The sequence below is a fragment of the Geomonas diazotrophica genome (assembly GCF_019063885.1).
Lineage (GTDB): Bacteria > Desulfobacterota > Desulfuromonadia > Geobacterales > Geobacteraceae > Geomonas > Geomonas diazotrophica.
Map to the genome: position 1 here is coordinate 3634945 of NZ_CP077684.1, position 52556 is coordinate 3687500.

47 protein-coding genes and 2 rRNA genes (2 of these 49 only partly in view) are annotated in these 52556 nt (G+C 62.2%); 12 read left to right on the top strand and 37 right to left on the bottom strand.

The genetic code is table 11. The features are described 5' to 3' along the window. From KP003_RS15875 to KP003_RS15975, 21 genes are all read right to left on the bottom strand, one after another. Nucleotides 1-628, bottom strand: the 5' end (the start) of a protein-coding gene (locus KP003_RS15875) for a capsular polysaccharide export protein, LipB/KpsS family (protein WP_216789168.1). It extends 854 nt beyond the left edge of the window; only the first 628 of its 1482 coding nucleotides appear in the window; the start codon lies at nucleotides 626-628; its stop codon lies off the left edge, out of view. Between the two features lie 69 nt (nucleotides 629-697). Then, nucleotides 698-1756, bottom strand: a complete 1059-nt coding sequence (pseI, locus tag KP003_RS15880; protein ID WP_216499971.1) for a pseudaminic acid synthase — start codon at nucleotides 1754-1756, stop codon at nucleotides 698-700. After that, nucleotides 1753-2313, bottom strand: a complete 561-nt coding sequence (gene pseH, locus KP003_RS15885) for a UDP-4-amino-4,6-dideoxy-N-acetyl-beta-L-altrosamine N-acetyltransferase (RefSeq protein WP_216789170.1) — start codon at nucleotides 2311-2313, stop codon at nucleotides 1753-1755. Before pseH ends, pseI begins: the two co-directional genes overlap by 4 nt. A 19-nt stretch (nucleotides 2314-2332) precedes the next feature. Then, nucleotides 2333-3028 carry a pseudaminic acid cytidylyltransferase gene (gene pseF / locus KP003_RS15890; protein WP_216499969.1) on the bottom strand — a complete coding sequence of 232 codons (696 nt, stop codon included), beginning with the start codon at nucleotides 3026-3028 and terminating at the stop codon, nucleotides 2333-2335. Beyond that, nucleotides 3025-4194: a UDP-4-amino-4,6-dideoxy-N-acetyl-beta-L-altrosamine transaminase gene (gene pseC / locus KP003_RS15895; RefSeq protein ID WP_216499968.1), complete on the bottom strand. Its 1170-nt coding sequence runs from the start codon at nucleotides 4192-4194 to the stop codon at nucleotides 3025-3027. Before pseC ends, pseF begins: the two co-directional genes overlap by 4 nt. 10 nt (nucleotides 4195-4204) lie before the next feature. Beyond that, nucleotides 4205-5215 carry a UDP-N-acetylglucosamine 4,6-dehydratase (inverting) gene (gene pseB, locus KP003_RS15900; RefSeq protein WP_216499967.1) on the bottom strand — a complete coding sequence of 337 codons (1011 nt, stop codon included), beginning with the start codon at nucleotides 5213-5215 and terminating at the stop codon, nucleotides 4205-4207. A 238-nt stretch (nucleotides 5216-5453) separates the two neighbouring features. Continuing rightward, entirely contained in the window at nucleotides 5454-6506 is a 1053-nt protein-coding gene (waaC, locus tag KP003_RS15905) for a lipopolysaccharide heptosyltransferase I (protein WP_216499966.1), read from the bottom strand. Nucleotides 6507-6629: 123 nt separating this feature from the next. Then, on the bottom strand, nucleotides 6630-7706 hold the full coding sequence (gene lpxK, locus KP003_RS15910; protein ID WP_217300714.1) for a tetraacyldisaccharide 4'-kinase: 1077 nt from the start codon (nucleotides 7704-7706) through the stop codon (nucleotides 6630-6632). A gap of 25 nt (nucleotides 7707-7731) precedes the next feature. Beyond that, nucleotides 7732-9072, bottom strand: coding sequence for a 3-deoxy-D-manno-octulosonic acid transferase (locus KP003_RS15915; protein WP_496198501.1), 1341 nt, complete (start codon nucleotides 9070-9072; stop codon nucleotides 7732-7734). An 84-nt stretch (nucleotides 9073-9156) separates the two neighbouring features. Then, nucleotides 9157-10083 (bottom strand): lysophospholipid acyltransferase family protein, encoded by a 927-nt coding sequence (locus tag KP003_RS15920; protein ID WP_217299885.1) that lies wholly within the window; start codon nucleotides 10081-10083, stop codon nucleotides 9157-9159. A gap of 15 nt (nucleotides 10084-10098) precedes the next feature. Continuing rightward, nucleotides 10099-11841 (bottom strand): lipid A export permease/ATP-binding protein MsbA, encoded by a 1743-nt coding sequence (gene msbA / locus KP003_RS15925; RefSeq protein ID WP_216499963.1) that lies wholly within the window; start codon nucleotides 11839-11841, stop codon nucleotides 10099-10101. Further along, nucleotides 11838-12956, bottom strand: coding sequence for a lipid-A-disaccharide synthase (lpxB, locus tag KP003_RS15930; protein WP_216500064.1), 1119 nt, complete (start codon nucleotides 12954-12956; stop codon nucleotides 11838-11840). Before lpxB ends, msbA begins: the two co-directional genes overlap by 4 nt. A 199-nt stretch (nucleotides 12957-13155) precedes the next feature. Next, nucleotides 13156-13932 (bottom strand): acyl-ACP--UDP-N-acetylglucosamine O-acyltransferase, encoded by a 777-nt coding sequence (gene lpxA / locus KP003_RS15935; RefSeq protein ID WP_216499962.1) that lies wholly within the window; start codon nucleotides 13930-13932, stop codon nucleotides 13156-13158. 15 nt (nucleotides 13933-13947) lie between these two features. Continuing rightward, complete coding sequence (gene fabZ / locus KP003_RS15940) at nucleotides 13948-14382, bottom strand: 3-hydroxyacyl-ACP dehydratase FabZ (RefSeq protein ID WP_216499961.1); 435 nt, start codon at nucleotides 14380-14382, stop codon at nucleotides 13948-13950. Between the two features lie 163 nt (nucleotides 14383-14545). Beyond that, nucleotides 14546-15586 (bottom strand): UDP-3-O-(3-hydroxymyristoyl)glucosamine N-acyltransferase, encoded by a 1041-nt coding sequence (gene lpxD / locus KP003_RS15945; protein ID WP_216499960.1) that lies wholly within the window; start codon nucleotides 15584-15586, stop codon nucleotides 14546-14548. 182 nt (nucleotides 15587-15768) lie between these two features. Further along, the gene (locus KP003_RS15950; RefSeq protein WP_216499959.1) at nucleotides 15769-16284 is read right to left on the bottom strand and encodes an OmpH/Skp family outer membrane protein; all 516 of its coding nucleotides are present in this window, start codon (nucleotides 16282-16284) and stop codon (nucleotides 15769-15771) included. A gap of 25 nt (nucleotides 16285-16309) precedes the next feature. Beyond that, a complete protein-coding gene (gene bamA / locus KP003_RS15955; RefSeq protein WP_407931692.1) occupies nucleotides 16310-18724 on the bottom strand; it encodes an outer membrane protein assembly factor BamA in 2415 nt (804 codons plus the stop codon). Nucleotides 18725-18778: 54 nt separating this feature from the next. Continuing rightward, a complete protein-coding gene (locus KP003_RS15960) occupies nucleotides 18779-19459 on the bottom strand; it encodes an ABC transporter ATP-binding protein (protein WP_216499958.1) in 681 nt (226 codons plus the stop codon). Then, complete coding sequence (locus KP003_RS15965; protein ID WP_216499957.1) at nucleotides 19452-20702, bottom strand: lipoprotein-releasing ABC transporter permease subunit; 1251 nt, start codon at nucleotides 20700-20702, stop codon at nucleotides 19452-19454. The genes KP003_RS15960 and KP003_RS15965 overlap by 8 nt, the downstream gene beginning before the upstream one ends. Then, nucleotides 20702-22180 (bottom strand): lysine--tRNA ligase, encoded by a 1479-nt coding sequence (gene lysS, locus KP003_RS15970; protein WP_216499956.1) that lies wholly within the window; start codon nucleotides 22178-22180, stop codon nucleotides 20702-20704. Before lysS ends, KP003_RS15965 begins: the two co-directional genes overlap by 1 nt. Before the next feature lie 143 nt (nucleotides 22181-22323). Beyond that, the gene (locus KP003_RS15975; RefSeq protein WP_217299886.1) at nucleotides 22324-23685 is read right to left on the bottom strand and encodes an RCC1 domain-containing protein; all 1362 of its coding nucleotides are present in this window, start codon (nucleotides 23683-23685) and stop codon (nucleotides 22324-22326) included. A 170-nt stretch (nucleotides 23686-23855) separates the two neighbouring features. Between KP003_RS15975 and ettA the strand changes: the two genes are divergently transcribed. Then, nucleotides 23856-25541 carry an energy-dependent translational throttle protein EttA gene (gene ettA / locus KP003_RS15980; RefSeq protein WP_216499954.1) on the top strand — a complete coding sequence of 562 codons (1686 nt, stop codon included), beginning with the start codon at nucleotides 23856-23858 and terminating at the stop codon, nucleotides 25539-25541. An 81-nt stretch (nucleotides 25542-25622) separates the two neighbouring features. On the opposite strand, the gene KP003_RS15985 is transcribed toward ettA, so the two are convergent. The 3 genes from KP003_RS15985 to bioF all read right to left on the bottom strand — a co-directional run bounded on the left by KP003_RS15985 (nucleotide 25623) and on the right by bioF (nucleotide 28556). After that, entirely contained in the window at nucleotides 25623-26432 is an 810-nt protein-coding gene (locus KP003_RS15985) for a methyltransferase domain-containing protein (RefSeq protein WP_217299887.1), read from the bottom strand. 122 nt (nucleotides 26433-26554) lie between these two features. Continuing rightward, complete coding sequence (locus KP003_RS15990; protein ID WP_239027560.1) at nucleotides 26555-27334, bottom strand: alpha/beta fold hydrolase; 780 nt, start codon at nucleotides 27332-27334, stop codon at nucleotides 26555-26557. Nucleotides 27335-27386: 52 nt separating this feature from the next. Next, complete coding sequence (bioF, locus tag KP003_RS15995) at nucleotides 27387-28556, bottom strand: 8-amino-7-oxononanoate synthase (protein ID WP_217299888.1); 1170 nt, start codon at nucleotides 28554-28556, stop codon at nucleotides 27387-27389. A 301-nt stretch (nucleotides 28557-28857) separates the two neighbouring features. Here bioF and KP003_RS16000 point away from each other — a divergent pair, with 301 nt between their 5' ends. From KP003_RS16000 to KP003_RS16010, 3 genes are all read left to right on the top strand, one after another. Further along, the gene (locus KP003_RS16000) at nucleotides 28858-28998 is read left to right on the top strand and encodes a hypothetical protein (RefSeq protein WP_216499951.1); all 141 of its coding nucleotides are present in this window, start codon (nucleotides 28858-28860) and stop codon (nucleotides 28996-28998) included. A gap of 82 nt (nucleotides 28999-29080) precedes the next feature. Further along, the gene (locus KP003_RS16005) at nucleotides 29081-29593 is read left to right on the top strand and encodes a M48 metallopeptidase family protein (RefSeq protein ID WP_216499950.1); all 513 of its coding nucleotides are present in this window, start codon (nucleotides 29081-29083) and stop codon (nucleotides 29591-29593) included. Nucleotides 29594-29730: 137 nt separating this feature from the next. Then, a complete protein-coding gene (locus KP003_RS16010) occupies nucleotides 29731-29916 on the top strand; it encodes a hypothetical protein (RefSeq protein ID WP_216499949.1) in 186 nt (61 codons plus the stop codon). Nucleotides 29917-29998: 82 nt separating this feature from the next. Here the strand turns inward: KP003_RS16010 and KP003_RS16015 are convergent, their stop codons facing one another. Together KP003_RS16015 and KP003_RS16020 are read right to left on the bottom strand one after the other, a co-directional pair. Next, the gene (locus tag KP003_RS16015; protein ID WP_217299889.1) at nucleotides 29999-30868 is read right to left on the bottom strand and encodes a sterol desaturase family protein; all 870 of its coding nucleotides are present in this window, start codon (nucleotides 30866-30868) and stop codon (nucleotides 29999-30001) included. Nucleotides 30869-30927: 59 nt separating this feature from the next. Then, nucleotides 30928-31443, bottom strand: coding sequence for a DUF1440 domain-containing protein (locus KP003_RS16020; RefSeq protein ID WP_216499947.1), 516 nt, complete (start codon nucleotides 31441-31443; stop codon nucleotides 30928-30930). A 219-nt stretch (nucleotides 31444-31662) separates the two neighbouring features. On the opposite strand from KP003_RS16020, the gene KP003_RS16025 reads away from it, so the two are divergent. Both KP003_RS16025 and KP003_RS16030 read left to right on the top strand, forming a co-directional pair. Next, a complete protein-coding gene (locus tag KP003_RS16025; protein ID WP_216499946.1) occupies nucleotides 31663-32112 on the top strand; it encodes a hypothetical protein in 450 nt (149 codons plus the stop codon). 3 nt (nucleotides 32113-32115) lie between these two features. Further along, entirely contained in the window at nucleotides 32116-32547 is a 432-nt protein-coding gene (locus KP003_RS16030; protein ID WP_216499945.1) for a hypothetical protein, read from the top strand. Between the two features lie 3 nt (nucleotides 32548-32550). On the opposite strand, the gene aroC is transcribed toward KP003_RS16030, so the two are convergent. The 5 genes from aroC to KP003_RS16055 form a co-directional block, all read right to left on the bottom strand. Continuing rightward, the gene (gene aroC / locus KP003_RS16035) at nucleotides 32551-33633 is read right to left on the bottom strand and encodes a chorismate synthase (protein ID WP_216499944.1); all 1083 of its coding nucleotides are present in this window, start codon (nucleotides 33631-33633) and stop codon (nucleotides 32551-32553) included. A gap of 15 nt (nucleotides 33634-33648) precedes the next feature. Beyond that, on the bottom strand, nucleotides 33649-35781 hold the full coding sequence (gene glgX, locus KP003_RS16040) for a glycogen debranching protein GlgX (RefSeq protein ID WP_217299890.1): 2133 nt from the start codon (nucleotides 35779-35781) through the stop codon (nucleotides 33649-33651). A 102-nt stretch (nucleotides 35782-35883) separates the two neighbouring features. Then, nucleotides 35884-37434, bottom strand: coding sequence for an apolipoprotein N-acyltransferase (gene lnt, locus KP003_RS16045; RefSeq protein ID WP_217299891.1), 1551 nt, complete (start codon nucleotides 37432-37434; stop codon nucleotides 35884-35886). Nucleotides 37435-37603: 169 nt separating this feature from the next. Next, a complete protein-coding gene (locus tag KP003_RS16050; RefSeq protein ID WP_216499941.1) occupies nucleotides 37604-38131 on the bottom strand; it encodes a YMGG-like glycine zipper-containing protein in 528 nt (175 codons plus the stop codon). A 3-nt stretch (nucleotides 38132-38134) separates the two neighbouring features. Then, nucleotides 38135-38617 (bottom strand): hypothetical protein, encoded by a 483-nt coding sequence (locus KP003_RS16055; protein WP_239027561.1) that lies wholly within the window; start codon nucleotides 38615-38617, stop codon nucleotides 38135-38137. 615 nt (nucleotides 38618-39232) lie between these two features. Here KP003_RS16055 and KP003_RS21575 point away from each other — a divergent pair. After that, nucleotides 39233-39610, top strand: coding sequence for a hypothetical protein (locus tag KP003_RS21575; RefSeq protein WP_239027562.1), 378 nt, complete (start codon nucleotides 39233-39235; stop codon nucleotides 39608-39610). On the opposite strand, the gene KP003_RS16065 is transcribed toward KP003_RS21575, so the two are convergent. Together KP003_RS16065 and KP003_RS16070 are read right to left on the bottom strand one after the other, a co-directional pair. Beyond that, a complete protein-coding gene (locus tag KP003_RS16065; protein WP_217299893.1) occupies nucleotides 39549-40334 on the bottom strand; it encodes an Fpg/Nei family DNA glycosylase in 786 nt (261 codons plus the stop codon). The genes KP003_RS21575 and KP003_RS16065 overlap by 62 nt on opposite strands. A 78-nt stretch (nucleotides 40335-40412) precedes the next feature. Then, on the bottom strand, nucleotides 40413-41339 hold the full coding sequence (locus KP003_RS16070) for a DMT family transporter (RefSeq protein ID WP_216789185.1): 927 nt from the start codon (nucleotides 41337-41339) through the stop codon (nucleotides 40413-40415). 223 nt (nucleotides 41340-41562) lie between these two features. Between KP003_RS16070 and KP003_RS16075 the strand changes: the two genes are divergently transcribed. From KP003_RS16075 to KP003_RS16085, 3 genes are read left to right on the top strand one after another with little or no spacing between them, the layout of a single operon-like run. Further along, the gene (locus tag KP003_RS16075) at nucleotides 41563-41898 is read left to right on the top strand and encodes a hypothetical protein (protein ID WP_239027673.1); all 336 of its coding nucleotides are present in this window, start codon (nucleotides 41563-41565) and stop codon (nucleotides 41896-41898) included. Next, complete coding sequence (locus KP003_RS16080) at nucleotides 41888-42763, top strand: HDOD domain-containing protein (protein ID WP_216499934.1); 876 nt, start codon at nucleotides 41888-41890, stop codon at nucleotides 42761-42763. The genes KP003_RS16075 and KP003_RS16080 overlap by 11 nt, the downstream gene beginning before the upstream one ends. Then, the gene (locus KP003_RS16085; protein ID WP_216499933.1) at nucleotides 42750-44909 is read left to right on the top strand and encodes an ATP-binding protein; all 2160 of its coding nucleotides are present in this window, start codon (nucleotides 42750-42752) and stop codon (nucleotides 44907-44909) included. Before KP003_RS16080 ends, KP003_RS16085 begins: the two co-directional genes overlap by 14 nt. A gap of 79 nt (nucleotides 44910-44988) precedes the next feature. Here the strand turns inward: KP003_RS16085 and KP003_RS16090 are convergent, their stop codons facing one another. After that, nucleotides 44989-45291 (bottom strand): hypothetical protein, encoded by a 303-nt coding sequence (locus KP003_RS16090; RefSeq protein WP_216499932.1) that lies wholly within the window; start codon nucleotides 45289-45291, stop codon nucleotides 44989-44991. Between the two features lie 299 nt (nucleotides 45292-45590). Here KP003_RS16090 and KP003_RS16095 point away from each other — a divergent pair, with 299 nt between their 5' ends. Beyond that, complete coding sequence (locus tag KP003_RS16095) at nucleotides 45591-47189, top strand: methyl-accepting chemotaxis protein (RefSeq protein WP_217299894.1); 1599 nt, start codon at nucleotides 45591-45593, stop codon at nucleotides 47187-47189. Nucleotides 47190-47254: 65 nt separating this feature from the next. Here KP003_RS16095 and ung read toward each other — a convergent pair whose 3' ends face one another. Then, entirely contained in the window at nucleotides 47255-47947 is a 693-nt protein-coding gene (gene ung / locus KP003_RS16100) for a uracil-DNA glycosylase (RefSeq protein ID WP_216499930.1), read from the bottom strand. 235 nt (nucleotides 47948-48182) lie between these two features. Between ung and KP003_RS16105 the strand changes: the two genes are divergently transcribed. Next, nucleotides 48183-49709, top strand: coding sequence for a radical SAM protein (locus KP003_RS16105; RefSeq protein ID WP_217299895.1), 1527 nt, complete (start codon nucleotides 48183-48185; stop codon nucleotides 49707-49709). A gap of 129 nt (nucleotides 49710-49838) precedes the next feature. Here the strand turns inward: KP003_RS16105 and rrf are convergent. Both rrf and KP003_RS16115 read right to left on the bottom strand, forming a co-directional pair. Further along, a 5S ribosomal RNA gene (rrf, locus tag KP003_RS16110) occupies nucleotides 49839-49955 on the bottom strand. Nucleotides 49956-50078: 123 nt separating this feature from the next. Further along, nucleotides 50079-52556, bottom strand: a 23S ribosomal RNA gene (locus KP003_RS16115) (it continues 481 nt past the right edge of the window).

Genomic DNA, 52556 nt, shown 5'->3' on the forward strand with positions numbered 1-52556 from the left:
TCACGTTCTTCATGTAGAAGAGGTCGATTTCCTTGTTCTTCTCGATGTGCGCCGGCGGTGCCTGGTGCTTCTTGGGCTCGAAACTGCCGTAGGCATCCATGGAGGGCATGGAGAAGTACTTGTTCGGGAACAGGGACTGGGTCACGATCACGATCTTCAGCCCGAGGCTCTTGCCGATCTGGTACAGGATGGTGTCGTAGGCCAGGTGCGGCACGTTGAAAAACAGCATGTGGGTGATGTTGTTTTCAATCACCTTCTCCGCCATGACGTCGAACAGGATGTAGTAGTAGTCAAGGTAATCCTGCATGCAGGCAAGGTTATGTGATTTATAGCAGAATTTTTCATCCCTGCGATGCAGGTGGTCGATAAAGATCGAGATGTCCTTCTCGAAGTCGTCCCGGGTGATCACCGAGTGCAGCAGGCCGTTGAACTTCTGCCCGTCCATGACATGGGTCTTGCCGACCGCCCTGGTCCTCGTCATCCGGGTCATGGACGATGCCTTGAGATCGGAGTCCTTGTCGCCAACGTGCAGCAGGAACTCGACCTCATCCCGGTACTGGTCCATGATCTTCTGCAAGATCACGCTGGTGTTCTTAGATGTGGAGACGCACAGGAGCCTCATTGCCATAGTCACAAAACCCTTTCTGAAAGTTGCATCGTCCGCGACGCCAAGCCGCAGAGGAAAAAACGACCGGCGCTAGAGCCCGCCCAAGAGATCGAAGGAGAGCGGCGTTCCCCTGCGGATATCGACTGCCGCCCGCTTGCCCAGGAAGGTCTCCAGGTACTTGGTGGGAAGACCGTTGCCGGGCCTGATGGCGCGGACGTTCTTCTCGGTGAACGGCTCGCCGGCCTTGACGTCCTCGACCACGTAGAGCGAGCGCCTGAACACCAGCGACTTCTTCTCCTTCTCGGTCGGCCCGTAGCTGATCCGCCCCAGCGACTGCCAGGCGCGCTCGGTCTCGACCACCAGGCTCTTCAGCTCTTCCGGCTCCAAGGAGAAGGTGGAGTCGACCCCGCCGTCGGCGCGGCACAGCGTGAAGTGCTTCTCGATCACCGTGGCACCGAGGGCGACCGCCGCCACCGAGACCCCCACCCCCATGGAGTGGTCGGAAAGCCCGATCTCGCAGCCGAAGAGATCCTTCAGGTGCGGGATGGTGCGCGCGTTGGTGTTCTCGGGGGTGCTCGGGTAGGTGCTGGTGCATTTCAGGAGCACCAGGCCGCGGCACCCCGCTTCGCGCGCCGCGCGCACCGTCTCGTCCAGCTCGGCCAGGGTCGCCATGCCGGTCGAGATGATCACCGGCTTCCCCGTCGCCGCCACCTTGCGGATCAGCGGCAGGTCGGTGTTCTCGAAGGAAGCGATCTTGTAGCAAGGTACGTCCAGCTCCTCCAGGAACTCGACGGAGCTCGCGTCGAAGGGGGTGCTGAAGCAGATGAGCCCCAGTTCGCGGCAGCGATCGAAGATCGGCTTGTGCCACTCCCAAGGGGTGTGCGCCTCCTGGTACAGGTCATACAGGGAGCGCCCCTTCCAGAGGCTCTTGGGGTCCTCGATGAAGAACTCCCCCTCCTTCAGGTCGAGCGTCATGGTGTCGGCGGTGTAGGTCTGCAGCTTCAGTGCGTGCGCGCCGGAAGCGGCCGCGGCCTCGACGATCTCCAGGGCGCGCTCCAGCGACTGGTTGTGGTTCCCCGACATCTCGGCGATGATGAATGGCGCGTGGCCCGGGCCGATGAACCTGTCGCCGATCTGGATAGAACTCATTGTGCTGCGTCCTCCCGGAATATCTTTGCCGCCAACGCTTCCTTGTTGGCCAGCCAGTTCTCTTTGAAAGTAGCGAAGACGACAACGTCCTCGTAGCGCCCGTTCTTCAGCACGTGCTGCACCAGCCGCCCCTCCTGCGCGAAGCCGAGGCGGGTGTGGTACTTGATGCTCCCCTCGTTGAAAGCGAAGGCCTCGGCGCAGAGCTTTCTAAAGCCCTGCTTCTCGAAGATGTACTCCTGCGCCAGGAACCCCATCACCGTGCCGCAGCCGCGCGGCAGCTCCACGTCCCCGAGGTAGAAGCCCCAGTGGCAGCGGTTGGAATGACGGTCGATCTGGTTGAAGCTCTTCAGGCCGACCTGCCGGCCCTGGTACTCGAAGATGAGGGTCGCGGGGAATTCCGCGTCGCGCGTCCTGGCGAACCAGGCCCGGTGTTCCTCGGGGGCGATCAGGTGGTCGGTGTACATGTAGGAGCGCACGCGCTCGGAATTGCGCCAGGAGAGGACCAGGTCGAGGTCCCGCTCTTCGATGGGGCGCAGGTTGAACTCTTCAGGGCGCATCTGTCACCTCGATGGTTTTTTACTCGACCTGCCCGCGCCAGGCCCGGAACATCAGCTCCGCCCGGTGCCAGTCTTCCAGGGTGTCGATGTCCTGCACCTGGTGGCGCGGCAGAAGGACGGGGACCGCCTTTTCCGAAAAGATCTTCTCCTCGGCTATCCAGGCCTCGGCACGCCCCCAGTAGAACTGCCCGGCATCGTGGAAGGCCTCCTCGAGGTCCTGAGAACGGGTGGAAAACTGGGCGGGATCGAACATCCCGACGCGGCCGTTGCCGTCGATCCTGATGGCGCGCTGGATCGGAAAGGGGTAGCTGGTCACCGAGAAGGCGTAGGAGCAACCGGCCTCCCTGATCAGGTCGAGGCCGCGCTTCAGGTCCGCCGGCGTCACGAACGGGGCGGTGGCGTAGATGCAGCAGGCGTACTCGGGGCGATCCCCCTCCCCCGCCACAAACTCGACCGCGTGACGGATGACGGGAATGGTGCCGGTATGGTCGTCGGAAAGCTCCGCGGGACGCCGGAAAGGAACCTCCGCCCCGAACTTCTTGGCCACCTCCGCGATCTCGGCGTCGTCGGTGGAGACCAGGACTCGGCTGAAGCAGCCGCTTTCAAGCGCCGCCTCGATGGACCAGGCGATCATCGGCTTGCCGCAGAACTCCTTGATGTTCTTGCGGGGGATCCGCTTGCTGCCGCCCCGTGCCGGGATGATGGCTACGTTCACGACAGCGTCTCTTTGAGCGCCGCGACCACACGGTCCTGCTGCTCGTCGGTGAGGCTGGAGAACATCGGGAGGCTGATCGCCTCGGCGTAGTAGCGCTCGGACTCGGGGAAGTCGCCCGGCTTGAAGCCCAGGCGCCGGTAGTAGGGCTGGGTGTGCACCGGGATGTAGTGCAGGTTGACCAGGATCCCCCGGGCACGCAGCGCCTCGAACACCTCGCGGTGGCTCTTCGAGATCTCGTCCAGCTTGAGCCGGATCACGTAGAGGTGCAGACCCGAGTAGCTGTCGGCGTGCTGGTACGGGGTGACCACCGGGAGCTGCGCCAGGAGTTCGTCGTAGCGCGCCGCCAGGCGGTGCCGGGAGGCGACGAACTCGTCCAGGCGGGTCATCTGGGAAAGGCCCAGCGCGGCCTGCAGGTCGGTGATGCGGTAGTTGAAGCCGAGCTCGATCTGCTGGTAGTACCAGGGGCCGTCGCTCTCCCATTCCATGAAGGCGGGGTCGCGGGTGATGCCGTGGCTTCTCAGGCGGATCAGCCGGTCGTACAGGTCCTTGCGGTTGGTGAGCACCATGCCCCCTTCCGCCGTGGTGATGATCTTCACCGGGTGGAAGCTGAACACGGTCATGTCGGAGAAGCGGCAGCCGCCGATCGCCTCACCTTTATACTTGCCGCCGATGGCGTGGGAGGCGTCCTCGATGACGGAGAAGCCGTACTCGCGGGAGAGCTCGGCGATCCGGTCCATCTCGCAGGGCTGGCCGGAGAAGTGAACCGGGACCACCACCTTGGGGAGCTTCCCTTCCGCCTTGGCCTTTGCCAGCTTCTTTTCCAGCTCGGTTGCGGAGAGGTTGTAGGTCTTCGGGTCGATGTCCACAAAGTCGACACCGGCGCCGCAGTACAGGCCGCAGTTGGCCGAGGCGACGAAGGTGTTGGGGGTGGTCCAGAGGGTGTCCCCCTCGCCCAGTTCGGCGGCGAGGCAGGCGATGTGCAGCGCGGAAGTGGCGCTGTTCACGGCCACCGCGTACTTCGCGCCGCAATACTGCGCCACCGCCTGCTCGAAGGCTTCGATGGACGGCCCTTGCGTCAGCCAGTCGGAACGCAGGACGTCAACAACCGCCTGGATGTCGGCCTCGGAGATGGACTGCCGGCCGTAGGGGATCGGTGCCTGTTTCACGCCCTGCCTCCTAGTAGGTGAAGTTCGGGTCGACGTGTTCCTTGATCAGCTCGCGCAGTTCCTCGACGTTCAGCCACTCGCTGTTGGTGCCGGAGTTGTAGCAGAACCCGTCCTGGCAGAGCTTGCCGTTGAAGGCGGCCGCGAACTTGTCCACGTCCCAAAGCGGGATGGAGGGGAGGATGACGAAGTACTTCTCGAACTCGACCGTGGAGATGGCGTCGGTCATGGTGATCATTTCTTCGTGCAGCTTCTCGCCCGGGCGGATACCGACCACTTCGCGCTTGCAGTTCGGGGCGATCGCCTCGGCGATGTCGTTGATGCGGTAGCTCGGGATCTTCGGCACGAAGATCTCGCCGCCCCACATGTTCTCGAGCGCGTAGAGCACCAGCTTGACGCCGTCCTCGAGGGTGATGTTGAAGCGGGTCATGCGCTCGTCGGTGATGGGGAGGACGCCGGAGCTCCTCTTGTTCATGAAGAACGGGATCACCGAGCCGCGGCTCCCCATGACGTTGCCGTAGCGCACCACGGAGAACTTGATGTCGTGCTTCCCCTTGAAGTTGTTGGCGGCAACGAAGAGCTTGTCGGAGCAGAGCTTGGTGGCGCCGTAGAGGTTGATCGGCGCGGCGGCCTTGTCGGTGGAAAGGGCGACGACCTGCTTCACGCCGCGCTCGATGGCGGCTTCAATGACGTTCTGCGCGCCGTGGATGTTGGTCTTGATCGCCTCGAACGGGTTGTACTCGCAGGCCGGGACCTGTTTCAGCGCGGCGGCATGGATGACGATGTCGATCCCTTCCATCGCCTTGGAGAGGCGCTCGCGGTCACGAACGTCGCCGATGAAGTAGCGGATCTGCTTGTACTTGTCGTGGGAGAACTGCTGCGCCATCTCGAACTGCTTCAGTTCGTCACGAGAGTAGACCACCACCCGTTCGATCTCCGGGTACGCAGTGAGAATGGTTTCCACGAATTTCTTGCCAAACGACCCGGTGCCACCGGTGACCAGAATGCTGCGATTTTTTAACACGTTCGTCCCTCGCTTGATAATTTCGATAAATATCTTTTCAGGTGCTGCGGCAACCGCTCCGCCCCCGTTTACCTTCACATTCCCAACCGCCCAGGCGGGCTCCGGGCAAAACAACGCACAACATAGCAGAAACGCCACAAAAAAGCGAGCAAGGACAGCGTCTGCGGCCATCCTTGCCCTAATTAACCTCTTTGCCTATTTCTCCCTCCTCCCTTGCGGGGGAGGGGGTGGGGCAGTTCTACCCGACTGACGGCGCCAGCAGGCGCAGCACGGCCGAGAGCACCGCCTCGACCTTTATGCTGTCACGACACTTGGCGTCCTTGTCGCAGTGGTCCCTCAGGCATCCCGCACAGTGCATAGGCGATTGCAGGGCGACATGGGCGTCGCCGCGCGGCGCGCTCCTCTTGGCGAGGGTGCCGCGGTAGAAGGAGACCGTCGGTGTCCCCAGGGCGGCGGCCATCTGCACCAGCCCGGCGTCACCCCCGACCACCAGGTCCACCTTCTTCAGGAGGGCGACCAGCCCCTTCAGGGAAAGGCGGTCCAGGACCCGGCACCCCGGCCCGACGGCGGCAGCTATCGAGCAGGCCACCTCGCGCTCGGCGTCGGTGCTGCAGGGGAGCAGGATGGATGCGTCGTGAAAGCGATCCAGCACCTCCCGGCCCAGTTCGGTCCACCCCTTTTCACTCCAGGCCCCGGTCGGCTGGGCGGTGCCGTGGTGAAACAGGAAAACCAGCCCGTCCGCCAGCGTGGCGAGGAGCGCCTCGGCGTTGGCTTCGTCCTCCGGCGAACTCTCGAGGTGGCTCACCAGGTCCATGGAGCGGAAGTCCTTGGCCAGAGGGATGCTGACCATGCGCAGGGCACGGTCGACGTTGTGGAACTCCTGCCTGCGCACCGGAATCAGGCGGGTGTTGCACATCGTGTTGAGGGGTTCCTTGACCTCTTCGCGCTCGAAACCGAGCCGGTCGGCACAACCGGAAAACCGGGAGATCACCCCGCTCACCTGGTCTCCCTGGAGGTCGAACACCAGGTCGTAGGCCCGCTCGCAGAGGGTCTTCTGCAGGGCGGAAATCCCGCGCCAGGTCTTGACGGCAAAGCGGTGCCTGCGCCACCGGGCGGCCGGCACCGGGTGCAGTTGGCTTACCAGCGGGTGTCCCGCCAGCAGCTCCTGCAGGCTCTCCTCGATCACCCAATCGACCTCGATGCCGGGCGCCGCCTGGTGCAGGTAGTCGAGCACCGGCAGGGTCTGGATCACGTCGCCAAGGGATGATGGTTTGATGATCAGTACGCGCATCTAGTTTTCACTCGCAGCATTTTTTTCGCTTTCTAGCCCCTCTCCCCACTGGGAGAGGGTGGCCGAAGGCCGGGTGAGGGCGACGGCAGGATCAAGATCTTGCCACTTGCAGCGCCCTCACCCCTACCCTCTCCCGGGGGGAGAGGGGGAGGGTGACGATGTCAGCAGCTTGGACAGGGCATCCTCAAGGGGATGCGAGTCCCGGAACTCCAGTTCGAGCACCACTGCAAAGCAGCCCGGGAGCTTTTCCGCATGGGGGAGCAGTTTCACGGCATCCTTCTGGGTGGTGAGAAGCACCGTGGAGCGCGAGGCGGTCTTCAGCCGGACTATGGCGGCGATCTCGGGCTCGCCGTAGCTCACGTGGTCAGGGAAGGAGAGCGTGGTCACCGGCCTTACCCCGACCGCTTCCAAGCCGTCGAAGAAGGCACCCGGGTTGGCGATGCCAGAGAAGGCCATGACGCGCGGCCCCTGTGCCGATTCGAATCCGGTGGCGGGCCCGCCGCCGAGCGGGACTATGCCAGAAAGGCGATGCTTTGTCCAGCAGGTCGGCTTGCCGGGAACAGGGGCGCCCCCCCCCTTTCCTTCCGGCGTCCTGGTGCATACCACCACGTCGGCGCGCCCGGCCGCAGCAGGCGCCTCGCGCAGGAAGCCTCCCGGCAGGGTGAGGCCGTTGTCGAACGGCTTCTCCGCGTCCAGCAGCAGGAGGTTCAGGTCCCTCTTCAGCTTCAGGTGCTGGTAGCCGTCGTCCAGGATGAAGATGTCCGGGTTGAGAAGCTCCAAGGCATGGAGCCCGGCCCGGTAGCGGTTGGAACCGATCACCACCATGAGGCCCGGCAGCATCCTGGCCAGCTGGCACGGCTCGTCCCCCGCCTCCTCGGGCGAGAGCAGGAGGTTCTCGCCGTCGGAAACGATGCGGATCTCCCCCTCGGCGCTCCCGCCGTAGCCGCGGGAAAGCACACAGACCCTCTTGCCTTGACTCATCAGACGCCCCGCCACCCACGCGACCATCGGGGTCTTGCCGGTGCCGCCCAACACCAGGTTGCCGACCGAAATCACCGGGCGCGGCAGCCGGTGCGAGGGAATGAGCCCGAGCCGGTACCCGAGCGCCCTCAGTCGCAGCACCGCCGCGTACGGGCGTGAGGCGAGACGCAGCAGGGCGAGCAAGGCCCGGTCTCCCCGGCCGGAGCGTTTCCCCGACATCAGCTCGCGATAGTAGTTCTCCAGGTCAGCCACGTTGTCCTCCTCGTTCCAGCAGGGAGGCCATCACGTCAAGGTGCCGCCCGGTGGCGCCCGCGCTCTCCAGGAGGATGCCGGCGCCCCGGCGCCCCAGCTCTTCCCGAAGGGAGGCATCGGCGGCGAGACGCATGACCTCTGACTTGAGCGCCGCCACGTCGGGGGGCTGCACCTCGGCGCCGCAATGCTTCACGAAGAGCGCCGCGATCTCGCGGAAGTTTTCCATGTGCGGCCCGAACAGCACCGGCACCTGGCATGCGGCCGGCTCAAGCGGGTTGTGCCCGCCGGTTGGGACCAGGCTCCCCCCGACGAAGACGAGGTCGGAGGCGCGGTAGAGTCCGGCTAGCTCGCCCACCGTGTCCAGCAGCAGGATCCCCCCCGCCGGAAGCGGACCGGAGCCGTCCAGGGCGGAGCGGGACTGGAAGGGGAAGCCCTCCTTCTTGATCAGCTCGGCGACCCCGGGAGCGCGCTCGGGATGGCGCGGCGCCAGGATCAGGAAGCTCTGCGGATCGCGCGCCAGCAGGTCGCGGTAAGCCGAGAGGACCTGTGCCTCCTCCCCCTCGTGCGTGCTTGCCGCGGCGAAGACGAAGCAGTCCGTGGGTATTTGGTATTTCTCCTTGATCCGGGCCACCTGCTGGGCCGGCGCCTTGACCACCGGAATGTCGTACTTCAGGTTCCCACCGACGTGCACCGCGGCGGGCGGAGCGCCTATCGCGCGGATGCGCTCGGCGTCCACCGCAGTCTGCATGCAAAGGGCCGAGAGGCGCTGCAACACCGGCCGGAAAAACCAGGACAGGCGCAGGTACCGACCGAAGGAGCGGTCGGAGATGCGGCCGTTGGCTAAAAGCACCGGGATACCCAGCTCCCGCGCGACGGCGATGAAGTTGGGCCAGATCTCGGTCTCCATGATGACCACGAGCTCCGGGCGGATCTGTTCCAGCACCGAACGGACGGCGAAGGGGTAGTCGAAGGGGAAGTAGATGCAGAGGTCGGCGGCCTTGCTCTTCTGGGCGACGCTGCGGCCGGTCTCTGTGACGTTGGAGACGACGATCTTCTTGCCGGGGAAGCGCTGGCGGATCCCCTTCAGGAGCGGCAGCGCGGCGTTGGTCTCGCCGACGGAGACGGCGTGCACCAGGATGGTCCCTCCCCCGTTGCCGATCAGGTCGAGTTCCTCGGAGGGGATGCGGCCGAAGCGTTCCAGGAAGGCGGTACGGCGCCCGCGGGAGAGAGAGCGGTAGGCGTGGAAGGGAACCAGGAGCGGCAGGATGAGCCACAAAAGCAGGTTGTAGATGATGTTGATCATGTAAGGACTTTCGTAGGGGCGAATAACCATTCGCCCGCCTTTGGCTCGCCTGATTGCTCCTGCGCGGTTACCGTGGTCGGTGCACCGGTGGGCAGGGCAAATGATTATTTGCCCCTACGGTGCGGGGCTGGCGGCGGGCTGCGGCGCGTTCTTCCAGCGCTTGTGCACCCAGTACCACTGTTCGGGGTGCCGGACCACGTACTCTTCGATGTAGCGGTTCAACCCGCAGGCATCCTCGAAAGCTGCCACCTCCGGATCCTCCGCAGCGGAGAGCCGGTACTCGGGATGTATGGTGATGACGCTCTTGTCCCCCTCGCGGTGGATGAAGGCGGGGACCAACGGTGCACCGCTCTTCCTGGCGATCAGGGAGGGCATGCGCATGGTCCAGGCCGGACGCCCCAGGAAATCGGCGAGGATCCCCCACTCGGACTGTACCGCCTGGTCGATCAATAGCCCCACCACCTCCCGCTTCTTGAGCGCGGAGAACATCGCCCGGAGCGCGCCGTCCTTGTAGATGAGCCCGTTGCCGTAGCTCTTGCGGATGCGCTCGACCATCCGGTTCAGGTGGGGGTTGTCCTGGCGCCTGGCAACCACGGAGAGCTCATGCTTGTGCACCCCGAAGGCGAGCGCCAGAAGCTCCCAGTTGCCGCTGTGGGCCGTGATGAAGATGAGTCCCTTCCCCTTGGCGAAGGCGGCGTCGAAGTGCTCCAGCCCGCGGAACTCGACGTTGTCGATCAGTTCCTGCCCACGCCCCCGGTAGATCTTGCAGACCTCGACGATGCAGCAGCCCAGGTTCTCGAAGACGCCCCGGGCCACTTCCTTGGCGGTCCCCCCCTGCCACCCCGGCTGGCGCTCCAGGAAGGGGAGGCTCGCTTCCAGGTTGGCGATGGCGATGCGGCGCCTCCTCCCCAGGAAAAGGAATGCGGTCCGCCCCAGCAACCGTCCGGCCGACAGGGCGACGCTGTTGGGGAACAGCGCGATCGTGGAGGAGACCACCACGAAGAATGCCATCTCAAGATACCAGCGCACCTGTTTCAGCATGCCCCGCTCCCCCGTTTACGCCCTGAACTGCATGCCGTGCAGGCGGCTGTAGATCCCATCCGCCTTGAGCAGGTCGTCGTGGCTCCCCATCTCGGCAACCGCCCCCTTCTCAAGCACCACGATGCGATCGGCATGGGTGATGGTGGAGAGACGATGGGCGATGACGAAGGTGGTGCGGTTCTGCATCAGGTTGTTGAGCGCCTTCTGCACCATCTGCTCGCTCTCGGTATCGAGCGCGCTGGTCGCCTCGTCCAGGATGAGGATCGGGGCGTCCTTGAGTATCGCGCGGGCGATGCAGAGCCTCTGGCGCTGGCCGCCGGAAAGACGCACGCCGCGGTCCCCGATGTTGGTCAGGTACCCCTCCGGGAGATCCTGGATGAAGTCGTGGGCGAAGGCGGCGCGGGCCGCGGCCTCGACCTCCGCATCGGTCGCGGTCATCCTCCCGTAGCGGATGTTGTTGGCGATGGTGTCGTTGAAGAGGATGGTCTCCTGGTCGACCAGCGCGATCTGCTCCAGGAGGCTCTTCATGGTCCGCTCGCGGATGTCCACGCCGTCCATGAGTACCTGGCCGCTGGTCGGGTCGTAGAAGCGGGTGATGAGTGAGACCAGCGTGGTCTTGCCGCCGCCGGAGGGGCCGACCAGGGCGATCACCTCGCCTCGTTTCGCCGTGAGGTTCACCCCCTGCAGCACGTAGTCGTCCTCGTACTTGAAGCGCACATCGCGGAACTCCACCTCGCCGCGCGCCTTGCCCAGGTCGCGCGATCCCGGGGCGTCGACGATCTCCGGTTTCTCGTCCATGACCTCGAAGACCCGCTCGGCGGCCCCCATGGAGCGCTGCAGGTTGTTGAAGGCGGCCAGAAGCCTCTTGATCGGGTTGAACACCAGCACCATCGCGGTGATGAAGGAGAAGAACTCCGAGGCACTCTTCGTGCCGTGCATGACGTTGGAGCCGCCGACCCAGATAACCGCTGCGATGCCGAAGGAGGTGATGAACTCCATGATCGGGGTGGAGAGCCCCTCGTACTTGATGTTCTTCCGGGTGAAGTGGTAGAAGTCGCGGTTGCGCGCCCGGAAGCGCTCGATCTCGCGACCCTCCAAACCGAAGGCCTTGACCACCTTGATGCCGGAGTAGGTCTCCTGGAGGATGCTGGCGAGATCCCCCATCTTTTCCTGCCCCTGCCGCGCCACGCGCTTGATCCTCTTGCCGATCTTCCTGGCCGGGACCACGGTGAGCGGGATCACCACGAAAGAGATCAGCGCGAGCTGCCAGTCACGGTAGAAGATGACCCCCAAAAGGGCGATGGCGGAGAGGCCGTCGCGGAACAGGCCGGTGATGACCTGCCCCACCCCCTCCTGCATCATGCTCACGTCGGAGAGGACGCGCGACATCAGCGTCCCGGTCTCGTGACGGTGGAAGTAGCCGATGCTGAGCCTCATGTTCTTTTCGTACAGGTCGTTGCGCACGTCCTGTACCGCGAGCTGTCCGGCGCTACGGATGAAGTAGTCGTTGGTGTAACGGCACAGTCCGCGCAGGGCGTAGAGTAAGACGATCCCCGCCGGGAGCAGGACGAAGATCGCCGTCTCCTTGCCGGAGAAGATCCTTCTCAGGACCGGTTCCACCAGGTACGCCATGGCGCCGTCCATGCCGCCCACGCCGACCGAGCCGAGCGCGGCCAGCGCGATGCGCCACCCGTAGGGGCGGCTGTAACTTAACAGGCGTTGAAACACGTTGGGTCTTACGGGTACTGCACTGCTCATTTCATCATCTCCAAGGCGAGTCGGGCCACCCGGCCCAGGGCCCCGCCGTTACCAAGCTTCACTCTCATCGCCGCGAAATCCTCGCGCATCTGCGCCGCATACCCCGGCCGGTTCAGCAGGGCGTCGATCTCGTCGGCGATCGGCACCGGCTCGGCCTCGTGCTGGAGCAGTTCCTGGACCATGCGCTTTTCAGCGACGATGTTGCTGATGCCGATGTGCGGCACGTTGATCACCCGCTTCCCGATCTCGTAGGTAAGGGTGGACATCTTGTAGATGATCACGTGGGGGACTCCCACCAGGGCGAGCTCCATGACCACGGTACCCGATGCGGCGATGACCGCGTCGCAGCCGCTCATCACGTCGTGGTTTCTCCCGGAGACCACCTTTACCTCGAGCCGCGAACCGGCGAGGTACGGTGCCAGGTCCTCGTCCTTTAGGGACGTCGCGCGCGGCAGCACGAACTGCAGGTCCGGCATGCGCTCCTTGAGGATCCGCGCCGACTCCAGGATGATGGGGAGGAGCTTCTGGATCTCGGAGCGGCGGCTCCCCGGGAAGAGGCCGATGCAGCGCCGCTCGGGGTCGAGCCCGAGCGAGGCGAGCGCCTCGTCCCGCTTCATGGTCGGCTTGACCAGGTCGAGCAGGGGATGCCCCACGAAGGTGACCGGCACGCCGGCCTTCTGGTAGAAGGGAACCTCGAACGGGAAGAGCACCGCCATCATGTCCACGACGCGTCCGATGCCGTGCACGCGGTGGCTTCTCCAGGCCCAGACCTGCGGCGAGATGAAGTAGAGCACCTTGACGCCGGCCTTCTTGGCCACCTTGGCGAGCCGAAGGTTGAAGTCGGGGTAGTCGATCAGGATCAAAAGGTCGGGGGGATCGTTGTGGATCTTTCTCTTGAGGGTGGTGAAGCCGCTCACGATGGTGGGGAGGTGCGCCACCACCTCGACCAGTCCCATCACGGCCATCACGTTGGCGTCGACCAGCGTCTCGACCCCGGCCTCGCGCATGCAGTTCCCGCCCATGCCGAAGAAGCGGGTCCCGGGGGCAAGCGCGCGGATGGCGGTCGCGATCTGCGCGCCGTACATCTCGCCGGACGCCTCACCGGCGACGATCATCACTGACTGTTTCTTCTCTTGCAAAAGAACCTCTTAAAGACAGATAAAGATTAAGATCAAGACTAAGAAGGCCTCTCTCAATCTTAATCTTTGTCTCAATCTGCCCTCTTAAAGACAGGTAAAGATAAAGATTAAGACTAAGAGAGTGTAACTTAATCTTAATCTAAGTCTTAATCTTCCTTTTGATCTGCCTTCGTTGCTACCTGGCGACGCCGCGCTTCGAGCTCTCGATGAACTCGATGAAGTGGTCCACTTCGGGGCACCTGGGAACGTCGCTCTTCATCTTCTCTACCGCCTCGGCAAGCTTCAGCCCCGACATGGAGAGGAGCTTGTACGCTTTCTTAAGGCTCGAGATGGTCTCGTCGGAAAAGCCGCGCCGCTTAAGCCCGATCAGGTTCAGACCGCGCAGACGGCTTTCGGAGCGGTCACCGGTGATGATGGTGTAGGGAGGAACGTCCATCGGAACCGAGGTCATCCCCCCCACCATCACGTGCGCGCCGATGCGCATGAACTGGAGCACGGCACAAAGCCCCCCCAGGATCGCGTAATCCTCGACGGTGACGTGGCCAGCCAGGGTGGCGGAGTTGGCCATGATCACGTTGTTGCCGATGTGGCAGTCGTGTGCGACGTGCGAGTAGGCCATGAAGAGGTTGCTGTCCCCGACGGTGGTCTCCCCGTCGCCGGTGACGGTGCCGAGGTGCAGGCTGGCGAACTCGCGGATGGTGTTGCCGTTGCCGATCTTGAGCCAGGTCTTCTCGCCGCGGTACTTGAGGTCCTGCGGAATGGCGCCGACCGAGGCCATGTGGAAGATGGTGTTGGCCTCACCGATCTCGGTCCAACCGTCGATGACAGCGTGCGGACCGATCTTGGTCCCCTTGCCGATGCTGACGTTTTCGCCGATCACTGCGTACGGGCCGATCTCGACCCCCTCGGCGATCTTGGCGCCGGGGTGGACTATTGCGGTGCTGTGGATCATAACGTTCTCCGTGTACTACTTGTCGCCCAGCGTTGCCTTCAGTTCCGCCTCGGTCATCAGGGTCTCGCCGACGTAGGCCTTGGCGGCGCAGCTCCAGATGCCGCGCTTACTGAAAAGGGTCTCCACCTCGATCCTCAGGGTGTCGCCCGGCTTCACCGGCTTTCTGAAGCGTGCGTTGTCGATGGCCATGAAGTAGCTCACCTTCTCCTTGGCGTCATCGCCCATGGCGGTGTAGGCGAGGATGGCGGCGGACTGCGCCATGGCCTCGATGATGAGGACCCCCGGCATGACCGGGAAGCCCGGGAAGTGCCCCTGGAAGAAGGGCTCGTTCATGGTGACGTTCTTGATTGCGACCACCCGCTTGCCCGGCTCGAGTTCGAGGACCTTATCGATCAGGAGGAACGGGTAACGGTGGGGCAGGATTTCCATAATCTGGACTATGTCGAGCATGCTGATTTCTCTCCTCGCATCGGCGTTTTGCCGGTCAGGCTTGAGCCGAAGTAATTGCATTTCAGTCGTTATGACTCTTCCCCCTTGCGGGGGAAGTTGGGAGGGGGAAGCGCGAAGCCCCCTCCCTACCCCTCCGGGGGAGGGACTAGAACCTTGTGAACGGTTACTCGCCTTTTTGCGCGAGCTTCTCTTCCAACTCGGCCACCCGCTTCTCCAGTGCAGAGAGGGTCTTCCTGAACTCGGGGAGCTTGGGAACCAGGGTGGAGGACTTGAGCCACTCCCGGTGCGGCATGACCGGGGTCCCGGAAAGGACCTGGTTCGGCTCCACGTTGCCCGGCACGCCGGATTGGGCGCCGATCATCACGTTGTCGCCGATCTTGATGTGGCCGGCGACCCCCACCTGCCCCCCCAGGATGACGTGCTTGCCGAGTTGGCTGCTGCCGGAGATCCCCACCTGGGACACGATCATGCAGTCCTCGCCGATCACGCAGTTGTGCCCGATCTGGACCAGGTTGTCGATCTTGGTGCCGCGCTTGATGCGGGTCACTTCCAGCGCCGCGCGATCGATGACCGTGTTGGAGCCGATCTCGACGTCGTCCTCGATTACCACGATGCCGATCTGCGGGATCTTGTACCACGAGCTGCCGTCGGGCGCGTAGCCGAAGCCGTCCGAGCCGATCACCGTGCCGTCATGGATGGTGACCCGGTTGCCGACCCGGCAGCGCTCGCGGATGCTGACGTTGGCGTACAGCGTCACGTCGTCACCCACGCTGGAGCCGGGGTAGAGGACAACGCCCGGGTAAAGGGTGACGCGGTCACCGACGGTCACGCCGGGGCCGACGCTTGCGCCGGGATAGATGGTGACATCAGCCCCGATCTTGGCGCCCGGAGCCACGAAGGCGCCGGGGAGCACGCCCAGCCGCGGGGGCGGTGCCGTGTAGAACAGGGTCAGCAGTTTCGCGAAGGCCAGGTACGGGTTGACATGGAAGATGGCATTCTTGCCGTGGGTGTTGCCTCCGACCCCCATCAGCACCGCCGAAGCGTTGGTGGTGGCGACCTTGCCGGCGTACTTCGGGTTGGCGAGGAAGGTGAGCTGCCCCTCCCCTGCGTCATCCAGGGTGGCCAGTCCGCCGATCAGGATCTCGCCGTCCCCGGCAACGGTGCCACCGAGGTACTCTGCTATCTCACGAAGGGTCTTTTTCATGTAAACATCCTTGAAACCGTTCTAAGTTCTAAGTTCTACGTTCTACGTTAAAAACGACAAGTCCCCCTTCGTGCAAAGGGGGCTCATCGAAATGTTCCGGCAACGGCTGAGGAAGGAGTTATCCGCACCTTCAGACGTGCTTCCTAACGTGGAACGTAGAACGTAGTACGGCAGTTAGAGTCTTATTTCTTTCTGCTCTCGTTGAAGGCCTTCAGGACCGCATCGGTGACGTCGGCGGCCGGGTCAACGTAGACCATGGTCTCCCTGCTGAAGATGGCGGTGTAGCCGCTCTTGCGGCCGAACTCCTGAACCACCTTGCCGATCTCGTCCAGGATCTTATTGGTGTACTCTGAGTTCTTCAACTGCAGGTCGTCCTGGGCATCCTTCAGGAAACGCTGGTAATCCTTCATCCCCTTCTGGTAATCGCGATCCTTCGCGCTGCGGGCGGAGTCGTTGAGCAGCGCGGTCCCCTGGCTCTCCAGTTCACCTTTCAGCTTGAGGAGTTCGGCCTCCCTGGCCGCCTTCTCAGCCTCGTACTTGGAGGCCTTCTGCATCAGCTGGTCCTTCGCCTCTTTGCCGGCGTCGGACTGCGACAGCACTTTCTGAATGTCCACGGAACCGACCTTGGAACCGTCGGCAGCCATTACCGCCAGCGGAAGTGCCAGAACCAGCATAATTGCGATGATGAAACGTTTCATGACTTGCTCCTTCCAGTACATGGATTTAGAAAATGCTGCCGATTGAAAATTCGAGCTTGCCGCCCTTGTTGTCGATCCCCTCCCTGGGGTTGATCGGAATCCCGTACTCCAGCCTCAGCGGGCCGATCGGGGAGAACCACCTGATGCCGCCACCGTACGAGGTGAGGATGTTCGAGAAGGTCCCGTTAAAGGTGTTGTCGCAGTTGCCGGCATCGAAGAACAGCACCCCTTTGAGACCCGCCTCCTTCAGGAGCGGGAAGGACCATTCCACGTTGGCCACAGCCTCGACGTCCCCGCCCAGGTAGACGCGGTTGTCCTTGGAGCCGGTCAGGCCGCCGATACCGGAGGTCGGCACCGGGGTCGTCTTGTTGGGGCTCACCGTCCTCGATGAGTACCCGCGCAGCGAGCTGATGCCGCCCAGGTAGAACTTCTCGTCGATCGGGATCTCTTTGCCGCCGTAGGACTGGACGTACCCCAGCGTGCCGCGCACGGACCCCACGCCGTAGAACAGCGGGTGGAACAGCGTGTGCTCGGTGATGTACTTGATGTACCGGTTGGTCCCCCCTACCCCGGCGAACTCGACGGAGAGGGTGTTCAACATCCCGGTCGAGGGATCGAGGCGGTAGTCGGTGGTGTTCCTGGAGAGGCTGGCGATGATGGCGCTGGTGGTAGAGGTCTTCTCAGGAGCGAGCACCGTGCCGTTAAGGATGTTGAGCCTCAAATCCTCCGACTCGTCGAAGATCTCCTTCTGCTCGTACTTGTAGAGCCAGAAGGTGCTCACCGTGTCGGAGAGGGGGTAGCCCGCCTTGATGTCGCCGCCGGTGGCCCTGCGGGTGTAGTCGAGGTACTGCCGCTCGTTGCGGTAGATGTCGGCGCCCAGGGTCCACTTGGTGTCCATGAAGTAGGGATCGGTGAGGCCCAGGTTGTAAGTCTGCGACTTGCTACCCAGCGATGCCGCGGCGGTCATCTTGAGCCCCAGGCCGAGGAAGTTCGCCTGCTGCACCGACCCCTGGCCGATGATGCCGTCCAGCGAGCTGTAACCGGCGCCGATGCTGAAGGTGCCGGTCGGCTTCTCCTTGACCTCGACGTTCAGGTCGAGCTTGTCCGCGGCGCTCCCCTTGGCCGTGGCCAGGTTCGCCTCCTCGAAGAAGCCGGTGTTCATCAGGTTCTGCTTGCTCTTCTTGAGCGCGGTGGAGCTGTACAGGTCCCCTTCGTCGAGCTTCAGTTCGCGGCGCACCACCTTGTCGCGGGTCTTCACGTTGCCGGTGATGTTGATCCGGTCGATGGTGACCTTCTGCCCCTTCTCCATGTCGAAGGTGATGTCGATGGTGTGGTTCTCCGGGTTGAGCTTGGTGATCGGAGAGGCGTTGGCGAAGGCGTACCCCTTGTCGGCGTAAAGGTCGGTCAGGCCGAAGACGTCGGTGCGCAGGTCGGCGCGGCTGAAGAGCTGGCCCGGCTTCTCCTTGAGCTTGCCGTTCAGCACGGTCTCGCTCTCCAGCAGCTCACCCTTGAAGCCGAGCTTGCCGACACGGTACTGCTCCCCCTCGGTGATGCCGATGCTCACCTTGAGTCCCTTGCGGTCCGGGAGCAGCTCCACCTTCGGCTCGCCGACCTTCACGTTGACGTAGCCGTTGTTCATGTAGTGCTCGGTGAGGAGGTTGACGTCGTTTTTAAGGACCTCTTCCTTGTAGGTGCCGGCGCCGGTCAACCAGGAAAGGAACCACTTCTCGCCGGTCTCCATGGTCTTCTTGAGCTTCTTGTCGGGGAAGGCGTGATTCCCCTCGAACTCGATCTGCTGGATGAGAACCTTGTCCCCTTCCTTGATGCGGAAGATGACGTGGACCTCGGTCTCGGAGCGGATGCTCAGGTCGCCGGAAACCTCGGCTAAGTAGTACCCCTCGTCGGAGTAGAGCTTCTTCACCTTCTTGACGCTCTTTTGCAGGTCCTTGGCGGAGAAGACGGTGTTGGGCTTGATCTCGATCGCCTCGCGGACCTTGTCGGTGGAGAGCTCCTTGGCCCCCTCGATCTTCACCTCGCGCACGATCGGCTTTTCGGTGACCACGTACTCGATGACGACACCGCCGTCCTTCGCTTCGCTCTGCACCTTGACGTCGGTGAAGTGCCCGAGCTTGTAGATGGCACGGATGTCCGCGTCGACCTTGTCCGGGGTGACGACATCGCCGCCCTTCAGGCGCACCGCCTGGAGGATGGCTGCGGTCTCGATGCGGTGGTTGCCGCTGATCTTGACCGCCACGATCTTACCGCCGGCAGCTTGCTCTCCGGCTGCCTTGTCGGCAGCGGACTTGTCGGCAGCGGCCTTGTCGGCGGAGGTGGTATCGGCGGCCTTCCCGGCAGCAGCTTGCTCGGCCTGGGCGGAGGCAACCGTCATGCAAAGCATCAGCTGAGCGGCAAGCAGGGTAGATAACGATTTACGCAGCAAAGGGTCCCCCGAAAAAGCCAAAGATAATAGTTATCAGTAAAAAGGGCGGCGTGGTCAGGCCGCCTCGACCACCTTGCCGTCGACCATCCTGACGGTGCGCGCCATGCCGGCCGCCAAGTGCTCGTTGTGCGTCACTATGACCAGCGAGATGCCGGTGTTGCGCTGGATCTCGTACAAGAGCGAATGCACCTCTTCGCTGGTCTTCATGTCCAGGTTGCCGGTCGGCTCGTCGGCCAGAAGGAGCTTCGGCTCGCGCACCAGGGCGCGCGCAATGGCCACCCTCTGCTGTTCTCCGCCGGAAAGCTCGCCCGGCCGGTGGGTCACCCGGTGGGAAAGCCCCACGTCTTTCAAAAGCTTGAGCGCCCGCCCTTCGCAGCGGGAGCGCTTCTCGCCGCCGATCAAAAGCGGCATCATCACGTTTTCCAGCGCGGAGAACTCCGGCAGCAGGTGGTGGAACTGGAACACGAAGCCGATGGAACGGTTGCGAAAGGCCGCCAGCGGCTGGTCCGCGAGGTTGAAGATCTTCTCGCCGTCGAAGAGCACCTCGCCGGAACTGGGACGGTCGATGGTCCCCATCACGTGCAGGAGCGTGCTCTTGCCTGCGCCGGAGGGCCCCACCAGGGCGATGGTGTCGCCGGCCGCCACGGTTAGGTCGATCCCCTTCAGGACCTCGACCCTGGCCTCGCCGGTCCCGTAGGACTTGAACAGGTTCTTTACCTCGAGCAGGCTACTCATAGCGCAGCGCCTCGGCGGGGGCCATGCGCGAGGCGGCCCAGGAAGGGTACAGCGTCGCGGCAAAGGAAATGAGCACGGCGGTGACGCTGATCAGCACCACGTCGGACGTCACCACCTGGGACGGGAAGTGGTCGAGGTAGTAGATGTCCTTGCTGAAGAGCTCGAAGCCGGTCAGTTTCTGGATCACCGACACAATCGGCTCCAGGTTGAGGGCGACCAGAAGGCCTCCCAGGACGCCGATGATGGTGCCCAAGACGCCGATGATGAGCCCCTCGAAGACGAAGATGCGCATGATGCTGCGGCTGGTAGCCCCCATCGACTTGAGTATCGCGATGTCGCGGGTCTTTTCCATGACCACCATGAACAGCGTCGAGGCGATGCCGAAGGCCGCCACCAGCACGATCAGGGTCAGGATGATGAACATCACGCTCTTCTCGGTCTTGAGCGCGAAGAGGATGTTCTTGTTCATCTGCATCCAGTCCCGGGCGTGGAAGGGAGGGCCCAGTTCGCGGTCGATCCTGCCGGCCAGCTCCCCGGTCTTGTAGACGTCGCGCACCTTCAACTGGATCCCGGTCACCACGTCCCCAAGCCCCAGGAACTGCTGGGCTTCCTTGAGCGAGACGTAGGCCAGCGTCGAGTCGTACTCGAACATGCCGGTGTTGAAGATGCCGGTGATGCGGAAGCGGTTCAGCTTGGGCATCATCCCAAGCGGCGTGATGTTCCCCATCGGGGAGATCACGTCCACCGTGTCGCCCAGGAACAGCCCAAGGTTCTTGGCGAGCTCCTTGCCGATCACCACCCCCGGCGTCTTGCCCACCTCGGGCTCCAGCGATGTGAGGTTCCCCTCGACCATCGACTTGTGCAGGTTGGTCACCTTGGCGTCGGTGGCGACGTCGATGCCGCGCAGGACCACACCGGAGACGTTCTTCCCGGTGGAGAGCATGACCTGGTTGTAGATGAACGGGGTGGCGGCGACGACACCGTCCACCCCCTCAAGTTTCTTCATTACCTGCGGGTAGTCCTGCACCGCGCCGAGGCCGTTCAGGACCACGATGTGCGCGTTGGTCCCAAGGATCTTGTCCTTGAGATCCTCCTCGAAGCCGGTCATCACGGCCAGCACGATGATGAGGGCCATGACGCCGAGGGCGACCCCCGCCACCGAGATCAGGGTGATCAGCGAGATGAAGGTCGATTTGCGCTTCGCCTTCAGGTAGCGCAGCCCTATGAAGAGCTCAAAGGGCATTATTTGCCCTCTTTACGCAGCTGCGGGAACAGGATGACGTCGCGTATCGACGGGGAGTCGGTGAGGAGCATGACCAGGCGGTCGATGCCGATCCCCTCCCCGGCGGTCGGCGGCAGGCCGTACTCCAGGGCGCGGATGTAGTCCTCGTCCATGTAGTGGGCCTCTTCGTCCCCCTTGGCCTTGGCGGCCACCTGGGCCAGGAAGCGCTCCTTCTGGTCGCGCGGATCGTTGAGCTCGGAGAAGGCGTTGGCCATCTCCCGGCCGGCGCAGAAGAATTCGAAGCGGTCCACGTACTCCGGGTCGTGGTCGTTCTTCCGGGATAGGGGCGACACTTCGGTCGGGTAGTTGGTGATGAAGGTCGGCTGGATCAGCTTGGTCTCGGCGACCTCCTCGAAGATCTCGGTGATCAGCTTGCCGTAGCCGATGTCCTCGGGGAGCTCCAGCCCGATCTTCTGGGCGTAGGCGTAGGCGAGGTCGCGGTCCTCGAGGCTCTTCGCGTCGATGTCGCCGTACTCGAGGATCGCTTCCTTCACGGTGAACCTCTTCCAGGGGCGCTGGAAGCTGATCGCCTCGTCGCCGTAGGTGAAGTCCAGGGTCCCTAAGAGTTCCTGGGTCACGTGGCAGAGAAGTTCCTCGGTGAAGTTCATCAGGTCCTCGAAGGTGGCGTAGGCCTGGTAGAACTCCATCATGGTGAACTCGGGGTTGTGGCGCACCGAGATCCCTTCGTTTCTGAAGTTGCGGTTGATCTCGAAGACGCGCTCGAAGCCCCCCACCACCAGGCGCTTCAGGTAGAGTTCCGGGGCTATGCGCAGGAACAGTTCCATGTCCAGCGCGTTGTGGTGGGTCACGAACGGTTTCGCGGTGGCGCCGCCGGGGATCGGCTGCATCATCGGCGTCTCGACCTCGAGGAAGTCGTTTTTGGTCATGAACTCGCGGATCAACTGCACGATCCTGGAGCGCTTGTAGAAGACCTCGCGCACCTCGGGGGAGACGATCAGGTCGACGTAGCGCTGGCGGTAGCGGGTCTCCACGTCGGTCAAGCCGTGGAACTTCTCGGGGAGCGGCAGAAGCGACTTGGTCAGAAGGCGTACGGTGGAGACTGCCAGGGACAGCTCGCCGGTCTTGGTCCTAAACGGGGTACCGGTGGCGCCGATGATATCGCCGATGTCGTAGTTCTCGAACTCGGCGAAGAGCTCCTCGCCCAGGGTGTCCTTCTTAAGGTAAAGCTGCATGCGCCCCTTGCGGTCCTGCACCTGCACGAAGGCGGCCTTGCCGAAAGAGCGGCGCATGATGATGCGCCCGGCGACCACGAAGGTCTGCGGGTCGTCCTCGATGACCTCCTTATCGCCGTAGGCGTCGCGCACGTCGGCCGAGGTATGCTGAGGCTTGTAATCGTTCGGGTACGGGTTGATCCCCGCCTCCCACAATGCATCTACCTTGCGTCTTCTCTGCAGCAGCAGTTCGCTCAACTCTTCCATGTTATCTGCAACCTTTCTTTACCGCGTTGGGCTGTGAAACAATCCGTCAAACTAAACTATTTGCGCCAGCCAAGTCAAGGGAAAAGGGGTACGGCTCGGCCTGGTGAAGCAAGGCTAAAGCCGTATCCCTTCTGACAAATGTGCTACTGGAACTTGACCGTCACCGGCACCTTGAAGTAGGGAACCCCAGAGGTGGTGTCGACAGTGTTGCCGAGCTGCCCCATGCTGTTGTTGCCCCAGCCATACCAGACGCCGTTCACTTTGGCGAACGAGCAGGTCCCGAAGGCGGCGATGTCGGTGGCCCCGGCGAAATGGGCGCCGCCGAAGGTCTGCAGCACATAGACCAGGCTGCTGGAGTTGGTGAAGGTGCCGTTGCCGAGCTGTCCGTAGTAGTTGTTGCCGATGGACTGGATCTCGTAGCTGCCGTCGCTGCCGTCGTTGCCGGGATCCCCCAGAAGCAGCAGGATATGGTTGGTCCCGGTGACCATCTTCTTGATCACCTTGCCGGTCACGGTAAAGACCGGTACCGGGTCGGGGCTGCTCTTCAAGGTCAGCGGCGTCACGTTGCCGTGCTCGATCAGGTCGCCGAGTTCCCCCGCGTCGTTGTACCCCCACCCCCACAGGATCTCGGAGGCGATGGCGCCGAGGTTGTCCCGCTGCACCTCCAGAGCGAGGCTTGCGCTGCCGAGGGCTGCGACCTGCTCGATGGTGCCCGTAAGGGTATCGGGGAAGGTCACCTTCCTGGGACGTGCGCAGCTCGTAGAGTAGGTGCCGAAGCTGGTCTTGCCGAAGCCGACCTGCCCGTAGCTGTTGCCCCCCCAGGCGTAGACGTAGTTGACCGGGGTCCCGCCGCCGGTGGTCAAAAGCGCAAGGGAATGGAGGCCGCCGGCCGCCACCTGCAAGGGGTGCAGCAGGGTCAGGTCTTCGCCGTCGCGGCCGGTGGTGACCTGGACGGGAGCGGTGGCGTTGGTCGTGCTGTTGTTGCCGACCTGGTGGTAGGTGTTCTGCCCCCAGGCGTAGAGCTTGTCGCCGGCGACGGCAAGCGAGTGGTAGCCGCCCGCTGCGATGTCGGTCACGGTGGCGTGCATCCAGACCTCAACCGGTTTCGAGCTGTAGGCATCGGGATAGGCGGTGGAAACCTTGCTCCCCGCCCCGAGCTGGCCGTACAGGTTGTACCCCCAGGAGGAGACGAGGCTCGTGATGTTGCCGAACACCATGGTATGTTCGTTCCCCGCGACGGCCTTTGCCCCGGGCAAGACCATGTTGTCCATTCCCGGAACGTGGACGGCGACCTCGCGTTTCGTCAACGTGCCGTCGCCCAGTTGGCCGAAACCGTTGTACCCCATGGTGAAGGTACTGTGGTTTCTGAAGATGACGCTGTGGCTGTAGAATATGGTGACCGTGGAGGGGATGTGGTCCTTGGAGGAAGAGCCGCCGCAGCCGGAGAGTGCGGCAGTAAGAAGCCCGGCGCAGATCAAAACCTTGAAACGCCCGCGAGTTTGCATGTTAGAGACCCCTTGTTGGTTAATTCGATCCGGCGGATTTAACTATACATAAATGGGAATGTCAAGGACGGACTCCGGGGGATGGCAGTTGACATGCCGCGGTAGTTGCATGTAATAATGGCCCTTTTACAAAACGATACAAAGATTAATAAAACGATACGGAGGAAGTCATGGCTATCGAGCCGAACAAGGTCATCTACTCGATGATCGGGGTGAGCAAGTTTTACGACAAGAAACCGGTGCTGAAGGACATCTACCTCTCCTATTTTTACGGCGCCAAGATCGGCGTGCTCGGTCTAAACGGCTCCGGCAAGAGTTCGCTTCTGAAGATACTCGCCGGCACGGACAAGGAGTTCAACGGCAAGACCATCCTCTCCCCGGGCTACACGGTCGGCTTCCTGGAGCAGGAACCCACCCTCGACCCCTCCAAGACGGTGCGCCAGTGCGTCGAGGAAGGCGTGCAGGAAGTGGTCGACCTGGTGAACGAGTTCAACGAGATAAACATGAAGTTCGGCGAGGAGATGACCGACGCAGAGATGGAGAAGCTCTGCGACCGCCAGGCCAAGGTGCAGGAGAAGCTGGACCACCTGGACGCCTGGGACCTGGACAGCCGCCTGGAGCTTGCCATGGACGCGTTGCGCTGCCCGCCCCCCGAGACCAACGTCGCCAACCTCTCCGGCGGCGAGAAGCGCCGCGTCGCCCTGTGCCGCCTGCTGTTGCAGAAGCCGGACATCCTGCTTTTGGACGAGCCGACCAACCACCTCGACGCCGAGAGCGTGGCCTGGCTTGAGCAGCACCTGCAGCGCTACGCCGGCACCGTCATCGCCGTGACCCACGACCGCTACTTCCTTGACAACGTGGCGGGCTGGATCCTGGAACTGGACCGCGGCCAGGGGATCCCGTGGCAGGGGAACTACTCTTCCTGGCTGGAGCAGAAGGAGAAGCGCCTGGCCCAGGAGGAGAAGACCGAGAGCGAGCGGCAGAAGACTCTGAAACGCGAGCTGGAATGGATCCGGATGTCCCCCAAGGGTCGCCATGCCAAGGGCAAGGCGCGCATCAACTCCTACGAGGACATGCTGAACACCGAGAGCGAGCAGCGGGCCAAGGACCTGGAGATCTTCATCCCGCCCGGGCCGCGTCTGGGCGGGGTCGTGGTCGAGGCGGAGAACGTCAGCAAGGGGTACGGGGATAAGCTCCTCATCGAGGGGATGGAATTCCGGCTCCCTCCCGGCGGCATCGTCGGCGTCATCGGCCCCAACGGCGCCGGCAAGACCACCCTGTTCCGCATGATCACCGGCGAGGAGAAGCCGGACTCCGGCAGCTTCAAGACCGGCGAGACGGTGAAGCTCGCCTACGTTGACCAGAGCAGGGACGCCCTCGATCCGGACAAGACCATCTGGGAGGTGATCTCGGAGGGCCAGGAGCAGCTGCAGCTCGGCAAACAGCTGGTCAACTCCCGCGCCTACGTGGCCCGCTTCAACTTCTCCGGCGCCGACCAGCAGAAGAAGGTCGGCATGCTCTCCGGCGGCGAGCGCAACCGCGTGCACCTGGCCAAGATGCTCAAGGAAGGCGGCAACGTAATCCTCTTGGACGAGCCGACCAACGACCTGGACGTGAACACCATGCGTGCGCTGGAGGAGGCGCTTGAGAACTTCGCCGGCTGCGCCGTGGTCATTTCCCACGACCGCTGGTTCCTGGACAGGATCGCCACCCACATCCTCGCCTTCGAGGGGGACAGCAAGGTGGTCTGGTTCGAGGGGAACTACTCCGAGTACGAGGAAGACCGCCACGCCCGCCTGGGGACCGCGGCCGACCAGCCGCACCGCATCAGGTACCGCCAGCTGACCCGCGCCTAGGCGGCAAAGGGGCAGACACAAGAAGGGGGCGGCCGATTGACGGCCGCCCCCACTTTTTTGTGCACCTGTAGGGGCGAATAATTATTCGCCCCCTCCCTTGCGGGCGACCCCGTAGACCACCTCGTAGGTCGCCGGCACCCCCGCCTCGCTGCCGAAGCGCGAGCGGTAGCTCGCCATCATCTCCAGCATCACCCTGCGCTCCGCCAGTCCCCTGCCGCTGGCGGGTGCCGTGCTCCCGGCCCCGATCCTCTTCAAGGAGCGGAGCAGTGCCGGCACGTCGGGGTGCAGTTCCACCTCCAGCTCGGAGCCGACCCGCGCTGCCTCGAAGCCAGTCCGCTCCAAGGCGGCCGACACCTCTGCGCAGGGGAAAAAGCTGTGGGTGCGGTCGCCCCCCCCTTCGACTGCCGCCCGGTAGGACTCCCGCAGTTCGAACAGGGTACGCTCCCCGAAGAGGGCGAAACAGAACACCCCGCCGGGGGCCAGCACGCGGCGCGCCTCGGAGAACGCCCGGTCCAACGTGGCGAGCCATTGATAGGTCGAGGTGGAGACCACCACGTCGAAGCTCTCCGCCTCGAAGGGTAGCGACTCGGCATCGGCGTTCACCATGCGTACCCGCCTGCCGGCAAGGTTTTCGGCCGCCGTCTGGCACATCCCCGGCGCGAGATCGACGCCGACGGCGTCCATGTCCGGATACAGATCGGTCAAGCGCACCAGGAGCCTCCCGGTCCCGGCGCCAATGTCCAGCAGGCGAGCCGGGCTCACCCCTTCCGCCTGCAGCAGCCCGAGCAGCTTCTCGACCACCCGCCCCTGGACCACGGCGTGCCGGTCGTAATCGGTAGCCTGGCGGTGGAACGACTCCCGCACCTTGTCTCTGTCTATCTCTGCTGCCATCGATACCTTACCGAATGATACTCACTCCCCCGGAGGGGAAGGGTTAGGGAGGGGGAATCCGACGTCCTTGCCTCCATTCTCCCCCTCCGGAAGAAGGGGTTAGTGGAGTGCCGCCGGAGGGGCTAGAGTGCCTCCAGGAAATTTCTGAACAGCTCGTTGAACCGCTCCGGCCTGGTCATGAAGGGGGCGTGACCGCACCCCTGGAATATCTCCAGCCGCGCCATCGGGAGCCGCTGCGCCAAATAGGTCGAGGCAGCGGCAGGGCAGACGGTGTCCAGCTCGCCATGAACGACGAGCACCGGCCGGTCCACCTGCGGCAGTTGCTCCCGCAGGTCCGCCGTGGACAGTATGTTGAGCGATTGCATGACCGCCTCAGGGTCGGCGGAGCGCCCCCCCATCACGATCCCGTGCACGATGCGCTGGTAGAGTGCGTGGTCCAGCTCCCCTTCGGCGAACATCCCCTTGAAGAAGTCGCCCATGGTCTTTTGGTGGTCGCGCCTGAGGCGCAGCCCCATACCCTTCACTTCGACCGGCGGCTTGCCGTGCGGGTAATCGTCCGTGCTGGCGTATCGGGCGTTGCCTCCCACCAGCACCATCCCGGCAAGACGGGGCCGCAGTGCCGGGAAGGCTTGCAGCGCCACCTGCACCCCCATCGACCACCCCACCAGGACCGCGTCCTGCAAAGCGAGTTCTTCGAAGAACGCGGCGAGGTCCGAGGCGTAATCGTCGATGGTGTAGGACGGAGCCGGGGCAGAATGGCCGTGGCCGCGCAGGTCCAAAAAGATGAGGCGCCCGGCATCCGCCAGCTCCTGCTGGAAACGCCAGGCACGCCCGGACATGGCCCAGCCGTGGACGAATACCACCGGTCTTCCCGCGCCTGCTTCCTGATAGTGTAGGGTCACCCGACTTTCTCCTTCTGAAATTACGAAAAGCAGTAACCGCTTTGAACCGGTTTCAAATCACACCAAGCTTTTTCCCCACCCGGGCGATGGTGTCGGCAGCGGCTTCGAGATCGGCGGCCTCATGGGTAGCCATGATGGTGCAGCGCAGACGACAGCTTCCCGCCGGTACGGTGGGAGGCCTGATACCCTGCACGAAGATCCCCTCGTCCAGCAACTCCTTGCTGAACTGCATGGTCGCCTCGGCCGGTCCCACGAAGACGGGGACGATCTGGGTCTCGCTCCCCATGGTGTCGAAGCCCGCAGCGGCAAGCCTGTTCTTGAAAAGCGCGACGTTCGCCGACAGCCTGTCCCGCAACTCCTTCCCCTCGCGAGAATCGACCAGGTCCAGTGCCGCGATGGACGGCGCCAAAACCGCCGGAGGAAGCGAGGTGGAAAAGATGAAGCTTCTGGCCTTGTTCACCAGGTATTCGCAGATCGTCTGCGACGCAGCCGCGTAGGCTCCGAAGCTCCCCAATCCCTTGCCCAGCGTCCCCATGTGGATGTCCACGCCGTCCATCACCCCAAGGAGTTCGGCGGTGCCGCGCCCGGTAGCACCGAGAACCCCGGTGCCGTGGGCATCGTCGACCATGAGCAGGGCACCGTATTGCCGGGCGAGCTGCACCATCTGCCGCAACGGAGCGATGTCGCCGTCCATGCTGAAAACCCCGTCGGTGACGATCAGGCGCCGCCCGGTCCCCGGCTTTTCCTGCAGCAACCGCTCCAGGGCCGCCATGTCCCGGTGCGGGTAACGGTGGAAGTTCGCCCGCGACAGCAGGGCCCCGTCCACGATGCTGGCATGGTTCAACTTGTCCGAGAAGATGGCATCACCCCGCCCGACCAGCGCGGAGATGATCCCGGTGTTGGCGGCATAGCCGGAGTTGAAGACCAGCGCCTTTTCCGTCCCCTTGAACCGGGCGATCCGCTCCTCCAGCTTCTCGTGCAGATCCATGCTGCCCGAAACCAGGCGCGACGCGCCGCTTCCTGTCCCGAAGGCCGCGCCGAAGACCGCGGCCCGGCGCAGTGCGGCATGATCGGCCAGCCCGAGATAGTTGTTGGAACAAAGCAGGAGCACCCTTTTACCGTCCAGATCGACGTGGCTCCCCTGCGCCCCTTTTATCACCCTCATGCTGCGGTACAGCCCCTCGGAGCGCAACTGGTCCAGTTCTTCTGCGAATGTCTGCACAGTTTCTCCTCTCATAACAGCGTAAAAGCGGAGCCCTTTTATTAGCACAGGCGCCCGGGTTCGTCAACCTGGCAACGGCCAGCGGTTGACAAATACATACAGCCAAACCTATAGAGCTGATTTCATGGCACAATTCCGTGCCGCCACAACCTGAACCGTCCCCCGAGCGCTGCATCGAGCTCCTCCAGCAGTGCAGGGAGCAGAACCTGATCCAGGTGGCTGACAACGCGCAGTTCGGGGGCAGCTCCATCTGCAACTGCTGCAGCAGCCGCTGCGAGACCCTGATCCGGGGCACCGGGCCATGGCGGCCCTCGTCGGTGCCATCCTGAGGCTTCCGGCCGTGCAACAGAAGCTGGCGGCAAGCGAACGGGGCTCCCGCTACCTGGGGTGCATGATGCAAAGGATGGTCGAGCGCGCCAGCAGGTTGCCGTTGCGGCTCTGACTCTGCGCGTCTCGTTTGCACTTCCCGGGGCGATGTGCTACCTTCGCGACGCAGTCGCACACCATCATCCCGGGAAGAAAGAATGCGCGGATTGAAATACCTGGCAGGATATTCCGAACAAGTCACCTCCAAGGTGGAGCGCCTGCTGGCGAACAACGAACTGGGGGACGTGTTGCTGGCCAAGTACCCTACCCCGCACCAAATCAGGACCGACCGCTCACTCTACGATTTCACCGTCAACTTGAAGAACGAGTTCCTCCGCAAGTCGCAGCCGCTTAGCAAGGTGAGCTACGACCCGAAGATCAGCGTGATCAACCACGCCCTCGGCCTGCATTCCTTCGTGTCCCGTGTCCAGGGCGCCAAGCTCACGGCGAAGCACGAGATCAGGATCGCCACGCTGTTCAAGACGGCCCCGGTCGAGTTCCTGCGCATGATAGTGGTGCACGAACTGGCGCACCTCAAGGAGAAGGAGCACAACAAGGCCTTCTACCAGCTCTGCGAGTACATGGAACCCAACTACCACCAGCTCGAATTCGACACTAGGCTGTACCTCACCCACCTCGACGCATTCGGCGCGCTGTACCGGGAAGCCTGATCGGCACGGTTGCGCCGCCGCGCAGCCCCCTCCCCGCCATTGACAACCGCCCCCCTCCCGCTAGCATTTACACTGTCGAAAAATCAATAATCTTCAGCATTGCAACCGACCGTCCATCCTGGCTCAAGGAGGATCCCATGTCGTTCGCGCTCTACATCATCGGGTTCATTCTCATCATCTCAGGCGTCGCCTGGGCCCTGGTCGCGGCAGGGGTGGCCATGTTCAAGATCGCCATCGTCTCCATCATTTTGCTGGGCATCGGCATCCTGACCGGCGTGGTGAAGACGCGGCCCAAGGACCCGCCCCGGGGACCGCTGGCCTGACTCTCCCCCCCCCCACACGGCAAAAAAAGAGACCCACCGGGAACTCCCGATGGGTCTCTTTCGTTTTTCGTAAGGGAGACAGTCACACTGCCAGCACGGTCGTCGGCACCGGCAGCGGTTCGCGCTTGGGACCTTCCGCCTCCACCTGCGGGGTGAACGGCATCGCCAGCACCCTGCCCAGCGTGAGCTGCTTCGGATCCTGGAAACCGGCCACCCCGATGTCCAAAGAGTCCTGCATGACGTTGAGCCGGATGGTGCCGTGCAGGTAATCCGGCCACGAGAAGATGGTGGACCAGTTGGAGTCCCTTTCCTCCCTGACCGCCGAATGATGGATCCCGTGCATGCGCGGAGTGACGATGAAGCGGCACAAACGCCGCTCGACGCGATGGGGGAGCCTCAGGTTCGAGTGATGGAACAGGATCTCCATCAGGGTAAGGGTCTGCCATAAGGCGAGCGCGAAGGGTGCGACCCCGATCAGGCGGACCTGCGCCGCCCGCCAGGGAACCGACAGCAGCAGCTCGCCGAAATGGAAGCGAAGCGCGGTGCTGGCATCGAGGTCGAGATCGACGTGGTGCGGCCTGTGGAAGCGCCAGAGCAAGGGGACCTTGTGGGTCAGGACGTGCCAGATGTAGAGCGTGTAGTCGAGGAGCACGACGGACAGCGCAACTTCCGCCCAGGCCGGGAGGCAAAGAAGTTTCACGAGCCCCAGGCGCCTTGCCTGCACCCGCAGGGCAAGCGGCCCCACCACCGGCTTCTCGGCGAGCGCGACGGTCGTAGCGGCGATCACGGAGAAGGCAGCGTTACGCTCGTTGCGCCGCAGCTTGTCCTCCTTCTCCCTCCGGAGCGGACGCCTGAGCTCCATGGCCGCGACCACGGCGCAAGTGCCGAAAATAAGCGCCGCGTTCAGCCACTTGGGCAGCTCTTCCCTCAGGTTGTCTCTTCGTGCGGACATGCTTTGACTCCCTCTTTTCATGCAGTCTGTCGCCTGGCACGGCCCCGGCCGCCATTACCTCAAGATCTCACCCCCGCCACCCGGTGCACCAACTCGGCGGCGGCGGTCCAGGCGATGTGATTACCGAGTTCCTTCGCGCTCGGCTGCCAGGGGATGCGCCCCAGACGCGGGGACAAGCCGAGGCTGGGCGCTATCAAGCCGTCGCAGGCGAAGAAAAAGGGGACGGCGAAGGGAAGACCGCCCCAGCGGGTAAGGAATGGATATCTCCCGGTGAGCCTGCCGTGAATCACCCCCCACCCCAGGCCGTAGATAACGCCGAAGAGAGCCCTGGCCCGCTTCTTCTCCCTCGCATCCAACCTGCGCCCCAGGAGCTTCGCCCCGAAGTGCGGGCCCGCCATCCGGTGGGCCGGCGCCTCGCGCACGCGCCGGTCACGCCTCTTCTGCTTTTGAGTCACCAACGGGTCCAACATCCTGTCGCTTACGGCCGCCACCGCACCGGCAACCAGGCCGGCCGCCATTGCCACGAGCACCGGGTGTCCTTCCGCCAGGGACCGCAAACCGCCTTCCTTGGACATGACAGCCTCCCTGGGGCCTGTATCGGTTGTTTGATTTTGCCGCTGGTCCGAACAATTTTCCCATTGTAGCCCCAGCAGCCCAGCTGTCAATTTCGCCGCGACCATCACCCAAGCCTTGGGTTTCCGGGGTTCACGGGGCTTGACCATGTAAGAGGGCGTTTTATACTTAGGTCGGCCCGATCCCAGGCCGCAGCGCAACGACACGATCAGGAGGCTCCCATGCTGGTCCGCACCCTGCAGGTGGTGGTACATTGCGAGCACAAGACGCTGTGGAACATGCTTATGGACAGGCTGCAGCACCCGGAGCGCTACATACAGGGGGTGGCCGAGGCACGGGTCACCGAGGAAGAGCCCGGGGTATTCATCGCGGAGATGGCGCTCCGCGGGGAAAGGGTCAAGGAACGGGTGCTGGCACGCCCCTACGACGGCGAACTGCGCCACGAGCTGCTGGAGCACCCGCAATTTACCGGGTTCATCGTCAGGAAGATCGTGAAATCGGCGCGGCAGAGCCCGGTGGCCCCGCTCTACCTGGAGTACGACCTGGACCTGCTGCGCAAGTCCCTGAAGGTCCAGGGGGTGGTGAGGGGGGAAGAGGAAATCCTGACCGACCTGGAAACGGAGATGCAGAAGGTGAAATTGCGGGCGGAGGAATCGGATTCGAGGGGGTAACCGATGCGGGTCTGGCTCTTTCATGCCACGTTGTGCGCGGCGTCCCTTTACTCGGCAACGGCGCTGTGCGCCCCGCCCGACTGGCTTTTCATGGACCAGAACGGGCAGTCCAGCTTCTACTACGACAGAAACAGCAATGTGACCGTACGCGAAGGGGTGATCCAGGTAAGGACCCGGGTGGTCTACAGCGAAGAGGGGAGAAAAGAAGCGATCAAGCTGCTGAAAGGGATGCCGGAGTCGGCGTTGCTCCAGGAGACGCTCTACAGCTACGAGATCGACTGCCCCGAGCGGGAGGGGCACCTGCTGGCGTCGAGCCACCTGGACCGGAACGGGACCATCCTGAAATCCACCGACCTTGCCGCAGCCACCCAGTGGGAGTACCTGCCGGACGACACGCGCATGGGACGGGTGGTCCGGCAAGCCTGCCCCCCCTAGCGCCTACCTCTTCCGATATTCCTGCCGCAGCAACAGATCCATCAACACCAGCGCCGCCATCGATTCCACCACCGGTACCGCCCGGGGGACGATGCAGGGGTCGTGGCGCCCCTTCGCCTCCAGGACCGTTTCACTGCCGTCAAAGCGCGCCGTCTTCTGCGGCAGGGCTACCGTTGCCGGAGGTTTGAAGGCCACCCGGAAGTAGACCGGCTCCCCGTTGGAAATCCCCCCTTGCACGCCTCCTGAGTAATTGGTCGCTGTCCCCAGTCGCCCCCCCTTGTCCACGAAGGGGTCGTTGTGGGCGCTCCCCAGCATGCGGCTGCCGCTGAACCCGGAACCGATCTCGAACCCCTTGCTCGCCGGAATGGAGAGCATGGCGTGCGCCAAAAGTGCCTCCAGCTTGTCGAAGACCGGCTCGCCCAGCCCGGCGGGGAGGTTCCGGCAGACACAGCAGACAGTCCCCCCGACGGAATCGTCCCTGCTCTTCACCTGGGCGATCAGGTCGGCCATGGCCTGGGCCATGGCGGGGTTGCCGCAGCGGACCGGGTGCGCGTCCACCTGCCGGCGATCAACCCGTTCCAAGTCGACGTCCCCCGCTTCGAGCGCTCCCACGCTGTCCACCCAGGCCACGATCTCCACGCCGTGGCGCTCAGCCAGGAACTTCTCCGCGATGGCGCCGGCCGCCACCCTGGCGATGGTCTCACGGGCGGAGGAACGACCGCCGCCGCTGGAGGCACGCACGCCGTACTTCACCTGGTAGGTGTAGTCGGCGTGCGAAGGGCGGGGGACCTGGGACATCACCTGGTAGTCGCCGGGGCGCTGGTCGCGGTTATGCACCATGAGGCCTATGGGTGTGCCCAGGGTGACGCCCCCCTCGACGCCGGAGAGGATGGTGACCACGTCCTCCTCCTCGCGCGGGGTGCTCAATTCGCTCTGCCCTGGACGGCGGCGGTCCAGTTGAGGCTGTATGTCGGACTCGGAGAGGCACATCCCCGCCGGCGCGCCGTCGACGATGGCGCCGACCGCCGGACAGTGGCTCTCGCCGAAGGTGGAAACTCTGAACAGGGTACCGAACACGGAGGACATATCAGCTCCTTCCCCTCACGGAGCGGCCGGGGCAACCGGCCGGGAGGAATTTCTCGGGTGACGCGTTGCCACCAGCACCACCAGGCTGCGCGGCGGGAGCCGGTAGCTGTCGCCGTCGACCACCGGGATCGCGTCCCAGGGGGTGATGTCGTCGGGGGATGCCAGCGAGGTGTCGATCCAGCGGTGCCAGGCGCCGCCGGGAAGCCTTCTCGGCGGGGGGAGGGTGAAGCTGAGCGGCTCCCAGTAGGCGTTGACCATGTAATGGAACACCAGGTGTTTCGAGGCGCTCCACACGGTGAGGGCGATGCTGTGCGACTGGTAGCTCCAGTCCGGGGTGCCGAGGTGGACGCCGTGCCACTCAAGGCGCGCCTGCCCGAGGAGCTGGTTTAGCGTGAGCGTCTCCGAGGAGGTGTCGCCCTGCCTGAGCCGCGCCCTGATCAGCTCCCTGGTGAATCGATAGATGCCCGGGTGGACCGCCAGCCCGTCCCAGTCGAACCACCCCAGCTCGTTGTCCTGGCAGTAGGCGTTGTTGTTGCCGCGCTGGGTGCGGCGCATCTCGTCCCCCATCAGGATCATCGGAGTCCCCAGCGCGAGCAGGGTGACCGCCATGAAGTTCTTCACCTGACGGTTGCGCAACGCCTCGATGGCCGGGTCCGACGTCGGTCCCTCGACGCCGCAGTTCCAGCTCAGGTTCGCGTCGGAGCCGTCCCGGTTCTGCTCGCCGTTGGCCTCGTTGTGCTTTTTGTTGTAGGAGACCAGATCGTTGAGGGTGAAGCCGTCGTGGCAGGTGACGAAGTTGATGCTCTGCTCGGGCTCGCGCTCCTGGTGGCCGTAGATGTCGGGGCTTGCCAGCATCCTGGCCGCAAAGCGGGACACCACCCCCTCGTCCCCCTTGAGGAAGCGGCGCACGTCGTCGCGGAACTCGCCGTTCCACTCCTTCCAGCTGTCGCCGATGAAGCTCCCCACCTGGTACAGGCCGCCGGCGTCCCAGGCCTCGGCGATGAGCTTGATCCCCGCCAGCGCAGGATCGGACTCGATGTCCCAGAGGATGGGAGGGTTCTTGAGCGGACGCCCCTGACCGTCGCGGGAGAGGATGGAGGCGAGGTCGAAACGGAAGCCGTCGACGTGCATCTCCTTGACCCAGTAGTGCAGGGAATCGATGATCAGCCGGCGCACCACGTGGTGGTTGGCGTTCAGCGTGTTGCCGCAGCCGGTATGGTTTATGTAGCTTCCGTCGGCGGCGAGGGAGTAGTAGACATCATTGGCGAAGCCGCGGAAACAGAAGGTGGGGCCTTTGTGATCCCCCTCCGAGGTGTGGTTGTAGACCACGTCCAGGATCACCTCGATGCCCGCCTTGTGCAGCGCCTTGACCATGTCGCGGAACTCGTCCAGCGGCCCCAGCGGCCCCTTCTTGGAGCTGAAGGCGGCATGCGGCGCGAAGAAGGAGACCGGGCTGTAGCCCCAGAAATTGCGCAGCCCCAGGGGGGCGTCGAGCGGGTCGAACTGGAATACCGGGAGGAGTTCCACGGCGGTGACGCCGAGATCCTTCAGGTAGGGAATCTTTTCCACGAGGCCGGCGTAGGTGCCGCGCTTTCCTTCGGCGACGCCGGAGGAGGGGTGCTTGGTGAAGCCGGCCACGTGCATCTCGTAGATGACCGTCTTCGTGTAGGGGCGCTTGAGCGGCAGGTCCCCTTCCCAGTCGTAGCCGCGCGGGTCCGCCACCACGCTCTTCATGGCGCTCTTCGCGTTGTCGCCGGGAAGGCAGGCGTCGCCACGGCGGTACCCGTCGGGAACGGCGACGGCGCGGCCGTAGGGGTCGATGAGCACCTTCCCCGGATCGAAGCGCCGTCCCCGTTGCGGCTCGAAAGGGCCGGCCACGCGGTAGCCGTAGAGCTGGCCCGGGCCGATACCGGGGACGAAGATGTGCCAGTAGTGGTAGGTGCGGTTGCACTTGGGATCGAGGGAGATGACGCGGGAGGGGGTGGCGTCGTTGGCGTCGTCGAAGAGGAGCAGTTCTACCCCGGTGCAGTCCCTGGCGAAGACGCTGAAGTTCACCCCTCCCCGGGTCACCGTGGCGCCCAGCGGCGAGGTATTTCCCTTGGGAAGCTCGCCGTTTCTCGTGCCTGCTCTTCCAGTCGTTCTCGCCATTGTTTCCTTCCGACCGATCACATAGCCTGAACGCGCTCTCTGTGAGGTGGGCTGTAACTGCGCTTTTTACCCAGTGAGACTATAGATGATTATGTTTTTCAGTCAAACGGAGGCGCGCGCTTTTTTAGAAACAGTCGCTGCGGCGATCCCGCACGCCGAGATGAAGGCGCAGAGCCAGCCGATCCAGTCTCCCGCCGCCCCGTACAGCGTCCCCCCTTCCAGAAGCGGCACCCGGTCCACCAGGACCTCGCGGGTCCAGACCCCGGTGCGGCTGACGATGCGGCCGACGGGATCCACGAATGCCGATATGCCGGTGTTGGTGACCCGCACCAGGGAGCGGCGGTTCTCGATGGAACGGAAGCTCGCCAGCGCCAGGTGCTCCATCGGCTCGACCGACTTGCCGTACCAGGAGTCGTTGGTCAGGTTGAACATCACCGCCGGTGTGCGTCCCTCGCGCCCGCCACGCATCAGCTTCCTGATGTGGGTGGGGAAGATGTCCTCGTAGCAGATGCTCACCGACAGGAGGTGGTTCCCCAGCTTCAGGGGCTCGGTGCTCCTTCCGGAGAAGAACTTGGCGCTGTAGGGGGACCAGGCGTAGAGCTGCGGGAAGACGTCGCCGAAGGGTATGTACTCGCCGAAGGGAACCAGCACCGTCTTGTCATAGCTTCCCAGGATGCGCCCCGAGCCGTCGGCCAGAAGGGCGCTGTTGCAGTAGCGGGTCTCCCCCTCCTCGTCGATGCGGAGACAGCTCCCGAAGAGGAGCGGGGTCTGCAGGTCGCCCAGAGCCCACGTGGGCAGGCTCCCCTCGCGGGAGGAGAGGCTCACGCTCAGCACCCCTTCGGGCCAGACCACGAGGTCGGGCTTTTGTGCCGCCACCAACTCCCGGGACAGGTCGCGATGCTCCTTCTGCATGAGGTCGACCGCCAGGTGATTGTCGGCCGCGCCCCGGTTGGTCTGCACCAGACCGACGGTCAGCCTCTGCGCCGTGGCAAGCTTTCCATCCACCTCCCGGATGCGCAGCTCCCCGTACCCCGCCACCAGCAGCAGCGTAACGGCCAGCGCCGAAACTGCGCGCCACGGCACGCTCCGTTGCTCGCGCCAGCTGACCGTCGCCCAATACAGGGTGGCATTGATGTAGACCACCAGGAAGGAGACCCCGAGGATGCCGGAGAAGTCGGCGATCTGGGTCAGGTGCGAGATGCGGTACTGGCTCGCCCCCAGGTAGTTGGGGAAGACCTCCGGCCAGAATTTCTCGATCGCCGTCCAAAGGACCGGTGCCACCCAGAGCACGTACCATTGCCTGTCGCGGGTCAGCAGCCGGGTTCCCCAGGCCCATGCCGCCAGCACTATGCCGTTGGCCGCGGCAAGGAGCAGCAGACCGAAGACACCGGCGATAAAGGGGGCGCCGGCAAACTGCTGGAACATCTGGATGATCCAGTAGAAGCCCCCGCCGTGCCCCACGATGCCGGCCAGCCAGCCGAGCCAGAAGGCGCGCGCCGGGCGCTGCCCCCGCAGCGCCCAAAGCAGGGGGACCAGGAAGAACCACTCGAGGTAAAACTGGTCGAAACCGGCGTAACCGAGGAACATGAGGACGCCGCTGGCCACGGCGGCACCCCACGGCAGCAGGAACTTGAAGTTTGCGGAAGTTGTCAAGAATGGACCTCTTGTCTGAAAAACTGCAACCGCGGGTGGCGCACCCGCGGCTTGCGCAGGTTGGCACGATACCACAGCCGCTTAATAACCTCAATCCAACAGGGGAGCAGGGACCGGGCTGCACCGCCGCCCATAAGAAAGGGCGCCCGGGAAGGCGCCCCATTTACTTTCAACGCTCCGGATAGTAATCCGGCGGAACCGAGTACATGTCGGGAGGGGGGGGCGGGGTGTACGGCCTGGCCCGGCGCGCCTTGCGCACCGATCCCGGGATCTGGTTCCCCTTGGCGTACATGCACTGCACGTAGGTGTTGTCGTAGCGGCGCTGGGCCTCGTAGCCGTAGACCCGACCTGATTCGGAGCCGCTTGCCGCGCCGAAGAGAAGGCCAGTACCGCCGCCGATCGCCGCACCGGCACCTGCGTTGCCGCTGGCCGCGCCCAACATCGCGCCCACCCCGGCACCGATGGCCGTCCCCACGACTGCGCTGGTGGCGGTGTTCTGGTTTGCCGTGTCCTGCGGGCTCATACCGAGCTGCTGTTCGGCGTACCTGCGGCAGAGTGCGTCTTCGGCCATGAACTGCTCGAACGACTTCCCGGGGGTCGGCAGCACCCTCACGCTTGGCCCGGTGGGCATGGTGACACAGCCACCAAGCACCAGGAAGGCGATCAGCGACCAAACTGCTGTCCTGGTCTTCATCATCTGTCAATCCTCCTTATCTTCCTCTGGCTGAGCGGGAGGTGTCGTGTTGGGTACCACCTTCATCCAGCCGCTGGGGCAACGCTCCACGTACGGGTAGTAACCTTCCGGCTTGCGGCAGTAATACCAATAGCCGGTCTGCTCCTCACCGGTCCCGGTGTCCGGGGAGATGTACTCCTGCGGCTCCTGCGGCACCACGACGGTCGGAGGGTTGTAGTAGTACGGGTATGCGGGGTACGGGTAGTAGTACGGGTAAAAGAATGGATCCCAGTAGCCCCAGCCCGGGCCGATATAGACACTGCCCGAGAAGTGCCCGCCGTCCCTGTGGCCACCGTAGCTGTAGCCGCCGCGGCTGTAGCCCCGGCTGTAGGTGGTGCCACCGCGCCCTGCCGCCCGGCCCACGACCTCGCCGCCTCGACCGGCTCCACGGGTGAAAGCTTCGCCGCGCGCGCCGGAATCTGCGTAGCTTGTCGTAACGGCACCCGTCATTGACACAGCCGCCGCAAACAACGAAATGAAAAGGGCACTGATCCGGATTTCCCTCATGACTTAGCCCTCCTTTAAGGGGCGTTTCGCAACTGTTTCAGTATACTCCCAGGCTTCAATATCTGCAAAAGCTAACCCAGAGCCAAGATACCCGCCCACGCTTGCCCTGTCAATGCCACCCTGCCACGGCAAAGGGTGAGGCTGGATACAGCACCGCCCCTGTCCGGGCCCCATCCGAACCGGTTTGACTTATCCGCCGACTGTGGAAAAATTAGCGAGTTCAAATATTCCAGACACAAAGGAGCTACGTATGAGAAAAGATGCAACGGTGGTGTCATCACTCTTTCTTGCAGCGGCTCTGATTCTTCCCGCGGTCAACTCCTGGACCGCGGAGGGCACGCGCCCCGCAGTGCCCCGCCGGACGCGGTCCAGGAAGCCCAGACCCCGCGGGATGTCCCCCAAAACCGCCCGGAGCAGCAAAAGGGAAACCACGACCAGTCCGACCTCTTCAGCGCGACCAAGGCCGAGCCCTCGTCAACCGCTTTCAGGAACCAGCCCGACGAGGGGAAGACCCTTGGCTTCGAGTTCTACCGCGACCCGCTGGATGCCAAGAAGCCGATGACGACCTTTCAGGAGGTGCGCCAGAAGGATGTGGCGGAAAAACCCAAGGTCATGGAGACGCAGCGACGCCTGCTTGAATCGCGCTACGACCTGCGCCCCAGGCTGTCGCCGGACGTCAGGATGTCGCGCGGCAAGCCGGTCGCCGTCGGCCCCACCGCGCGCCTGGGGGAGGGAACTTCCTGGGAGAAGCTGGCGGCGCTCCCCCCTGCGGAGATCAGGTCCAGGAACCTGTTCCCCTACCCGCCGCTCCCCCACCCAAAACAGGTCAACGGCGGCCAGGTCTTCCCCCGGGGGACAGCACAAAGGAGCGCCGTTACTGGTACAGCAGCTGTTCCTCGGTGTAGTAGGTTCGCTTGGACTGCACGTTTTCCTTGATGATCCTGGCACCGGTAGGCGAGGTTTTCAGCTCGGGGCGGTGCACCTTCAGGAACTCCCGGTACTCACCCGAGACCATGTCCGGGTGGCGCTTCCTCAGTTCGGCGATGGCATCTTCGAGCACCTGCGGGATGGCGGCCGCCAGGGCCCGGACCGCTTCTGGAGGGAGCTTGCCGGCTGGGGACTTAGGGGAGATGCGCGCGGCCCACAGTATCTCGTCGGCGTAGGCGTTGCCGATACCGCCGATGAGTGCCTGGTCGAGCAGCAGCGGCTTGATCAGGGTCCTCGGCTTCTTCCGGCAGAGCTGCTGCAACTGGTCGACCGTCAAGTCAAGGGCGTCGGGTGCGTCCCTCTCATCGCCGGGGTTGAGGGCGACGCTGGCCCATCCCTTTTCGTCGCTGACGGCAAGGACGGAGCCGTCGTCGAAGGTTACGGTAAGCACTAGGTAGCGCAGGCGGTCGAGTTGGCCGGAGTCGGTCAGGACGAAGCCGCCGGTCAGCATCAGGTGCACCCGCAAAACGGTCCCGTTGCCGAACCGGAAGGCGACCTGCTTCCCGGCTCTTTCCACGCCGGCGAGCGTTGCTCCCGCAACGGCCGAGGATAGTTCGGCATCGGAAACGTTGAGTTGCCCCCTCTGGTGGTATTCCACCCTGCGAACTTTCTTGCCGGCCAAGGCCTTGTTCAGATTGTCAGCGTAGATTGTGAGATCGGGCAGTTCTGGCATGGTTCCTCCTGAAGGGGAGAAGATCACGGGGTGAGCGTAGCCCGCAACGGCGCGATGTCAACGCCCAGGGGCGAGGGATCAGTCGGCAGCAGCACCCTCGGCGCGGTAGTCGATCCCGAGCTGCCGCTCGCGCAGGCGCTTGACGGACAGGGGGAGCACCACGGCGGCGAAGATCAAGGCGCAGCCGGTCCACTCCTCGGCGGTCAGCCTCTCACCCAGAAGCAGCGTCCCCCCGAGCATGCTCCAGACCGGATCCATGGTGTAGATGAGTCCCGCCTTGGTGGGGGTGGTGTAGCGCTGGTAGGTGTTCTGCAGGGTGAAGCAGATCACGGTCGGGAAGATGGCGCAGTAGATGAGCGACCCGAGCGAGACCCAGGTGACGGACAGGGGGGCCGAAGGAAAGAGCAGGTCCAGGGTCCCTCCGACGACGGCCACCGTTGCGAATTGCACGAAACTCAACAGGTAGATGTCCTCGTCCCGTAGCAGCTTCGACACCGAGATGATGTGCAGCGCGATGAACAGCGCGCACAGGGTCGACAGCAGGTCGCCCTTGTTGAACCCGTCGACGCCCCCCCGGGCGAGCAGCCAGAGCCCCGCCAGGGCAAGCACCAGCCCGGCGGCGCTCAAGCGGTCCAGCCGCTCGCGCCAGAAGGCGAAGCAAAGCAGCGGGATCAGCAGCACGAACAGGTTGTTCAGGAATCCCGCGCGGGAAACGCTGGTCCCGCTTACCCCGAGGACGAAGGAGAGGTTCGTGGCCGCCAGGGCAAGCCCCACCACGAGCCCAGTCCTGAAGGTGCTCCAGTTGAAACGCCCCAGCCGCGGTAGGCACAAAAGTCCCATGAGCAGCGTCGCCAGCGCGAAGCGGTAAAACAGGAAGGTGATCGGGGGGATTTCGCGAAAGCCGATCTTGTTGAAGATGAAACTGCCGCCCCAAAAGACGGTGGTCAGTATCAACCAGAAGGTCGCTTTGGATGAGCGAGGGTCGTCGTGATGTGATCTTTGCATCCGCATATTAAAGACAGGGGTGACCGCAGATGTCAACTCTTGTGACGCCGGCGAGACATTGACTTAAATATATTTTAGTTTCCGCCGGCGAACCGGCATGAACTCTTCACAGCTCCTTGCGGTACCGTTATCTTCCCTAAAGTAAAATCTACCGCCGGCCGATACTATCAAAACAGGCTCAGTTGCAGCCAGCTCCCCCCCCAGAGGAGGCCTTGCGTTGGCAGTGGTTCATATCGACAACCTTACCCCCGGCATGGTCCTAAGCCGTAACGTCTGCGACCGCAGCGGTCGCATGCTCCTTCCCGCCGGCGCCGAGCTCACCGAAAAGCATTTCTCCATCTTCCGCATGTGGGGCGTGCTCGAGGTCGAGGTGGTCGGCGAAGCCGTCGCTGAGGATGTCGAGACGTCCCCCCCCCTGAGCCAGGAGATCGACCCGGAGCTCCTCGCCGAAGCCAGGGCGGAAATGGAGCGTCTGTTCATCTACAACGATCCGGAGCATCCCGCCATAAAGGAGCTGATGCGCATCTGCACCGAGAGGAGGGCGAGCCGTGCTGCGTAAGCCTCAACTGTCGGTGGAACACATGGTGGAGGATGTATCCACCATCCATTCCCTCCCCCTATTCTATTCGCAGCTGTCCGAGGCGATCGATCATCCCCGCAGTTCCATCGGCGACATCGCGAAGATCATCGCCGAGGATCAGGGGCTCACGGCACGGATCCTCAAGCTCGCCAACAGCCCGCTTTTCGGCTACTTCTCCAAGATCGACACCATCACCCAGGCCGTCACCATCATCGGGGTCCTCCAGGTGCGCGACCTGGCCCTGGCCCTCTCGGTCATGGACGTCTTCAAGGGTATCCCCGAGGACCTGGTGAACATGGAGCAGTTCTGGAAGCACAGCATCGCCACCGGGCTCGCCTCCAGGATACTGGCCACCAGCCAGCGGGAGTCCAACCTGGAGCGCTTTTTCGTGGCCGGGATCCTGCACGACGTGGGGAGACTGGTGATGTACGTCAAGATACCCGAGATCTGCCTGGAACTGCTGGAGGAATGCCGCGCGACGGGATCTCTTCTGCACCGCTCCGAGCGGGAGAAACTCGGTTTCGACCACGCCGAGGTCGGCAGCGCCCTTCTCAAGCGCTGGAAGATCCCCCCGCGGGTGGCCGAGCCGGTGGGGACCCACCACGACAGCAGCAAGGGGGACCAGTACCCGAGGGAGGGAGCCATCCTGCACTTCGCCGACCTGATCGCCCACGCGCTGCAGATAGGCAACAGCGGAGAGATTTTCGTACCGGAACTGGACCTGGGCGTCTGGGACCGGCTGCAGATCTCCAGCTTCTACCTGCCGACGCTGGTGAAGCAGGTCGATGCCACCTACGAACAGACTGTTTCCGCACTCTTCGGGGGGGAAGATGCCGCCCGATGACGCGCGGGACATCCAGATCCGCAAGCTCCAGGAAAGGGTGAACTTCCTCGAGGAGAGCAACCTCAACTACCTGAAGACTCTCGACGTCCTCACCGCCTGCAGCGATTTCCAGTCGGACATCTATCGCCTCAAGGAGTCCTCCTTCGTCATCAAGGCCGTCTTCGGTCAGTTGAGGCGGCTGATCCCATTCGTGACACTCTCCATGTTCGGCATAGACGAGGACTCCTCCTTTGATCTGACGGTCTGCGAGCCGGAGAAGGCCAAGGCTGCGGTACGTAAAGAGGTGGAGGCAAGGGTGCAGGACGGCACCTTCGCCTGGGCGCTTAACCAGAACCACCCGGTCGTGGTACCCACCATCTCCGGCAGCGAGACGCTGGTGCTGCACGTCTTGGCCACCAACAGCCGCATCAGGGGGATGTTCGCCGGCATCATGCCCGGAAATCACCTGAACACCGAGGTCTCGACGCTGAACGCGCTGAGCAGCATCCTGATCAACACCGCCTACGCCGTGGAAAACTCCGAACTCTACGACATGCTCCAGGAGCACATGCAGAACCTGGAGCTGAAGGTACAGCAGCGTACCACCGAACTGGAGCACGCGCTGGTACAGGCCGAGGCGGCAACCGCGGCGAAGAGCATCTTTCTCGCCAACATGAGCCACGAGATCCGGACCCCGATGAACGGCGTGATCGGCCTGGCCCGGCTGCTCATGGACACGCCCCTTGACCAGGTGCAGCAGGACTACCTGGGGTCGCTGTCCGACTGTGCCGAAAGCCTGCTCACCATCATCAACGAGATCCTCGACATATCCAAGGTGGAGGCGGGCATGATCACGCTCGAGAAGATCGTGTTCGATCTGCATCGCTTCCTCGCCCGGTCCCTGCAGCCCTTCATCCTGCGCGGGCAGGAAAAGGGCGTGCTGGTCCAGTTGGAGATGGGACAGGGGCTGCCTCAGCTGGTCGTGGGGGACCAGGTGCGCATCGGCCAGGTGCTCGGGAACCTGGTGGGGAACGCTCTCAAGTTCACCCACAAGGGGGCCATCACCGTCAGTTGCCGTCTCCTTGAGCACACGGCGGGAGGGGTGCTTTTGAAGTTCGCCGTCGCGGATACCGGAATCGGCATCGCGCCCCAGGCGCTGGATGTCATCTTCGAGAAATTCTCCCAGGCCGACAGCTCCACCACGCGGCTCTACGGCGGCACCGGTCTCGGCCTCTCCATCAGCAGAAGTCTCGTGGAGCTCATGGGAGGCACCCTCGGTGTGGAGAGCCGGCTTGGCGAGGGGAGCGTATTCAGTTTCACCCTCCAGGCGCGGCTCCCGCTTCCCGGCGAGATGCCGACAGAGGACGCGGAAGAACAGACCGTCGAGGCGCTCGGCCCGCTGCGCATACTGTTGGTGGATGACGTTCCCATCAACCTACTCATCTCCTTGAAGCTCATCGCCAAGACCGGCAACCACCAGGTGGACTGCGCCGCAAACGGCGAGGAGGCGCTGGAGAAGTGGGGCCGGTCGCCTTACGATCTCATTTTCATGGACGTGCAGATGCCGATCATGGACGGGCTGGAGGCCACCAGGATTATCCGCTGCCGTGAAAAAGGAACGGGACAAAGGGTGCACATCTGCGCCATGACGGCCAACGCGATGAAGGAGGATGTGGAGATCTGCCGCCAGGCCGGGATGGACAGCCATATCTCCAAGCCCGTGCGGGAGAAGGAACTGAACGCCGTGATCAGGAAGCTCTGCAGCGAAGTCGCGCGCGATGAGCAACCGTCCGACGTCTTCGCCGGACCGGAGTCGGTGCCTCCCGCGACAGGCGAGGAGCCCGATTTCGACCTGGGTGACCTGTTGGAGCGGCTGGACGGCGACGAGGAGCTGGTGGGCCTGTTCGTCGTAAAGTTCGTGGAAGCGGTAACCGAGCACATTCGCCTGCTCAATGAAGCACTACAGCGGGGGGACCACGAGACCTGCTATTTCAAGGCACACACCATCGCCGGGACGGCGGCCAACATGGGTGCGCCGCGCATGCGCAAGATAGCGGCACAGATGGAACAGGCCGCAAAGGAGCGGGACCTAGCACCACTGCCCGCCCTTTTCGACCAGTTGCAGAAGGCTTTTGCGGCATTTGTAGCAGTGACCGCGCCTCCCTAAAGACCAGGGGCAAAAAAATGGAGGCTTAGCCCACAGCCCCCATTTTCTTGAAATCCGGATTTTGTTCTGCAACGCTCAGTTACGCACCGCCCCTGGTCAGGACTTCCATGGTTTGGATGGCGTCTTTGAGCTGGAACTCCAGTTTTCTCAGTTCTTCCTGCGTGTACACGCTGGTCCCTTTGCCGATCTCACGATGGAGCCTGTCGATCCTCTGTTGCAGCGAATCAACGCTGTCTCGGCAGTTTTGTGCTACCAGCAGGCATTCATCTTTCTGAAAATTATCACCCCCGTTCATCCCCATGCCTGTTTCAGCAGTCACCGGAAGGGCGGATATGAGCGTAACGGTAACAAGGAAACCCAACTTCCTGACAATACCTTTCATGACGAACCTCCTTTTTCAACTGCAATTCAGGATATTATCAATATAGGCAACGCCCTCTAAGATTGCAACTGAATTTCGTTATCACAAACACCGCTTTTCTAGCACAGCCCGTCTCTGTCCTCAGACATCACTCCCATGCCACTATGCCAGTGAACCGCGGTAAAGAAGCTCGAGCGACCGCCGGCATACTGTATACAATTTCACGTTCAAATTCCCTAAATATTCTAGTGCCTAAGCCGATATGTAATACAAATTGACGGCACCAAATTTTACACATCCGTGAGAAGAGGTCGACATTAATGAACATCAGCAAAAAGATTTTCATCGCGAACGTGGCCATCGTCCTGTTTGCCACCATAACGACATCGGCAGTCACGCTTTACGTGATCAAGAAGGAGATCACCCGCCAGGTCACCGTCGGCCTCACCTCACGTACGAAGGCCTTCCGCGAGCTCGTTGCTCCCAACGGCTCCGGATTCGCAGTCGTGAATGGCAAGCTGCAGGCAAACGGCACCGTTCTCGATGGTCGCAATGATTTGACCGACAAAATGAAGGATATCTTCGGAGGCGAAGCCACCATCTTCCGGGGCGACATCCGGGTTGCCACCACCATCAAGAAGGGTGACGGCAGCCGGGCGGTAGGTACCTCGCTGCAAGGAGCAGCCAGGGAAGCGGTCATAGACCGCGCTACCGCTTACATCGGCGAAGCCAAAATCCTGGGCACCCCCCATTTTGCGTCCTACCTGCCGCTGCTTGACAGCCAGGGGAAAGTCATCGGCGCCCTTTTCGTTGGGGATAAGAAGTCGCAGTTTCTCGCCGTTTTTGATGATCTGAAGTACCTGAGCCTGGGCATCTCTGTGCTGTTGGCCGGACTCCTGGCGCTGGTCGCGTTCCTGGTCATGCGCAGGGCGCTCGAGCCGATGCGGGCACTGATCGCGACCCTTAAGCACGTTGCCGAGGGGGATGGGGATCTCACCCGGCGCCTGGCCGAGTCCGAGGACGAGATAGGAACGGCGAGCCGGTACTTCAACCTGTTCATCGAGAGGGTGCACGCGATCGTCCAGACGGTTGCGGAAAATGCCAACTCCGTTACGGAGGCGAGTTCCGAACTGCATCACAGCACCGAACAGTTGGCGCGCACCACGGAAGAAGTGGCGGGCCAGACCGAAACGGTTTCGACTGCAGGGGAGGAGATGGCCGCGACCTCCGCAGACATTTCCAGGAACTGCCTGCAGGCGGTGGAAAGCGCGCAACGCGCCTGTGACATGGCCACCATTGGCTCCGCCGACGTCGAGCGGAGCATACGCGGCATGCAGCTCATCAACGAGAAGGTGCGCCTCACCTCCGAAAGCGTGAGCAGCCTCGGGGCCATGTCTCAGCAGATCGGTGAGATCATCAACACCATCCAGGACATCGCGGACCAGACCAACCTGCTGGCCCTCAATGCGGCAATCGAGGCGGCCCGGGCCGGCGAACAGGGGCGCGGCTTTGCCGTCGTCGCCGATGAGGTGCGCAACTTGGCCGAGCGGACCACCCATGCCACCAAGGAAATCGAGATCAATATCCGTTCCATTCAGGACGAGACCACACGAGCGGTGCAAGTGATGCAGGAAAGCGCAAGGGAAGCGGCCAAGGGGGCCGAGGACTCGGTGAAGTCGGGGCAGAGTCTCGAAGGGATCCTAAAACAGATCGGCGAGGTGACCCAGCAGATAGGACAAATCGCTACTGCGGCCGAGGAGCAAAGCGCTACCAGCCGTGAGATCAGCAACAACGTCCACCAGATAACGGGGATCATTCAGGGAACGGTCAGGGCCAACCGTGAATCCATGACCACGGCCGACAAATTGAACGCGCTGTCGGCAAACCTCAAGGGGCAGATCAGCAAGTTCAGCTATTAGAGACAAACTGTAGCGAAGATACACGGACGGCCCGGCACATGCTCGGGCCGTTTTTTTTGAAGTGGTCAGGACAGGCGCCAGTCGATCGGGTCCAAGCCATGCTGCACAAGGTAGGCGTTTGCCTTTGAGAAATGTCGGCAACCTAGGAACCCACGGTGCGCCGACAGCGGTGAAGGATGCGGTGCGCGCAGGACCAGGTGCCGTGCATCATCGATAACGGCTCCTTTTTTTTGAGCGTAGGCTCCCCACAACATGAATACGACGTGCTCCTTCTTCTCGTTCAAGAGGGCAATCACCCGGTCCGTGAAAACCTCCCACCCTCTCCCCTGGTGTGACGCAGCCCTCCCTGCCTCGACGGTCAGAACACTGTTGAGGAGCAAAACGCCCTGGTCGGCCCAAGCCCTGAGGTGGCCGTGCCGGAAATCAGCCGGCGCAAGCCCCAGATCTGCCTGTATCTCTTTGAATATATTCACCAGAGAGGGGGGCGTTTCGACGCCGTGCGGCACAGAAAAGCAGAGTCCGTGAGCTTGGTCCGGCCCATGATAGGGGTCTTGGCCCAGGATGACGACCCTGACCTTATCGAAGGAAGTGGAGTTCAGGGCGTTGAAGTATTCACTCCCTTTCGGATAGATCACCTTCCGCTTGGACATCTCCTTGCGCAGGAACTCTCTGAGGTCCCGCATGTAGGGTTTCTCAAACTCGTCCAGAAGACAGCATTTCCAACTCGGCTCCAACCGTATCTGCGATTCTGTCGACATCGTGGCAACTCCGCATGCCTCATCCGTGGAATACGCAAGAAATTAGCATACCCTTCCCCAGCGAGCCAAGCCCAATCTACCAACGCCCCCAGTTATGAGCTCTCCGTTGCCCTTGTGGACACGCCGAGCAACATTTGTTGCTGTGTTACTGCCCACGCCACAACATTGACAGCTTTTAATGCTGAAGTAGACTGGTGTGGTTGAAAAACAGAGGCGAATTTCGAAGGAGGAAACCATGCCGCTAGAATGTTCCGTTTTGGGCAAGGACCTGGCTATCACCGAGACCACTGTTCCCGTAATTTCTCCTTACTGGCGCCTGAAACGAAATGGTCATTGGGCACTACTATGCCGCTACGAGCAGGAGCAGGCTCGCTGCTCCATGCTGTCCCCTAAAATGGGCGCTACTCTGGCACTCATGGATGGCAGGCTGACTTTCAGGCACCTGTCGATGATAGCCCAATACGCCTTCGACCTGGAATCGCAGGAAATGTCGCAGGAGTTCGTTACAAGGGTCATCATGGCGGCGAACGGGGAGGATGATGCCGTTGTCAACATGACTCGGGAACTGGAACCTTATGTCAAACGAATCGACCCGTTTGATTTCGCGGTAAAGGCATCGAAATGGAAGGCGCAGGAAAGACCAGCTGTACCTATTTCGTTGAACCTGATGTTTTCCAATGATTGTCATACCAACTGCTCGTACTGCTTTGCAAAAGGACACTGCCTCCCCGAGAGCAAACTCTTGTCAACAGAGCGCTGGAAAGAGCTCTTGCGTGAGGCAAAATCGATGGGGATCGAACAGGTTTCCCTATCCGGTGGGGATCCGCTTTTTAGAAAGGACGCGTTGAAGCTGATAGAGGAACTGATCGATCTAGAAATACTCTTTGCTCTTTCCACGAAGTGCTACATTACCGATGAAATCGCAGACAGGCTGGTTTCCATCGGCATGACCCAGCCGGTCAACCAATACGTGCGCGAGATGCAGCTGAACATGGACCCCAATGAGCCGACGGCGGACAACCTGGCCGGCAGCCCGGGATACTACCACAGGGCGGTACACAGCATCAGGAACTTGTTGAAAAGAGGCTTCAACGTCAGGGTTAAAGCTGTGGTGACAGCTCTCACTGCTCCACACATCTACGAGTGGGTCGATGAGTTGCAGGATATGGGGGTGCGTCAGATATCGGTGGCGGCCTATAACAGAAGCCCCCACGGCAAAAACGAAACTTTATTCCTAAGCAATGAAGACAGGAATTCCATCATCGACCAGTGCCGTCACGCCAGAATCGACTTTCCTGAAATCGACCTCAGGACGATAGGATGTGAACCGCCCCAATACACTGTCTCGATACAGAAGGTCGCTACTGAAACTGTGAACGCACTACCTGATGAGGATGCGGAAATTCACGAGAAGCTGAGGTGCTGGAGGGAAGGCGATCACTCCTTTGGGGCACAATGCAGCATGACCATTACTCCCGACGGGAAAGTGATGCTCTACGACACCGTTCCGGAAGACGAAGCCCTGTTCGTAGGCGACGTCTCTGCGACATCGATACTCGAAGTATGGAACAGTGACCCCTTGCGGAACTCCCCAACCCCTAAGACGGAACAGCTGAAAGGAGCTGCATGTTACGACTGCAAGAATCTGGCGAGGTGTCAGAGCAAAGCAGGATACTGTTTCCGTGATGCCTATTTTAACTCCGGGACGCTGTTGGTGCCCCCTGCACAATGTCCCATGCTGCAGGGGGAGAGCAAGGTCTAAGCAGGCCCCGAACGGGGGCTTGAGAGTGGAGTTGCCTAGTCAACAGGAACGAAGAGGCACAGGCAAAAAGTCCGTCTCAGGACGCGAAAAAGCCCCGTCTGTTTTCAGACGGGGCTTTTTCTATTAAATTCCCTGCGGCGACCTACTCTCCCACATCGTTTCCAATGCAGTACCATCGGCCCTGAGAGGCTTAACTTCCGTGTTCGGGATGGGAACGGGTGTGACCCTCTCGGCATAGCCACAGAGAAACTCTTAGCTTTGGCTTACGCCATCGCAGTATGTTTCTCACAATCGCATTTCGTGTCTGTAGGATTTTTGGCAGTTTATGATCGGGGGGTGGAGAACCACCCCCCTCTCTAAGAATTTTTTATGGTCAAGCCTCACGGCCGATTAGTACCGGTAAGCTGAATGCATTACTGCACTTACACACCCGGCCTATCAACGTTGTGGTCTACAACGGGCCTTTAGGGGATTGCTCCCAGGGATACCTAATCTTGAAGGAGGCTTCCCGCTTAGATGCTTTCAGCGGTTATCCTTTCCGTACATAGCTACCCAGCGACTGCTCCTGGCGGAACAACTGGAACACCAGAGGTACGTTCAACCCGGTCCTCTCGTACTAAGGTCAACTCTTCTCAAGTATCCTACGCCCACAGAAGATAGGGACCAAACTGTCTCACGACGTTTTAAACCCAGCTCGCGTACCGCTTTAATTGGCGAACAGCCAAACCCTTGGGACCTACTTCAGCCCCAGGATGCGATGAGCCGACATCGAGGTGCCAAACCTCCCCGTCGATGTGAACTCTTGGGGGAGATCAGCCTGTTATCCCCGGCGTACCTTTTATCCGTTGAGCGACGGCCCTTCCATACAGAACCGCCGGATCACTAAGACCTACTTTCGTACCTGCTCGACTTGTTGGTCTCGCAGTCAAGCTCCCTTATGCCTTTACACTCTACGGCTGGTTTCCAATCAGCCTGAGGGAACCTTCGCGCGCCTCCGTTACTCTTTGGGAGGCGACCGCCCCAGTCAAACTACCCATCAGACAGTGTCCCCGACCCGGATGACGGGCCTGGGTTAGACATCCAAACAAACCAGGGTGGTATTTCAAGGTTGACTCCACCGAGACTAGCGTCCCAGCTTCAAAGTCTCCCACCTATCCTACACAAGCTTATTCGAATGTCACTGTCAAACTGTAGTAAAGGTGCACGGGGTCTTTCCGTCTTTCTGCGGGTACTCGGCATCTTCACCGAGAATTCAATTTCGCTGAGCCACTGGTTGAGACAGCGCGGAAATCGTTACGCCATTCGTGCAGGTCGGAACTTACCCGACAAGGAATTTCGCTACCTTAGGACCGTTATAGTTACGGCCGCCGTTTACCGGGGCTTCGGTTCAAAGCTTCACCTTGCGGCTAACAAATCCCCTTAACCTTCCGGCACCGGGCAGGCGTCAGACCCTATACGTCGTCTTGCGACTTTGCAGAGTCCTATGTTTTTAGTAAACAGTCGCTACCGCCATTTCTCTGCGACCCTCTTCAGCTGTGCGAGCGAATCGCCTTCACCAAAAAGGGCATACCTTCTCCCGAAGTTACGGTATCATTTTGCCGAGTTCCTTAACCAGTGTTCTCTCAAGCACCTTAGGACATTTATCCTCACCCACCTGAGTCGGTTTACGGTACGGTCACCTGCTGTCTGAAGCTTAGAGGCTTTTCTTGGAAGCATGGGATCGACGACTTTGCGGGGATACCCCCTCGTCATCAGTTCTCAGCGTTGAATGGAGAAAGGGATTTGCCTCCTTCTCCCGCCTACAACCTTAAACCTGGACAACCAGCGCCAGGATCGTCTACCCTTCTCCGTCCCCCCATCGCAACAACAGGTGGTACAGGAATATTAACCTGTTTCCCATCAACTACGCCTTTCGGCCTCGCCTTAGGGACCGACTAACCCTACGCAGATTACCTTTACGTAGGAAACCTTGGGTTTTCGGTGACAAGGTTTCTCACCTTGTTTTTCGCTACTCATGTCAGCATAATCTCTTGTGATACCTCCAGCCGTCCTCACGGTCGACCTTCGCAGGCTTACACAATGCTCCCCTACCACTTGATCCTTAAGGATCAAATCCGCAGCTTCGGTACTATGCTTAGCCCCGTTACATTTTCCGCGCAGACCCACTCGACCAGTGAGCTATTACGCTTTCTTTAAAGGGTGGCTGCTTCTAAGCCAACCTCCTGGTTGTCTGGGCATTTCCACATCGTTTTCCACTTAGCATAGATTTTGGGACCTTAGCTGGCGGTCTGGGCTCTTTCCCTTTTGACTACGGATCTTATCACCCGCAGTCTGACTCCCACAATAACAGTTAGCGGTATTCGGAGTTTGGTTAGGTTTGGTAACCTGGTGAGGCCCCTAGCCCATCCAGTGCTCTACCCCCGCTACTTACTTTGTGAGGCTATACCTAAATATATTTCGGGGAGAACCAGCTATCTCCGAGTTTGATTAGCCTTTCACTCCTATCCACACCTCATCCCCTGGCTTTTCAACGCCAGTGGGTTCGGGCCTCCACGAAGTGTTACCTTCCTTTCACCCTGGACATGGATAGATCACCCGGTTTCGGGTCTACCCCCAGCAACTAATTCGCCCTATTAAGACTCGCTTTCGCTGCGGCTCCGTTCTATGAACTTAACCTCGCTGCTGAGGGTAACTCGCTGACTCATTATGCAAAAGGCACGCGGTCACACTGGATTGCTCCATAGTGCTCCCACTGCTTGTAGGCATACGGTTTCAGGTTCTATTTCACCCTCCTCATTGGAGTACTTTTCACCTTTCCCTCACGGTACTGGTTCACTATCGGTCAGA

What these genes read in the sequence shown, in the direction of transcription:
- pseI (WP_216499971.1), bottom strand. Translation starts at nt 1,756, where the DNA reads ATGAGTTCTATCCAGATCGGCGACAGGTTCATCGGCCCGGGCCACGCG.
- pseH (WP_216789170.1), bottom strand. Translation starts at nt 2,313, where the DNA reads ATGCGCCCTGAAGAGTTCAACCTGCGCCCCATCGAAGAGCGGGACCTC.
- waaC (WP_216499966.1), bottom strand. Translation starts at nt 6,506, where the DNA reads ATGCGCGTACTGATCATCAAACCATCATCCCTTGGCGACGTGATCCAG.
- lpxK (WP_217300714.1), bottom strand. Translation starts at nt 7,706, where the DNA reads ATGTCGGGGAAACGCTCCGGCCGGGGAGACCGGGCCTTGCTCGCCCTG.
- KP003_RS15915 (WP_496198501.1), bottom strand. Translation starts at nt 9,072, where the DNA reads ATGGTTATTCGCCCCTACGAAAGTCCTTACATGATCAACATCATCTAC.
- KP003_RS15920 (WP_217299885.1), bottom strand. Translation starts at nt 10,083, where the DNA reads ATGCTGAAACAGGTGCGCTGGTATCTTGAGATGGCATTCTTCGTGGTG.
- msbA (WP_216499963.1), bottom strand. Translation starts at nt 11,841, where the DNA reads ATGAGCAGTGCAGTACCCGTAAGACCCAACGTGTTTCAACGCCTGTTA.
- lpxB (WP_216500064.1), bottom strand. Translation starts at nt 12,956, where the DNA reads ATGATCGTCGCCGGTGAGGCGTCCGGCGAGATGTACGGCGCGCAGATC.
- lpxA (WP_216499962.1), bottom strand. Translation starts at nt 13,932, where the DNA reads ATGATCCACAGCACCGCAATAGTCCACCCCGGCGCCAAGATCGCCGAG.
- fabZ (WP_216499961.1), bottom strand. Translation starts at nt 14,382, where the DNA reads ATGCTCGACATAGTCCAGATTATGGAAATCCTGCCCCACCGTTACCCG.
- lpxD (WP_216499960.1), bottom strand. Translation starts at nt 15,586, where the DNA reads ATGAAAAAGACCCTTCGTGAGATAGCAGAGTACCTCGGTGGCACCGTT.
- KP003_RS15950 (WP_216499959.1), bottom strand. Translation starts at nt 16,284, where the DNA reads ATGAAACGTTTCATCATCGCAATTATGCTGGTTCTGGCACTTCCGCTG.
- KP003_RS15960 (WP_216499958.1), bottom strand. Translation starts at nt 19,459, where the DNA reads ATGAGTAGCCTGCTCGAGGTAAAGAACCTGTTCAAGTCCTACGGGACC.
- KP003_RS15965 (WP_216499957.1), bottom strand. Translation starts at nt 20,702, where the DNA reads ATGCCCTTTGAGCTCTTCATAGGGCTGCGCTACCTGAAGGCGAAGCGC.
- lysS (WP_216499956.1), bottom strand. Translation starts at nt 22,180, where the DNA reads ATGGAAGAGTTGAGCGAACTGCTGCTGCAGAGAAGACGCAAGGTAGAT.
- KP003_RS15975 (WP_217299886.1), bottom strand. Translation starts at nt 23,685, where the DNA reads ATGCAAACTCGCGGGCGTTTCAAGGTTTTGATCTGCGCCGGGCTTCTT.
- ettA (WP_216499954.1), top strand. Translation starts at nt 23,856, where the DNA reads ATGGCTATCGAGCCGAACAAGGTCATCTACTCGATGATCGGGGTGAGC.
- KP003_RS15985 (WP_217299887.1), bottom strand. Translation starts at nt 26,432, where the DNA reads ATGGCAGCAGAGATAGACAGAGACAAGGTGCGGGAGTCGTTCCACCGC.
- KP003_RS16000 (WP_216499951.1), top strand. Translation starts at nt 28,858, where the DNA reads ATGGCGGCCCTCGTCGGTGCCATCCTGAGGCTTCCGGCCGTGCAACAG.
- KP003_RS16005 (WP_216499950.1), top strand. Translation starts at nt 29,081, where the DNA reads ATGCGCGGATTGAAATACCTGGCAGGATATTCCGAACAAGTCACCTCC.
- KP003_RS16010 (WP_216499949.1), top strand. Translation starts at nt 29,731, where the DNA reads ATGTCGTTCGCGCTCTACATCATCGGGTTCATTCTCATCATCTCAGGC.
- KP003_RS16015 (WP_217299889.1), bottom strand. Translation starts at nt 30,868, where the DNA reads ATGTCCGCACGAAGAGACAACCTGAGGGAAGAGCTGCCCAAGTGGCTG.
- KP003_RS16020 (WP_216499947.1), bottom strand. Translation starts at nt 31,443, where the DNA reads ATGTCCAAGGAAGGCGGTTTGCGGTCCCTGGCGGAAGGACACCCGGTG.
- KP003_RS16025 (WP_216499946.1), top strand. Translation starts at nt 31,663, where the DNA reads ATGCTGGTCCGCACCCTGCAGGTGGTGGTACATTGCGAGCACAAGACG.
- KP003_RS16030 (WP_216499945.1), top strand. Translation starts at nt 32,116, where the DNA reads ATGCGGGTCTGGCTCTTTCATGCCACGTTGTGCGCGGCGTCCCTTTAC.
- aroC (WP_216499944.1), bottom strand. Translation starts at nt 33,633, where the DNA reads ATGTCCTCCGTGTTCGGTACCCTGTTCAGAGTTTCCACCTTCGGCGAG.
- glgX (WP_217299890.1), bottom strand. Translation starts at nt 35,781, where the DNA reads ATGGCGAGAACGACTGGAAGAGCAGGCACGAGAAACGGCGAGCTTCCC.
- KP003_RS16050 (WP_216499941.1), bottom strand. Translation starts at nt 38,131, where the DNA reads ATGATGAAGACCAGGACAGCAGTTTGGTCGCTGATCGCCTTCCTGGTG.
- KP003_RS16055 (WP_239027561.1), bottom strand. Translation starts at nt 38,617, where the DNA reads ATGACGGGTGCCGTTACGACAAGCTACGCAGATTCCGGCGCGCGCGGC.
- KP003_RS21575 (WP_239027562.1), top strand. Translation starts at nt 39,233, where the DNA reads ATGACGACCTTTCAGGAGGTGCGCCAGAAGGATGTGGCGGAAAAACCC.
- KP003_RS16065 (WP_217299893.1), bottom strand. Translation starts at nt 40,334, where the DNA reads ATGCCAGAACTGCCCGATCTCACAATCTACGCTGACAATCTGAACAAG.
- KP003_RS16070 (WP_216789185.1), bottom strand. Translation starts at nt 41,339, where the DNA reads ATGCAAAGATCACATCACGACGACCCTCGCTCATCCAAAGCGACCTTC.
- KP003_RS16085 (WP_216499933.1), top strand. Translation starts at nt 42,750, where the DNA reads ATGCCGCCCGATGACGCGCGGGACATCCAGATCCGCAAGCTCCAGGAA.
- KP003_RS16090 (WP_216499932.1), bottom strand. Translation starts at nt 45,291, where the DNA reads ATGAAAGGTATTGTCAGGAAGTTGGGTTTCCTTGTTACCGTTACGCTC.
- KP003_RS16095 (WP_217299894.1), top strand. Translation starts at nt 45,591, where the DNA reads ATGAACATCAGCAAAAAGATTTTCATCGCGAACGTGGCCATCGTCCTG.
- ung (WP_216499930.1), bottom strand. Translation starts at nt 47,947, where the DNA reads ATGTCGACAGAATCGCAGATACGGTTGGAGCCGAGTTGGAAATGCTGT.
- KP003_RS16105 (WP_217299895.1), top strand. Translation starts at nt 48,183, where the DNA reads ATGCCGCTAGAATGTTCCGTTTTGGGCAAGGACCTGGCTATCACCGAG.